The organism is Neptunomonas sp. CHC150, from assembly GCF_030397555.1.
Taxonomy (GTDB): Bacteria; Pseudomonadota; Gammaproteobacteria; order Pseudomonadales; family Balneatricaceae; genus Neptunomonas; species Neptunomonas phycophila.
The window spans coordinates 1-57,671 of sequence record NZ_JAPNXU010000002.1; the positions used below are offsets into that span (position 1 = coordinate 1).

At 45.3% G+C, this 57,671-nt stretch carries 55 protein-coding genes (1 of these 55 running past the window's edge); 32 read left to right on the plus strand and 23 right to left on the minus strand.

What is annotated here, in order from left to right:
• Positions 1 to 127 precede the first annotated feature (127 nt).
• Both OW491_RS01655 and OW491_RS01660 read left to right on the plus strand, forming a co-directional pair.
• Positions 128 to 382 carry a succinate dehydrogenase assembly factor 2 gene (locus OW491_RS01655; RefSeq protein WP_178969231.1) on the plus strand — a complete coding sequence of 85 codons (255 nt, stop codon included), beginning with the start codon at positions 128 to 130 and terminating at the stop codon, positions 380 to 382.
• A complete protein-coding gene (locus OW491_RS01660; protein ID WP_290034462.1) occupies positions 366 to 815 on the plus strand; it encodes a protein YgfX in 450 nt (149 codons plus the stop codon). Before OW491_RS01655 ends, OW491_RS01660 begins: the two co-directional genes overlap by 17 nt.
• On the opposite strand, the gene nadB is transcribed toward OW491_RS01660, so the two are convergent.
• Positions 769 to 2,373: an L-aspartate oxidase gene (gene nadB, locus OW491_RS01665; RefSeq protein WP_075173040.1), complete on the minus strand. Its 1,605-nt coding sequence runs from the start codon at positions 2,371 to 2,373 to the stop codon at positions 769 to 771. The genes OW491_RS01660 and nadB overlap by 47 nt on opposite strands.
• A 242-nt stretch (positions 2,374 to 2,615) precedes the next feature.
• Here nadB and rpoE point away from each other — a divergent pair, with 242 nt between their 5' ends.
• The 12 genes from rpoE (at position 2,616) to acpS (ending at position 12,598) form a co-directional block, all read left to right on the plus strand.
• A complete protein-coding gene (gene rpoE, locus OW491_RS01670) occupies positions 2,616 to 3,200 on the plus strand; it encodes an RNA polymerase sigma factor RpoE (protein WP_170870347.1) in 585 nt (194 codons plus the stop codon).
• 29 nt (positions 3,201 to 3,229) lie between these two features.
• Positions 3,230 to 4,075, plus strand: a complete 846-nt coding sequence (locus OW491_RS01675; protein ID WP_290034463.1) for a MucB/RseB C-terminal domain-containing protein — start codon at positions 3,230 to 3,232, stop codon at positions 4,073 to 4,075.
• A gap of 2 nt (positions 4,076 to 4,077) precedes the next feature.
• On the plus strand, positions 4,078 to 4,512 hold the full coding sequence (locus OW491_RS01680) for a SoxR reducing system RseC family protein (RefSeq protein WP_075173039.1): 435 nt from the start codon (positions 4,078 to 4,080) through the stop codon (positions 4,510 to 4,512).
• Positions 4,513 to 4,534: 22 nt separating this feature from the next.
• The gene (locus tag OW491_RS01685; RefSeq protein WP_075178590.1) at positions 4,535 to 5,947 is read left to right on the plus strand and encodes a DegQ family serine endoprotease; all 1,413 of its coding nucleotides are present in this window, start codon (positions 4,535 to 4,537) and stop codon (positions 5,945 to 5,947) included.
• Positions 5,948 to 6,101: 154 nt separating this feature from the next.
• Positions 6,102 to 7,901 (plus strand): translation elongation factor 4, encoded by a 1,800-nt coding sequence (gene lepA, locus OW491_RS01690; RefSeq protein ID WP_075173037.1) that lies wholly within the window; start codon positions 6,102 to 6,104, stop codon positions 7,899 to 7,901.
• A gap of 9 nt (positions 7,902 to 7,910) precedes the next feature.
• Positions 7,911 to 8,732: a signal peptidase I gene (lepB, locus tag OW491_RS01695; protein ID WP_075173036.1), complete on the plus strand. Its 822-nt coding sequence runs from the start codon at positions 7,911 to 7,913 to the stop codon at positions 8,730 to 8,732.
• A gap of 14 nt (positions 8,733 to 8,746) precedes the next feature.
• Positions 8,747 to 9,130, plus strand: coding sequence for a DUF4845 domain-containing protein (locus OW491_RS01700; protein WP_075173035.1), 384 nt, complete (start codon positions 8,747 to 8,749; stop codon positions 9,128 to 9,130).
• Positions 9,127 to 9,813 (plus strand): ribonuclease III, encoded by a 687-nt coding sequence (gene rnc / locus OW491_RS01705; RefSeq protein ID WP_075173034.1) that lies wholly within the window; start codon positions 9,127 to 9,129, stop codon positions 9,811 to 9,813. Before OW491_RS01700 ends, rnc begins: the two co-directional genes overlap by 4 nt.
• Positions 9,810 to 10,745 carry a GTPase Era gene (era, locus tag OW491_RS01710; RefSeq protein WP_075178587.1) on the plus strand — a complete coding sequence of 312 codons (936 nt, stop codon included), beginning with the start codon at positions 9,810 to 9,812 and terminating at the stop codon, positions 10,743 to 10,745. Before rnc ends, era begins: the two co-directional genes overlap by 4 nt.
• Positions 10,745 to 11,440: a DNA repair protein RecO gene (gene recO, locus OW491_RS01715; protein WP_178969228.1), complete on the plus strand. Its 696-nt coding sequence runs from the start codon at positions 10,745 to 10,747 to the stop codon at positions 11,438 to 11,440. The genes era and recO overlap by 1 nt, the downstream gene beginning before the upstream one ends.
• Before the next feature lie 10 nt (positions 11,441 to 11,450).
• A complete protein-coding gene (gene pdxJ / locus OW491_RS01720; RefSeq protein ID WP_277251736.1) occupies positions 11,451 to 12,224 on the plus strand; it encodes a pyridoxine 5'-phosphate synthase in 774 nt (257 codons plus the stop codon).
• Positions 12,221 to 12,598 carry a holo-ACP synthase gene (acpS, locus tag OW491_RS01725; RefSeq protein ID WP_178969226.1) on the plus strand — a complete coding sequence of 126 codons (378 nt, stop codon included), beginning with the start codon at positions 12,221 to 12,223 and terminating at the stop codon, positions 12,596 to 12,598. The genes pdxJ and acpS overlap by 4 nt, the downstream gene beginning before the upstream one ends.
• A 14-nt stretch (positions 12,599 to 12,612) precedes the next feature.
• Here the strand turns inward: acpS and OW491_RS01730 are convergent, their stop codons facing one another.
• Positions 12,613 to 13,137 carry a MarR family transcriptional regulator gene (locus tag OW491_RS01730; protein WP_075173029.1) on the minus strand — a complete coding sequence of 175 codons (525 nt, stop codon included), beginning with the start codon at positions 13,135 to 13,137 and terminating at the stop codon, positions 12,613 to 12,615.
• 136 nt (positions 13,138 to 13,273) lie between these two features.
• On the opposite strand from OW491_RS01730, the gene OW491_RS01735 reads away from it, so the two are divergent.
• The 13 genes from OW491_RS01735 (at position 13,274) to rlmB (ending at position 28,272) form a co-directional block, all read left to right on the plus strand.
• Positions 13,274 to 14,272, plus strand: a complete 999-nt coding sequence (locus OW491_RS01735) for an ABC transporter substrate-binding protein (protein WP_075178584.1) — start codon at positions 13,274 to 13,276, stop codon at positions 14,270 to 14,272.
• A gap of 70 nt (positions 14,273 to 14,342) precedes the next feature.
• The gene (locus OW491_RS01740; protein WP_075173027.1) at positions 14,343 to 15,236 is read left to right on the plus strand and encodes a proline/glycine betaine ABC transporter permease; all 894 of its coding nucleotides are present in this window, start codon (positions 14,343 to 14,345) and stop codon (positions 15,234 to 15,236) included.
• Positions 15,236 to 16,438: a glycine betaine/L-proline ABC transporter ATP-binding protein gene (locus tag OW491_RS01745; RefSeq protein ID WP_075173026.1), complete on the plus strand. Its 1,203-nt coding sequence runs from the start codon at positions 15,236 to 15,238 to the stop codon at positions 16,436 to 16,438. The genes OW491_RS01740 and OW491_RS01745 overlap by 1 nt, the downstream gene beginning before the upstream one ends.
• A 58-nt stretch (positions 16,439 to 16,496) precedes the next feature.
• Entirely contained in the window at positions 16,497 to 16,853 is a 357-nt protein-coding gene (locus OW491_RS01750; RefSeq protein WP_075178581.1) for a 4a-hydroxytetrahydrobiopterin dehydratase, read from the plus strand.
• Between the two features lie 103 nt (positions 16,854 to 16,956).
• Entirely contained in the window at positions 16,957 to 17,706 is a 750-nt protein-coding gene (locus OW491_RS01755) for a methyltransferase (RefSeq protein WP_075178580.1), read from the plus strand.
• A gap of 113 nt (positions 17,707 to 17,819) precedes the next feature.
• Entirely contained in the window at positions 17,820 to 18,725 is a 906-nt protein-coding gene (gene cysM / locus OW491_RS01760; protein ID WP_290034464.1) for a cysteine synthase CysM, read from the plus strand.
• A gap of 243 nt (positions 18,726 to 18,968) precedes the next feature.
• Entirely contained in the window at positions 18,969 to 21,239 is a 2,271-nt protein-coding gene (relA, locus tag OW491_RS01765; RefSeq protein WP_290034465.1) for a GTP diphosphokinase, read from the plus strand.
• Positions 21,239 to 22,060, plus strand: a complete 822-nt coding sequence (mazG, locus tag OW491_RS01770) for a nucleoside triphosphate pyrophosphohydrolase (RefSeq protein WP_215152479.1) — start codon at positions 21,239 to 21,241, stop codon at positions 22,058 to 22,060. The genes relA and mazG overlap by 1 nt, the downstream gene beginning before the upstream one ends.
• Positions 22,061 to 22,086: 26 nt before the next feature.
• On the plus strand, positions 22,087 to 22,485 hold the full coding sequence (locus OW491_RS01775; protein WP_178969222.1) for a hypothetical protein: 399 nt from the start codon (positions 22,087 to 22,089) through the stop codon (positions 22,483 to 22,485).
• 214 nt (positions 22,486 to 22,699) lie between these two features.
• Positions 22,700 to 25,312, plus strand: a complete 2,613-nt coding sequence (gene ppc / locus OW491_RS01780) for a phosphoenolpyruvate carboxylase (protein ID WP_290034466.1) — start codon at positions 22,700 to 22,702, stop codon at positions 25,310 to 25,312.
• Between the two features lie 358 nt (positions 25,313 to 25,670).
• Complete coding sequence (gene adk, locus OW491_RS01785; protein ID WP_290034467.1) at positions 25,671 to 26,327, plus strand: adenylate kinase; 657 nt, start codon at positions 25,671 to 25,673, stop codon at positions 26,325 to 26,327.
• A gap of 174 nt (positions 26,328 to 26,501) precedes the next feature.
• Entirely contained in the window at positions 26,502 to 27,539 is a 1,038-nt protein-coding gene (gene hemH, locus OW491_RS01790; protein ID WP_290034468.1) for a ferrochelatase, read from the plus strand.
• Positions 27,529 to 28,272 (plus strand): 23S rRNA (guanosine(2251)-2'-O)-methyltransferase RlmB, encoded by a 744-nt coding sequence (gene rlmB / locus OW491_RS01795; protein ID WP_075178577.1) that lies wholly within the window; start codon positions 27,529 to 27,531, stop codon positions 28,270 to 28,272. The genes hemH and rlmB overlap by 11 nt, the downstream gene beginning before the upstream one ends.
• On the opposite strand, the gene OW491_RS01800 is transcribed toward rlmB, so the two are convergent.
• Positions 28,269 to 29,312: a LacI family DNA-binding transcriptional regulator gene (locus OW491_RS01800; RefSeq protein WP_290034469.1), complete on the minus strand. Its 1,044-nt coding sequence runs from the start codon at positions 29,310 to 29,312 to the stop codon at positions 28,269 to 28,271. The genes rlmB and OW491_RS01800 overlap by 4 nt on opposite strands.
• Before the next feature lie 265 nt (positions 29,313 to 29,577).
• On the opposite strand from OW491_RS01800, the gene OW491_RS01805 reads away from it, so the two are divergent.
• A complete protein-coding gene (locus OW491_RS01805) occupies positions 29,578 to 30,855 on the plus strand; it encodes a sugar MFS transporter (protein ID WP_277251745.1) in 1,278 nt (425 codons plus the stop codon).
• An 84-nt stretch (positions 30,856 to 30,939) separates the two neighbouring features.
• Here OW491_RS01805 and OW491_RS01810 read toward each other — a convergent pair whose 3' ends face one another.
• The 6 genes from OW491_RS01810 to OW491_RS01835 form a co-directional block, all read right to left on the minus strand.
• Entirely contained in the window at positions 30,940 to 32,265 is a 1,326-nt protein-coding gene (locus tag OW491_RS01810; protein ID WP_075173015.1) for an allantoin permease, read from the minus strand.
• 109 nt (positions 32,266 to 32,374) lie between these two features.
• On the minus strand, positions 32,375 to 33,352 hold the full coding sequence (locus OW491_RS01815) for a biotin-dependent carboxyltransferase family protein (RefSeq protein WP_290034470.1): 978 nt from the start codon (positions 33,350 to 33,352) through the stop codon (positions 32,375 to 32,377).
• Positions 33,342 to 34,223, minus strand: a complete 882-nt coding sequence (locus tag OW491_RS01820; protein ID WP_178969214.1) for a carboxyltransferase domain-containing protein — start codon at positions 34,221 to 34,223, stop codon at positions 33,342 to 33,344. The genes OW491_RS01815 and OW491_RS01820 overlap by 11 nt, the downstream gene beginning before the upstream one ends.
• Positions 34,204 to 35,607, minus strand: a complete 1,404-nt coding sequence (locus OW491_RS01825; protein WP_290034471.1) for an acetyl-CoA carboxylase biotin carboxylase subunit — start codon at positions 35,605 to 35,607, stop codon at positions 34,204 to 34,206. The genes OW491_RS01820 and OW491_RS01825 overlap by 20 nt, the downstream gene beginning before the upstream one ends.
• A 4-nt stretch (positions 35,608 to 35,611) precedes the next feature.
• On the minus strand, positions 35,612 to 35,860 hold the full coding sequence (locus OW491_RS01830; protein ID WP_290034472.1) for an acetyl-CoA carboxylase: 249 nt from the start codon (positions 35,858 to 35,860) through the stop codon (positions 35,612 to 35,614).
• 46 nt (positions 35,861 to 35,906) lie between these two features.
• Complete coding sequence (locus tag OW491_RS01835) at positions 35,907 to 36,665, minus strand: 5-oxoprolinase subunit PxpA (protein ID WP_290034473.1); 759 nt, start codon at positions 36,663 to 36,665, stop codon at positions 35,907 to 35,909.
• A gap of 118 nt (positions 36,666 to 36,783) precedes the next feature.
• Between OW491_RS01835 and OW491_RS01840 the strand changes: the two genes are divergently transcribed.
• Positions 36,784 to 37,704 (plus strand): LysR family transcriptional regulator, encoded by a 921-nt coding sequence (locus OW491_RS01840; protein ID WP_075173009.1) that lies wholly within the window; start codon positions 36,784 to 36,786, stop codon positions 37,702 to 37,704.
• 6 nt (positions 37,705 to 37,710) lie between these two features.
• On the opposite strand, the gene OW491_RS01845 is transcribed toward OW491_RS01840, so the two are convergent.
• The 3 genes from OW491_RS01845 to OW491_RS01855 form a co-directional block, all read right to left on the minus strand.
• Entirely contained in the window at positions 37,711 to 38,898 is a 1,188-nt protein-coding gene (locus tag OW491_RS01845; protein ID WP_290034474.1) for an acetate/propionate family kinase, read from the minus strand.
• Positions 38,899 to 38,933: 35 nt separating this feature from the next.
• Positions 38,934 to 39,872: a bifunctional enoyl-CoA hydratase/phosphate acetyltransferase gene (locus tag OW491_RS01850; RefSeq protein ID WP_075178569.1), complete on the minus strand. Its 939-nt coding sequence runs from the start codon at positions 39,870 to 39,872 to the stop codon at positions 38,934 to 38,936.
• A gap of 122 nt (positions 39,873 to 39,994) precedes the next feature.
• A complete protein-coding gene (locus OW491_RS01855; protein ID WP_075178568.1) occupies positions 39,995 to 40,927 on the minus strand; it encodes a LysR family transcriptional regulator ArgP in 933 nt (310 codons plus the stop codon).
• 100 nt (positions 40,928 to 41,027) lie between these two features.
• Here OW491_RS01855 and OW491_RS01860 point away from each other — a divergent pair, with 100 nt between their 5' ends.
• The gene (locus OW491_RS01860; RefSeq protein WP_075173005.1) at positions 41,028 to 41,633 is read left to right on the plus strand and encodes a LysE/ArgO family amino acid transporter; all 606 of its coding nucleotides are present in this window, start codon (positions 41,028 to 41,030) and stop codon (positions 41,631 to 41,633) included.
• A gap of 95 nt (positions 41,634 to 41,728) precedes the next feature.
• Here OW491_RS01860 and OW491_RS01865 read toward each other — a convergent pair whose 3' ends face one another.
• From OW491_RS01865 to OW491_RS01885, 5 genes are all read right to left on the minus strand, one after another.
• Positions 41,729 to 42,823 carry a peptidoglycan-binding domain-containing protein gene (locus tag OW491_RS01865; RefSeq protein WP_215152469.1) on the minus strand — a complete coding sequence of 365 codons (1,095 nt, stop codon included), beginning with the start codon at positions 42,821 to 42,823 and terminating at the stop codon, positions 41,729 to 41,731.
• Between the two features lie 104 nt (positions 42,824 to 42,927).
• On the minus strand, positions 42,928 to 43,293 hold the full coding sequence (locus tag OW491_RS01870; protein ID WP_290034475.1) for a histidine triad nucleotide-binding protein: 366 nt from the start codon (positions 43,291 to 43,293) through the stop codon (positions 42,928 to 42,930).
• Between the two features lie 51 nt (positions 43,294 to 43,344).
• Entirely contained in the window at positions 43,345 to 44,859 is a 1,515-nt protein-coding gene (locus tag OW491_RS01875; RefSeq protein ID WP_075173002.1) for a SpoVR family protein, read from the minus strand.
• On the minus strand, positions 44,856 to 46,142 hold the full coding sequence (locus OW491_RS01880; protein ID WP_075178567.1) for a YeaH/YhbH family protein: 1,287 nt from the start codon (positions 46,140 to 46,142) through the stop codon (positions 44,856 to 44,858). Before OW491_RS01880 ends, OW491_RS01875 begins: the two co-directional genes overlap by 4 nt.
• 31 nt (positions 46,143 to 46,173) lie before the next feature.
• Positions 46,174 to 48,096 (minus strand): PrkA family serine protein kinase, encoded by a 1,923-nt coding sequence (locus OW491_RS01885; RefSeq protein WP_075173000.1) that lies wholly within the window; start codon positions 48,094 to 48,096, stop codon positions 46,174 to 46,176.
• An 858-nt stretch (positions 48,097 to 48,954) separates the two neighbouring features.
• Between OW491_RS01885 and OW491_RS01890 the strand changes: the two genes are divergently transcribed.
• Both OW491_RS01890 and OW491_RS01895 read left to right on the plus strand, forming a co-directional pair.
• The gene (locus OW491_RS01890; RefSeq protein ID WP_290034476.1) at positions 48,955 to 50,151 is read left to right on the plus strand and encodes a L,D-transpeptidase family protein; all 1,197 of its coding nucleotides are present in this window, start codon (positions 48,955 to 48,957) and stop codon (positions 50,149 to 50,151) included.
• 48 nt (positions 50,152 to 50,199) lie between these two features.
• On the plus strand, positions 50,200 to 51,390 hold the full coding sequence (locus OW491_RS01895) for a hypothetical protein (protein ID WP_290034477.1): 1,191 nt from the start codon (positions 50,200 to 50,202) through the stop codon (positions 51,388 to 51,390).
• A gap of 31 nt (positions 51,391 to 51,421) precedes the next feature.
• Here OW491_RS01895 and OW491_RS01900 read toward each other — a convergent pair whose 3' ends face one another.
• From OW491_RS01900 to OW491_RS01925, 6 genes are all read right to left on the minus strand, one after another.
• Entirely contained in the window at positions 51,422 to 52,837 is a 1,416-nt protein-coding gene (locus tag OW491_RS01900; RefSeq protein ID WP_290034478.1) for a tetratricopeptide repeat protein, read from the minus strand.
• Between the two features lie 215 nt (positions 52,838 to 53,052).
• Positions 53,053 to 54,333, minus strand: coding sequence for a phosphoribosylamine--glycine ligase (gene purD / locus OW491_RS01905; RefSeq protein ID WP_290034479.1), 1,281 nt, complete (start codon positions 54,331 to 54,333; stop codon positions 53,053 to 53,055).
• Between the two features lie 57 nt (positions 54,334 to 54,390).
• A complete protein-coding gene (purH, locus tag OW491_RS01910; protein WP_290034480.1) occupies positions 54,391 to 55,989 on the minus strand; it encodes a bifunctional phosphoribosylaminoimidazolecarboxamide formyltransferase/IMP cyclohydrolase in 1,599 nt (532 codons plus the stop codon).
• Positions 55,990 to 56,022: 33 nt separating this feature from the next.
• On the minus strand, positions 56,023 to 56,310 hold the full coding sequence (gene fis, locus OW491_RS01915; protein ID WP_290034547.1) for a DNA-binding transcriptional regulator Fis: 288 nt from the start codon (positions 56,308 to 56,310) through the stop codon (positions 56,023 to 56,025).
• A 32-nt stretch (positions 56,311 to 56,342) separates the two neighbouring features.
• Positions 56,343 to 57,329, minus strand: a complete 987-nt coding sequence (dusB, locus tag OW491_RS01920; RefSeq protein ID WP_075172994.1) for a tRNA dihydrouridine synthase DusB — start codon at positions 57,327 to 57,329, stop codon at positions 56,343 to 56,345.
• 128 nt (positions 57,330 to 57,457) lie between these two features.
• Positions 57,458 to 57,671, minus strand: partial view of a DUF3426 domain-containing protein gene (locus tag OW491_RS01925; RefSeq protein ID WP_290034481.1) — the final stretch only. It continues 629 nt past the right edge of the window; 214 of the gene's 843 nt are visible here — the last part of the coding sequence; its start codon lies beyond the right edge, outside the window; the stop codon is at positions 57,458 to 57,460.

A 57,671-nucleotide genomic window follows, 5' to 3' on the forward strand; every position in this document is an offset into this window, starting at 1 on the left:
CAGTCAGGGGTTTTTTTATGCGCAGTTAAAATTATTTACAAGTTTATAACAGGCCGTTATCTGGACTAGCTGTTTTGAGTATTGTCTAATGTGACGGTTGATTTGAACCTATTGGAAAATATAGTAGATGTATACAGAAGATGATATTCGCCGTTTAACTTGGCAAAGCCGTAGGGGTATGTTGGAGCTAGATCTGTTGTTTGTTCCTTTTATGGAGGAGGCTTTTCGAGGTCTGCCTCAAGAGGATCAAGATCGGTTTGTGAAGTTGTTAGAATGTGAAGATCAGGATCTATTTGTATGGTTGATGGAGCGGGAGGCTCCTAGCGATCCCGATATGAATAGAATAGTAAGGATTATTTTAGACCGTGTTCAGCCCAGTTAAAATAACTGTTGGTTCTTCTGCTTGGTTGAGAGTCTTGCAATGGGCGGTTGGCGCAATTGCTGTGCTATCTGTATTACTCGCTGAGATACACGTCGTAATATGTATAGGGTGCCTGCTGCTAATTGCTTATCTGTCGGTGGGTGAAATTCGTTTACCTGTCACAGGTATGGTGTGGGACCTAAATAAAAAGCACCTTAAAATTAAATGCTCAGAAGAGCTTCAATGGTCTGGTGTTTCAAAGATCAGTTCGATTGTCTATACGCCGTTGTTTGTATATTTAAAAGTTATCACTACAGCTGCACAGCCGCGTCATATGTTAGTGATCAGAGACTCTGTGGAAAAGAGTCAGTACCGCAAACTAATGGTTGCGGCACGACTCGGTAAGCTTACGATTGCATGCGAGCCCATTCAAAATTTATTGGTGTCAAAATAGTGTCCCGCGCTTCCGGTAATTGATTTGGATAATCGCGTGTATAGTGCAATCCTCTACTCTCTTTACGTAAAGCGGCAGATCGGATAATTAATTCAGATACCAGTGCTAGATTACGTAATTCTAATAGATCCTTGCTGACCTTATAGTTGGAATAATATTCAGTGATCTCTTGTTGTAAAAGATCAACCCTGTGCTGCGCGCGTTGTAATCGCTTGTTAGTCCTTACAATCCCAACATAATCCCACATAAAGCGTCTAAGCTCGTCCCAGTTGTGGGAGATGATGACATCCTCGTCTGAGTCGGTAACCTGCGATTCATCCCACATTGGTATTTCTAGCTGTTCAATTGCTGTATTAAAATTCTCAAGTATGTGTTTGCCCGCTGAGTTGGCAAACACGATGCATTCTAGCAATGAATTTGATGCAAGCCTGTTGGCTCCGTGTAGGCCTGTGAATGAGGTCTCACCTATCGCATATAAACCATCAAGGTCCGTGCAGCCTTGTTCGTTAGTCATGACTCCGCCGCATGTGTAGTGAGCTGCAGGTACTACAGGGATTGGGTCTTTAGTCATATCGATCCCCAGCTTTAAACAGCGCTCGTAAATAGTGGGGAAGTGCTCTTTTATGAAATCGGCAGGTTTGTGAGAAATATCTAAAAAGAGGCTATCGCACCCGAGTCGTTTCATTTCATGGTCGATTGCTCTGGCGACGATATCTCGCGGCGCTAGTTCAGCACGCTGATCGAATCGTTCCATAAAGCGTGTTCCATCAGGAAGGAGTAATTTACCACCTTCTCCTCTGACAGCTTCTGATATCAGAAATGATTTTGCTTGTGGGTGGTACAAGCAAGTGGGGTGGAATTGGTTGAATTCTAAATTAGCAATGCGGCAACCTGCGCGCCATGCCATGGCAATGCCGTCGCCGCTTGCGCCATCTGAATTGCTGCTATAAAGGTAAGCCTTTGAGGCGCCCCCGGTTGCTAGTACTACAAAGCGGGCTCTAAATACTTCTACATGCCCTGTCTTTTCATTTAGAACGTAAGCACCTAAGCAGCGGTTATTGGCTAATTTGAGTTTTCTGCGTGTGATTAAATCAACCGCTGTGCAGTGTTCAAACAAATGGATTGAAGGGTGCTCTTTTGCTCGATCTATTAGTGTTTCTTGTACGGCACGCCCAGTAGCATCTGCAGCATGAATGATGCGGCGATGAGAGTGACCACCTTCTTTAGTAAGATGGTAATGATCACCTTCTCGGGTAAAAGGAACACCTTGTTGAATGAGCCATTCGATAGATGACTTTCCGTGGTTAACAGTAAACTCCACCGCATCAGCATGACTTAAATTGGCGCCGGCTGTGAGCGTGTCGTCAATATGGTTTTGAACCATGTCCTCTTTATCGAGTACGGCTGCAATACCGCCTTGGGCAAGCCAAGTCGAACCGCTGGTTAAGTCGCCTTTACTGAGTACCGCTACTTGTGCGTGCTCTGATAACTGAAGTGCTAGTGACAATCCTGCCGCACCACTCCCGATAATTAGCACATCAAATTCTTGTTGAATCATCTATCATGCTTCACGTTTAATTAGCCCTCCGCTATTATGCCGCTAAGATGGCAACTACGTCATATTTTTTACATAGTTGGCATGAACTTATTACAAACTTGCGAATCATAACGACAGTACAAGAAAAGTTACTGATTGCTCCCCGATAAACTAAAAGGCTGTTGCACTTATGATTGTTGGGTCGAGCATTGGCATTGAACGTCAGTAGATGTCGGGTTGATTTATTATTTTAAGGATCATAGGTGTCGATCGAAAACCAGACTGATATTGACCAAAAACTAGTAGAACGTGTCCAAGCCGGTGATAAGCGCGCTTTTGATCTATTAGTGGGTAAATACCAGCATAAAATTGTTGGCTTAGTGAGTCGCTATGTTTACGACCACCATGAAGCTATGGATATTGCACAAGAGGCATTTATTAAAGCTTATAAAGCTTTGCCGCGTTTTCGTGGGGACAGTGCTTTTTATACTTGGTTGTACAGAATAGCAATAAATACGGCTAAGAATCACTTGGTATCCAGAGGGCGTAGGCCGCCTGATGTCGATGTTGATGTGGTTGATGCAGAATATTTTGATGGAGGAGACGAGCTTAGGGAACTTGAAAACCCTGAAAACAGTCTATTCCGCGATGAGTTGCAAGCCACGGTTAAACGTGCGCTTGATCAGTTACCTGAAGATTTGCGTGCGGCGCTTACGCTGCGTGAGTTTGAAGGCATGAGTTATGAAGATATAGCCGCCGTTATGGATTGTCCTGTAGGCACTGTTAGGTCCCGTATATTCCGGGCCCGGGAAGCTATAGACAAAGAGATTGCTCCGCTTTTGTCGTGAGCAATGCTAAATAATGTTACGAGGGTAAGATGATGGGCTATGAGTCTCATGAGTCGCTTTCTGCGGCGATGGATGGTGAAGTATCATCCTTTGAATTACGCCGTGTAGTAGAGCGTCTTTCTTCAGAGAAAGCGCTTGAAGACAAGTGGCAACGATATCACCTATCACAGCACGCGATGCATAACGGGGCAATGAATCACTCAGTGAAAGAAGTAGATTTAGTTTCTCGAGTGCAAGCTGCTTTAGAAAATGAGGCGGCACTCGTCGCTGAAAATGAATCTTCGAGTGAGTCAGTTGCTACTGAAAAACAATGGTGGAAGCCGTTTGCCAGTATGGCGGTCGCCGCTTCTGCAACGGCCGTTGTCATTTTAGGCGGACAAAGCTTTACGCAAGATGATACCGTTGCTCCTGCTGCTACCTCTCAGATAGCATTAGCCGGCCCTACTTCATCTCCTGATATACAAAGAACACAATATAGCAATTTGGCGCCTCAAAGCTCTGTGATGACAGCATCTTATGAGCAGCCAGAAGTTATTCGTTTATCTCAGGGGCTCAAGCGCTACATTGATCAGCATAATCAGTTGCTAAGTGAATCGCAGCCAGCTTGGGAAGCAGACTGGTTACCAGAAGGTTACAGTCGCGTTCGCCATGAAGTGATGCCGCATGCTGAAATCATGGTTTACAGTAATGGTCGTCATGACGTCTCAGTAAGCATTGAGCCAAAAGGTCGTCAAACAGTACCTGCGGGCGTAACACAGTCCGATAATGTCGTTGCTGTGGGTGTGGAGAAAGGGCAGAGCTTTGTCACGGTTGTTGGGGATGTTCCCTTAATGATCGCCGATAGAATAGCCGCTTCGGTTAATAAAACTCACTAGTCATGATAGAAGAGCACGCTAAAGTTGTCGGCCTCAATGGTGAAAATGTCATCATTGAGGCAGCTAGGACCTCTGCTTGTGGTCAATGTCAGGCAGCAGACAGCTGCGGACAGAAGTCACTTTCAGAATGGGCGGCTTCTAAAATGGCTAATATTGAGATAGTTAATCCAAACCGGCTCAGTGTGAATGTTGGCGATTCTGTTATCGTTGGCATAAATGAAGGTGGATTTATAAAAGCCTCGGCACTTATCTATCTATTACCTTTGATACTTATGGTTATAACGGGTGGTGTTGCTCAGGCGCTTTCTCAACCTGAGTCTCTTATTATCACTAGTTCCTTTGTAGGGCTGGCTGTCGGCTTCTGCGTTGTTCGTTTTTTCGGAAAAAAACTAGAAACGCGTCATGCCTACCGTCCTATTTTATTGAGAGTCTCCTAATAAAAACGAGGATAGCTGACTAATGAAGCGTTTGATCATTGCGTTTGCATGTTTGTTGACTGTTTTTTCTTTGACGGCTAAGGCCGATTTTCCTGATTTTACTTCTCTGGTTAAGCAAGCTGCTCCTGCTGTTGTTAATATCAGTACTGTGCAAAAAGCTCCTTCGGCCGATGCTCAAAACGGCTTTAGTTTTCAGGGACCTAACGGAGAAGAAATCCCGGAAATTTTTAGGCACTTTTTCCGCTTCCCTGATCAAGGAGAATTGCCTGGGCCACAGCAAAACACCCCGCAGTCACTTGGATCAGGCTTTATCATCAGCAAAGATGGTTATATTTTAACGAATCACCATGTCGTTAAAGGGGCTGATCAGGTTCTTGTTCGTCTAAACGATCGTCGAGAGCTTGAGGCTGTTGTTGTGGGGTCTGATGAGCGTTCTGATGTTGCATTGCTTAAAATCGATGCCAATGATTTGCCGGTGGTCAAAATAGGTGATTCATCGGAGCTTGAACAAGGAGAGTGGGTGATTGCGATTGGTTCTCCATTTGGCTTTGACCATACTGTGACTTCTGGGATCGTGAGTGCTACGGGCAGGGCGCTTGAGAATGAGACCTATGTGCCTTTCATTCAAACCGATGTGGCTATCAACCCGGGTAACTCGGGCGGTCCTTTATTTAACCTCGATGGCGAGGTAGTGGGTATTAACTCACAAATCTACACGCGTTCAGGCGGGTTTATGGGGTTATCTTTTGCTATCCCGATTGATGTCGCTATGAATGTGTCTGAACAACTTGAGTCATCAGGCTTTGTTACACGAGGTTGGTTGGGCGTTGTGATTCAAGAGGTCAATAAAGACCTAGCGGAATCGTTTGGTTTAGATAAACCATCAGGGGCTTTGGTCGCTAAAGTATTGCCGGGTAGCCCAGCAGAAGCTGCTGGTTTCCGAGATGGCGACATCATTACGGAGTTCAACGGTCAGTCCATTAATTTATCTTCCGATTTGCCTCATCAAGTTGGTAGGGTTAAACCCGGTACTAAAGCCCGTGTTGATATTGTGCGTAACGGTGATGATAAAGTGCTGACTGTTAATATAGGTACTTTGCCTGATGAAGCACGTGCGATTAAAGCTTCGTCACAGCCCGCGCAAGCTCCTCAAAATAATCGTCTCAATATTATGATCTCCGATCTTAGCCAAGATCAGAAGAACAATTTGGCTGTGTCATATGGAATTCTGGTACAGAAAGTTATGGCTGGTTCGGCGGCTAACGCAGGCTTAGTGGCGGGGGATGTTATAACCATGCTTAATGGTAAACGCGTTGATAATGTCCAAGTATTTGAACAAATCGTGTCTCAATTACCTGCGAAACGTTCTGTTCCTATGAGAATTGTTCGTCGAGGCAGCCCTGTATTTATTCCTCTCAAACTTAATGAAGAATAGAAATCTTTTCTTCCTCAGCGTCGAAATCGGCGCTGAGGCTTCAACAGTTATTTACTGGCGATAGCCGTACCTCACGAAATACTATAAAATTGCGCCTTTTGAACGCCCGCACGCCTTTTTAAAACCTTGAATAGCATCTGAGATCTAAATTATCGTGAGTAAGCTCGATCATATACGCAACTTCTCCATCATCGCCCATATCGACCATGGTAAATCCACTTTAGCAGACCGCTTCATCCAAATGTGTGGCGGTCTATCAGAGCGCGAAATGGCCGCTCAGGTGCTTGACTCTATGGATATAGAGCGCGAGCGCGGTATCACGATCAAAGCGCAAAGCGTGACGCTAGATTTTACGTCTAAAGACGGAAAAACCTACCAGCTAAACTTTATCGATACACCTGGGCATGTTGATTTTTCGTATGAAGTATCTCGCTCGCTTGCTGCTTGTGAAGGTGCGTTATTGGTTGTCGATGCAGCGCAGGGCGTAGAAGCTCAGTCTGTGGCAAATTGCTATACGGCTATCGAACAAGGCTTAGAAGTTTTACCCGTTCTTAATAAAATGGATTTACCTCAAGCAGAGCCTGACCGTGTTCGTGTCGAAATTGAAGAAGTTATTGGTATCGATGCAACGGATGCCATTGCTTGTTCAGCTAAAAGTGGGATGGGCGTTACTGAAGTCTTAGAAGCTTTGGTTGCTACTATTCCGCCTCCGGAGGGTGATGTTGATGCACCATTGCAGGCGTTAATCATCGACTCTTGGTTTGATAACTACTTGGGAGTCGTCTCTTTAGTTCGTGTTAAACAGGGCACATTACGTAAAAAAGAGAAGATTATCGTTAAGTCTACGGGGCAATCTCATCTGATTGATGCGGTAGGCATATTTACTCCTAAGCGTAAAGAAACCGATATTCTAAGAGCGGGTGAAGTAGGCTTTGTTGTCGCCGGAATTAAAGACATTCACGGCGCACCTGTAGGCGACACGTTAACACATGCTAAAACGCCTGATGTAAAAAGCTTACCTGGTTTTAAACGTGTACAACCACAAGTATACGCAGGTTTATTCCCTACAAGCTCTGACGACTATGAAGACTTCCGCGATGCGCTGGATAAGCTAACATTAAATGATGCCTCCCTGTTCTTTGAACCTGAAACTTCTGATGCGCTAGGTTTTGGATTTCGTTGCGGCTTCCTAGGGATGTTGCATATGGAAATTATTCAGGAACGTCTTGAGCGCGAATATGACTTAGATTTAATCACCACCGCACCCACCGTAATTTATGAATTAGAGCTCAATACCGGTGAAGTGGTCCACATTGATAGTCCGTCGAAATTACCTGATCCCGCTCGCGTGAAAGAAATGCGTGAGCCAATTGTGCAGGCTAATATCCTGGTCCCTAATGATTACCTGGGGCAGGTTATCTCTTTGTGTATTGAAAAACGTGGTGTTCAAAAGAATATGCAATTTGTTGGTCAGCAAGTGCAATTGACATACGAGCTGCCTATGGCTGAAGTCGTATTGGACTTCTTTGACCGTCTAAAATCAGCTAGCCGCGGATATGCATCGCTAGAGTATAACTTTGTTAGATTTGAAGTCGCTTCATTGGTTCGCATGGATATTTTGATCAATAGTGAAAAGGTAGATGCGCTAGCGGTCATCTTACACAGGGATAATGCTCAATACCGTGGCCGTATTCTTTGTGAAAAAATGAAAGAGCTTATTCCCCGCCAAATGTTTGATGTGGCTATACAAGCGGCAATCGGCGGTAAAGTTATTGCGAGAACCACAGTTAAAGCGCTACGTAAAAACGTTATTGCTAAGTGTTATGGCGGCGATGTTAGTCGTAAGAAAAAGCTGCTACAAAAGCAAAAAGAAGGTAAGAAACGTATGAAGCAAGTGGGTAATGTTGAAATCCCTCAAGCGGCGTTCCTTGCTGTATTAAAAGTCGACGGTTAAGGAATAACGATGAATTTTGATTTCGCACTGATTCTTGTGCTGGCAACGTTAGTAACAGGTCTGGGCTGGCTAGTAGATAAGCTGTTTTTTGAGCCGTCGCGCCGTAAAAAAATTGCTACGGCAGAGGCAGCGTCTAGCGATGGTTCTATCCCAGAAGATGCGAAAGAAAAATGTGCTCCTTTGCCGTGGTGGTCAGACTTTTCACGGTCCATGTTTCCTGTTTTGGCGGTGGTGTTGATTGTTCGCTCATTTATTATCGAGCCATTTCAGATCCCTTCAGGTTCAATGTTGCCGACGCTTAAAATTGGTGACTTTATAGTCGTTAATAAATTTAGTTATGGTTTGCGTTTGCCTGTTTTAGGGACAAAAATTGTCCCTGTAGGAGAGCCGCAACGCGGTGATGTTGTTGTTTTTAAGTATCCTAAAAACCCATCTGTTAACTACATTAAACGCCTTGTAGGTTTACCGGGTGATGTGATTACGTACAAAGATAAAACCATTTTTGTTAATGGTGTCGCGCAAGAACAAACGCTGGTAGCCAAGCTTCCGCCAATAAACACCGAGACGCTCCTGGTCAACGAAACCCTTGGTGATGTGAAGCATGAAATGTATACCGATGTGAGGGCGTCGGCTCGATCCGGTAGTGGCGAATGGGTTGTTCCTGAAGGGCATTACTTTATGATGGGAGATAATCGTGATAATAGTAATGACAGCCGCTATTGGGGATATGTGCCTGATGAGCTGTTAGTTGGTAAAGCATTTGCGGTATGGATGCATTGGCCAACATTCTTTAGTCTGCCTGATTTTTCCGTTGTTCGCGGTATTGAATAAGTAAAGGAACGAATATGATTTTGGGTACAAGTCTTCGTCAACAGCGCGGTGCTTCATTCTTTGGCACCTTGATTGTAGTGCTGATGATAGGAACATTTATAGCCATTGGCTTTAAACTCTACTCACCTTATTTACAGCACGGTACACTGACTTCGGTTGTTGAAAACGTTGCCAATGACCGGGAAGAATTAAGTAAGCCTATAAATGTGATTCGCAATAATATTAATAAACGTCTGACGATAAATCAGGTGAAGCTTCCATCCCCAGAAGCACTAACCATTGTAAACGAGCAAGGCGTTATTAAATTTACTATCAATTACGAACAGCGTGTCCCTATGTTTTATAACATTGATGCGGTGGTTAAATTTAACGACTATTACGAAGCTAACCAGCCTTGATAAAGCCCATTACTGAACTTACCCGCCGTTTAGGTTACACCTTCACTGACGTTGCGCATTGTGAACTCGCGTTAACGCATCGTAGTTGTGGGAAAAAAAATAATGAGCGCCTAGAGTTTTTAGGTGACTCAATCGTTAACTTTGTGATCGCTGACGATTTATTCCAGCGTTTTCCTCAGGCAAGAGAAGGGCAGCTGAGCCGCTTGCGGGCCCGAATGGTAAAAGGCGAAACGCTGGCCGAGATTGGTCGAGAGTTAAACCTAGGTGATTATCTGCGCCTTGGCCCTGGCGAACTCAAAAGCGGCGGTTACCGGCGTGATTCTATCTTAGCAGATGCTGTTGAAGCACTGATTGGAGCCATCTACTTAGATAGCGATTTGGAAGTGGTCCGAGGCTACATACTGGGTTGGTTTGAGCAACGTTTAGCTGAGTTAGACATAGATGAAGCGCTAAAGGACTCTAAAACACGCTTGCAGGAATTTTTGCAGTCCCGTCGTTTACCATTACCTACTTATGAATTAGTTAAAGTCGAAGGCGAGGCGCACGCGCAAACATTTACCATTGTGTGTCACATAGAGCCTTTGAAGAAACCGACGCAAGGTATCGGCAGTAGCCGTCGTCAAGCTGAGCAGGAATCCGCGAAACAAGCCTTAGCTGTATTGGCTGAGCAGGTGAAGGTATGAACGAAGAGTTTGCAAGTTGGTTAACACCTGAAGGCTCTGATGACCAGCGCTGTGGCTTTGTCGCTATCGTAGGGCGCCCTAACATGGGTAAGTCTACGTTGATGAACTACATGTTAGGTCAAAAAATCAGCATAACATCCAAAAAGCCTCAAACCACACGTCATCAAATCCTAGGTATTAAAACGGAAGGTGATCTTCAAATAGTATTTGTTGACACACCCGGCTTACATAAAGAACAAGATAAAGCGCTTAATCGCTATATGAATAAAGCGGCTTCTGAAGCATTGCGTGGTGTTGATCTCGTACTTTTTATGGTGGACCGTACAGCATGGACCGAGGAAGATGACATTGTTCTTGGGAAGGTGCAGCATGCGCCGTGCCCTGTCATCTTAGTAGTCAACAAAGTAGACCAGTTGGAAGATAAAAATAGCTTACTTCCTCAAATTGCACATGTTTCAGAAAAGATGAAGTTTGCAGACATTATTCCTATCTCGGCTAAAAATGGGACTAATGTTGATCAACTAGAAAACTTGATTAACCAGTACATGCCGCAGTCAGCCCATCATTACCCAGAAGACCAAATTACCGACAAAAGCTCTCGTTTTATGGTGGCTGAGATCGTTCGTGAAAAATTAATGCGTAACGTCGGTGATGAAGTGCCTTATGGTGCAACGGTTGAGATTGAAGAGTTTATTAACGATGGGCGCCTACTGACTATCAGCGCGTTAGTGTTGGTTGAACGAGAAGGCCAAAAGAAGATCATTATCGGTGAGAAAGGCGAGCGTATGAAAACAATCGGCCGTGATGCTCGCAAAGATATTGAAGCCCTATTTGAAACAAAAGTTATGCTAAACCTATGGGTAAAAGTTCGCCGTGGTTGGTCAGACGATGAGCGCGCCCTTAAAAGTTTAGGCTACCAGCACGGTGAGTAATGTCCCCAAGGGATAGCATGCAGGCGGCTTATGTATTGCATTCGCGACCTTACCTAGAAACCAGCGGGATTGTTGACTTATTTACCTTAGAGCAAGGTAAAGTCAGTGTAGTAGCAAAAGGATTACGCCGACCAACCTCCAAGCTGCGCGGTGTTATGCAGCCTTTTGTGCCTTTGCATGTTCATTGGCGAGGGAAGCAACCGCTAAAGTCCTTGCTGGTAGCAGAAGCTACCGGCCTCAATGGGATTATTCAAGGTAGTGCCTTGATGTGTGGTTTGTATATTAATGAACTGTTGCAACGGTTATTAGTGCCCCACGAGCCGGTTCCTCGCTTATATGTGTATTATCAATATGTACTGAACGCACTAGTAGCAGGCGATGATGTGGAAGGTGCATTACGTACGTTTGAGCATAAATTACTTTCTGAGATTGGGTACGCATTGCCTATCGATACCGTGTTAGCAAACCAGTTATATTACTTCGATCCGCCTTCATGGTCTTTTGAGGCGGTTACCAGCATCGATGAAGATCTGCGTCACTCTGCGTTTAGTGGGCAACAGTTATTAGACATCGCTGATGATTGTTATGAAACACCAGCGCAGCGCAGCGCAGCAAAACGCCTTATGCGCTTAGCAATCGATCATTTAACCGCTGATAGGCCATTACAGAGCCGACGCTTATTTAAAAAACAATGAGGAATCTATAATGATCGAGCCTAATCGTTTGTTGTTAGGGGTCAATATTGATCATGTAGCAACGCTACGACAAGCCCGAGGGACTCGCTACCCAGATACAGTACTAGCGGCTGCTTTAGCGGAAGAGGCGGGTGCGGACGGTATTACGGTGCACTTACGTGAAGACAGAAGACACATTCAAGACCGTGATATCTATCTACTCAAAGAGACGTTGCAAACTCGTATGAACTTTGAGATGGCGGTGACTGATGAAATGATCGCTATTGCCTGTGATGTTAAGCCATCTCATGCGTGTTTAGTGCCAGAAAAGCGAGAAGAGCTGACCACAGAAGGTGGCTTAGATGTGCTTGGGCAACTTGATAAGATTAAAGCGGCTTGTGATAAATTAGCGGCACAAGATATTGATGTGTCACTGTTTATTGATCCTGAACCGGCTCAAATAGACGCATCAATTGTATGTGGGGCACCTACCATTGAGCTTCATACCGGAGCTTATGCGCAAGCGACAACACATGAGGCACAGGCGCAGGAACTAGCGCGTATTAAAGAAGCGGCAGCTTACGCTTATGAGCGAGGCTTAGTTGTAAATGCCGGACATGGGCTTCATTACCACAATGTAGAGCAAATCGCTGAAATCCCGCATTTAAATGAGTTGAATATTGGTCATGGCCTGATTGCACGAGCAGTATTTGTCGGGCTTAAGGAAGCCGTGCGTGAAATGCGTCAGTTAATGATGGAGTCACAAGCACGAGTTCAAATGCAGCGGGACGCGATTAAGCGATGATTCGCGGAATCGGTACTGATATTTTATCCATTGAACGAGCGACGGCGGCTTTGGCTCGCACGCCTAAAATAGCCCGCCGCGTGTTGACTCCTGATGAGATACCCGGCTTTGATACAGCAACGGATAAGGCGAGATATTTTGCTAAGCGTTTTGCGGCTAAAGAAGCGGTCGTAAAAGCGCTAGGTACTGGTATAGGAAGAGGTGTCAGCTGGCAGCATGTGAATATCTGCAAAGATGCGCTGGGCAAGCCATTGGTACGATTATCAGAAGGGGCTTTGGCGCGTGCAGAGATGATAGGAGCTGAAACCGTTCATTTATCCTACAGTGATGAGGCGGGCTATGTGGTCGCATTCGCTGTAGCGGAAGATTGTTGATCCTACCCTTTGGGTTACTCTGCTGTGCCGGGTCTTAAATCTGTTTCTTTATTGATATTTTGTTCTTTGATCGGCGCTTGAATATCGAGCAAAGGCGACGCGTCTATTTTTTCTGCGTTCATCATACCGGCCACTTGTTTCAAAGCGTCCAAGATAGATTCTTTTTCACTGCGCTCTAGGCTTTCAAATCGATTAATAAACTCGTCGTGCAGCAAAGGTGGTACTTCATTCAGCATGTGAGTACCAGACGTTGTTAAGCGTGCGTTGACGATACGACGGTCTTTGGCACTTCTAACGCGTTCAATAAATTGTTTGTCTTCTAGGCGGTTCAAGATTGTCGTAACGGTCGCTTGGCTTAACGATACTTGGTCCGATATGCGCTTAACGGTGACATCACCAAGGCTCTCTATAGCTCGTAATACCATGACTTGTGGAATCGTTAAGCCGCACGCTTTCATGATGCGCTTAGATTGTAAATCTGTCGCACGTATGATTTGTCGTAACGAAATAAGCACATCTTGCCAGTAAGGAGTATTCATTAATTCGGTTCTTTATCTAAGTAGCAGGCGATTATACGACCTTAAAAATCGACTACAATATATTTATAAGATTTGAGATCTAATGATTAGATATGTAATGTATAAGTAACAGTATGTCAAAGAACCGGAGTAAATAATGAAGAAAATCCTTGCAGCGCTTCCGTTAATTGCATTGGGAACAAGCGCCTACGCAGCCGATGAGTGTGGTTCGGTGAGTATTGCTGATATGAATTGGAACTCAGCGACGTTAATAGCACATGTGGATAAGTTCATATTAGAAAATGGCTATGGCTGTGATGCAGAACTTGTACCTGGGGATACCATGCCTACAGGCGCCTCTATGATTGAGAAAGGCGAGCCGGATATTGCTCCTGAAATGTGGAGTAATTCGATGCGTGAAGCACTCGATAAAGGGGTAGAAGAAGGGCGTCTTCGTTTTGCTGGTCAATCATTATCAGATGGTGGCGAAGAAGGTTTTTGGGTGCCTAAATACATGGTCGATAAAGACCCAACATTAGCTACTATTGCCGGTGTCATTGCTCATGCTAAAGAGTTTGAACACCCAGAAGATCCAGAATTATCTGCCTTTTACACCTGTCCAGCCGGATGGAATTGCCAAATTTCGTCAGGTAATTTATTTGAAGCGCTCAAGTTAGCTGATGCTGGCTTTGATTTAGTGGATCCAGGTTCAGGCGCTGGTTTATCAGGTGCTATCGCTAAGGCTTACGAACGCCAAGAACCTTGGTTTGGTTACTACTGGGCTCCAACAGCTGTCTTAGGTAAATACGAGATGGTTAAAGTCGATTTTGGTTCTGGTATTGACGAAGCTGAATTTAAAAACTGCACAACCGCAGAAGACTGTGAAAATCCAAAAGTAACCATGTACCCACCTTCAATGGTGCAAACGGTTACCACGGAAGGATTTGCTAAACGTGCTCCTGAGGCATACGAATACCTAGCTAATCGTGCATTCACTAACGCACAGATGAATGGTTTATTGGCGTGGATGGAAGACAACCAAGCTGATGGTGATGTTGCAATGGAGCATTTCCTAACAGAAAACGCTGATACTTGGACTGCGTGGGTTTCAGAAGAGGCAGCGGCTAAAATAAAAACAGCGCTAGACAATCTTTAATCAGTACGCTTATACAGTGTAAGCCCAGCACGACGTGCTGGGCATATTGTTACTTACCTGAGGATAAAAGATGGCCGAATCTTCCTGGATAAATGAATTTCCGGCGATGGATCGAGGGACGCTGCGCGATATAAGAAAGGCTTTGGATGAGTCTTATCGTTCTTTCTCCAGAGAATATGGAGATACAATCGAATCTTTTTTTGACCCTTTATTATCGTTTTTAGTGTGGTTTGAAAAATTACTGTTAGCCACACCCTGGTGGCTTGTCGTTATTATTGTCACGGTGCTTGCTTTTTTAGCAGGGCGCTCTTGGAAGTTGTGTTTGGGTGTAGTGGTTTCCTTTCTGGCCATTGGCTATTTTGGAATGTGGGAAGACACCATGAGAACACTGAGCATTATTACCGTTTGTACTTTGCTTGCTATTGGTATTGGTATCCCTATTGGTATTTTAATGGCGCGCTCCAATCGGGCACAAAATATCATTACGCCACTGTTAGATGTGATGCAAACCATGCCCGCTTTTGTTTATTTGATCCCCGTAGTTATGCTCTTAGGTATTGGTAAAATACCGGGTTTAATCGCCGTTATTATCTATGCTATTCCCCCAGTTATTCGTTTGACCAACTTGGGTATTCGATTGGTAGATAAAGAAGTACTGGAAGCTGCAACCGCCTATGGTGCTAATAAAACTCAGCGTTTGATTGGTGTTCAATTGCCACTGGCCATGCCCACTATTATGGCTGGTGTTAACCAAACGATTATGATGGCACTATCTATGGTCGTTATCGCCTCCATGATTGGTGTGAAAGGCTTAGGGCAACCTGTGCTCAAGTCTATAACGAACCAGTATTTTGCACTGGGTTTGCTCAATGGATTGGCGATTGTCGCATTAGCTATTATTTTTGACCGCATCTCGCAGGCTTATGCTAAGCGTACGCAAGAGCATTTAGGAGGGCATTCCTAATGGCTGAACCACTGATTCATATTGAAGGTTTATACAAGCTATTTGGACCCAAACCCGAGCGGGTCATGCCGTTGGTTCATCAGGGTATGAGTAAAGATCAAATTCTGGCTGAAACAGGGCACACGTTGGGCCTTAAAGATATTAATCTCACCATTAACAAAGGGGAGATTTTTGTCATCATGGGGCTTTCTGGCTCAGGTAAGTCAACTTTGATCCGCCATTTCAACCGATTGATAGACCCTACAGAAGGGGTGATTCGAGTCGAAGATACGGATGTAATGAAGCTAGCCCCTAAGGATTTGGAAAATTTTCGTCGCCATAAAATGTCGATGGTCTTCCAGCGCTTTGGTTTAATGCCGCACCGTAATGTATTAGATAATGTTAGTTATGGCTTGGCGGTACAGGGTGTCGATAAGGCAACTCGCCATGCGAAAGCGACAGAATGGTTGTCTACAGTAGGGCTTGGCGGTTACGAAAAGCAGTACCCTAATCAGCTTTCTGGCGGACAGCAGCAGCGTGTGGGGTTGGCTCGGGCTTTGTGCACAGACGCCGAAATATTGTTGATGGATGAAGCCTTTTCGGCACTGGACCCCCTGATTCGTAGCGAAATGCAGGATCAACTGATTGAGTTACAAGAAAAGTTACATAAGACGATTATCTTCATTACGCATGACTTAGATGAAGCGTTACGTATTGGTGATCGCATAGCCATTCTTAAAGACGGAGAACTGGTGCAACAAGGGCGGCCTGATGAGATTTTGTTGAACCCGGCAAATGATTATGTTGAAGCGTTTGTTAAGGATGTGAATCGCGCCAGAGCGTTAACGGTAGAGACGGTTATGCAGCCTGCTCCTCACCGAGTATCGGCTGACACCATTGAGATGGCATTAAAGCAAATGCGCACTTTCTCTGGTGATTATGCGTTTTATGTTAATGATAAAGGCTATCAAGGCGTAGTTACCGAATCGGGTTTGCAGGCCGCATCGGACCAAGGGCAGACCACCATGGAAAGTTGTACGTTGGTGATGAGCGTTGAACCGGTTACCCAAGATGCTATTTTGGAAAGTGTTATCCCCGAAACCTTAGAATCACAGTATTCGGTTCCAGTCGTTGATGAGTCTGGTCAGTTAACGGGTGAGCTAACACGTCAAAACTTGGCAGATGTATTGGGTCAGAGTGAGAAAACGGATCAAGCTAAGTGATCCCTTGGTTTGGCCATTAACCTTCGCAAGGACGCGTCGTTTTTTAGGAGCATAACCCATGGATGATTCTACATTCACCTCTCATTTAGTGCGCTCTTCATGCAAAGCTTGCCGTTCTGATGCTAAACCGTTGACTGTTGAGGCACTTAAGGAAGCTCTAACGCACTTGCCGAACTGGCAGCGAATGACGGTTAATGGTACGGAACAAATAAAGCGGGTTTTTACGTTTAAAAATTTTGCTCAAGCGATGACGTTTACTCAACAGGTCGCTGAATTAGCGGAGCAAGAAAACCATCACCCCGCAATTTTAACCGAGTGGGGTAAAGTAACCGTCTCTTGGTGGACGCATGAGATTGGCGGTTTGCATCAAAATGATCTCATTTGTGCTGCTAAAACCGATCAAATAGCGGACTGATAAGTTCGCTTTCATTATTTCTGATCAGATATACTGCCTACCTTTTATTCTGTTGGGGCTTTACCCAGCAAGCAAACACGTTAATACAATATCATGAGGCGGTATGTCCTTGTCCGGTAAAGAAATTCATCGTAGCCATGATGAGTATGGCGTAGTGAGGGTATTAGATGATGGGAACAAACGTTACTTATCATTTGGTGAAACCGATGAACAAAGCTGCTGGCTCAAAAGTGAACCTTTAATTCCACAGCATGAATATACCCGCGCTATGATGTTAGTGCTGTTATTTTGTGAGCCTAAACGCAGCCTAAGTTTGGGTTTAGGGTCGGGGGCATTAAATCATTGCTTACATCATCATTTTCCCGAGTTGAAACAAGACATCGTTGAGCTTCGTAACGAAGTTGTTAAAGTTGCTTATCGCTACTTTCAATTTCCGCGTAGCAAGCGATTATCGCTGCATGTGATGGACGCTAAAGAGTACTTACTGTCCGTTGATAGTAAAAAAGTAGATATCATCATTAGTGATATCTACACAGAAGAAGGGTTAGATGAGCAACAATTACATCCTGACTATTTAGACGCATGTCACGACCGCTTAAAGACTAATGGTTGGCTTGTGCTCAATTGTTGGCGAGACCACCAAGGTGAAAATGTATTGCGGCAATTGAAAGATCAATTTGCTGATGTGCGAAGTTGCACAACACAAAGCGGTAATTGGGTGATTTATGCCAGTAAGCAGCGAGAAGAGTTATCAGCCAATGGTTTGAAACAGCGCGCTAAAGCTCTAAACCAGCGTCTGGGTTTTTCTTTTAGCCCGTTTCTTGGAAAGCTAGTGGATCATAAAGCGAATTGATTCTCTTGAATTGACTCCCCGATGGCCTCCGCTTATGATTGCAAAATATTTATATTGGAATAAGATTAAGTTTTTTTATTTCCATTTGTTATAACCTAATGACAGGTCTTGCTATGAGTATAGAGTTTCCCACAATCGCCGATTATGTCGGTAAAACTCCGCTAGTGCGTTTGCAGCGATTAGGGGAAAACAACCGCGGCAATGTCATTCTTTGCAAGTTAGAAGGTAATAACCCAGCAGGCTCCGTTAAAGACAGGCCTGCTTTGAGCATGATAGAGCGCTCAGAAGCACGTGGTGATATTGCGCCTGGCGATACATTAATAGAAGCGACATCAGGCAATACGGGTATAGCACTGGCCATGGCGGCGGCGATTAAAGGTTATAAGATGGTCTTAATCATGCCAGATAATATGAGCATGGAGCGTAAGGCGTCTATGACAGCCTATGGTGCTACCTTAATTACCGTAACCAAAGAGCAAGGGATGGAATATGCCCGGGATTTAGCTGTTGAAATGCAAGCGCGAGGTGAAGGTGTTGTACTTGATCAGTTTGCAAATCAAGATAATCCGGTTGCGCATTATCAGGGCACGGGGCCAGAAATCTGGGAGCAAACGCACGGAAAAGTGACCCATTTTGTCAGTTCAATGGGAACAACGGGCACCATAATGGGGACGTCGCGTTTCTTAAAAGAAAAAAATCCTGCTATTCAAATTGTTGGATTACAACCGCAAGATGGCTCTCAGATTCCGGGTATACGCCGCTGGCCAAAAGCCTATCTACCAAAAATATTTGATGAAACGCGCGTTGACCAAGTATTCGATGTAGCCCAAATTGATGCCGAAGTCACCATGCGTGAGTTGGCTAAGCAAGAGGGGATTTTTTGTGGAGTTTCTTCTGGTGGCGCCGTATCAGGGGCTTTGCGTTTAAGCGAAACGGTTGAAAACGCTGTGATCGTCTGCATTATTTGTGATCGTGGGGATCGTTACTTGTCCACGGGCGTTTTTAATACAGATCAATAATGTTAGCAGCAATAGCTGCTACACTGCTGTTCGTTAATTGTATTTGTAAAAGCCGCTATGCGGCTTTTTTTATACTACATACGACCTTAGTTCGTTTTTGAGCATGGAACTTGCTCACGCACTCGGGTCTTAGTGTAAAATGAAAGACTCTGCTGGCATATGTGTTGCTTTCACGTATCCCCATAAAAACAATAAATCGTTCCGGCAGTTGCAGGGTCGAAGGTTAAGGAGTGGCGATTAGCCATGGTTAAGGTTCGAGAAGATCACCCGATTCAGGAAGATGGCTCGGTCGATCTAGATTTATGGATAGATCGACTTTCTGAGTTGGTTAAAATTGATGACCGCCCACAGGTTCGAAAGGCCTGTGAAATTGCTAAACAAGTATATGATCTTAGTATTCAAGAAGAAGATGACTGGTCAGGCTCGGGTGTAGGAAGTTTTGTTACCGGCTTGGAAATGGCTCAGATTCTAGCTGAGCTACAACAGGATCAAGAATCGATAGTTGCCGCTATTCTGTACCGTAGTGTGCGTGAAGATAAACTCAAATTGGACACAGTCATTAATCAGTTTGGCCCCGTTATAGGCCAGTTGATTATGGGTGTTATTCAAATGGCTGCAATTGGCAGCCGTGCTAATCCTCGAACAGAACAAGAAGTGCTCGGCACTGGCGCCCGACAGTTAGAAACAGTGCGTAAAATGCTGGTGGCAATGATTGATGATGTGCGTGTTGCACTGATTAAAATTGCTGAGCGCACGTGTGCAATCAGGGGCGTTAAAAATGCGTCGCGGCGTAAACGCTACCTAGTGGCGCGTGAAGTATTTGATATCTACGCTCCATTGGCTCATCGACTCGGTATTGGTCACATTAAATGGGAATTGGAGGATTTATCCTTCCGGTATCTCAAGCCCACGGACTATAAATCTATTGCAAAACTACTGGACGAGAAACGCCTCGACCGCCAGGAGTTCATTGAGTCGGTCGTGAGTACGCTTAAGACCGAGCTGACTGCGCAAAATATTGATGCAGACGTAGAAGGGCGTGCTAAACACATTTATAGCATTTGGCGTAAAATGCAGCGCAAAAACATCGATTTTAACCAAGTTTACGATGTGCGTGCGGTACGTATTCTCGTGCCTGAAATACGCGATTGCTACACCGCACTAGGCATTATTCACGGGTTATGGCGCAATATTCCCCATGAATTTGATGATTATATTGCCTCTCCCAAGCCTAACGGTTATCGCTCATTACATACGGCCGTGTTTGGGCCTGAAGGCAAAGTCCTCGAAGTGCAGGTTCGTACCTTTGATATGCACGAAGAAGCCGAGCTGGGTGTGTGCGCACATCACCTCTATAAAGGCACGGATACTAACTCTCGCAGTGATGCCTATGAAGATAAAATCGCGTGGCTAAGACAAGTCCTCGAGTGGCATGAAGATTTGGGTGAGTCTGCTGCGATCGGTGACATGTTGCGTGGCGATGTTGTGCAAGATCGTTTATATGTATTTACTCCTGATGGGCATGTTATCGATATGCCATTGGGCTCAACGGCGGTCGATTTTGCTTATCGAGTGCACACCGAAATAGGCCATCGCTGTCGTGGCGCTAAAGTGAATGGTCGGATTATTCCTTTGAATAAACCGCTAAAGACCGGCGACCAAGTCGAAATCTTAACTTCAAAAGAAGAGCATCCGCGCCGTGATTGGCTTAATGCTAACTTAGGCTATGTAACCACCTCACGCGGACGGGCCAAGGTTGCGCATTGGTTTAAGATGCAAGACCGCGACAAAAATGTAGAGGCTGGTCGACAGATGACTGAACGCGAATTTAAGCGTTTAGCTATCGATATGTCCGAGTTAGATTTCAAGAAACTGGCTCATGAGGTTAATTACTCTAGCGCAGACGATGTTTTTGCTGCATTAGGCGCGGGTGATATTCGTTTGTCGCAAATATTAAATGCGGCTCAACGACAAGTGGATGCACCAGCAAAATCCGACGAACAGCTAGACCTTGCTCTACCGGTTTCGGCTGAGCGCGGTCAGGCAGTGGGTGATAAAGGTATTCGTATTTTAGGGGTGGGTAATTTGCTCACCACTATCGCATCGTGCTGTAAACCCGTACCCGGAGACCCTATAGTAGGTTTTATTACACAAGGTCGTGGTGTTTCTATTCACCGTGAAGATTGCTCCAACTTATTGTCGTTGAAAGAGCATGAAGCCGAAAGAATTGTTACCGTTGACTGGGGGGAGGAAGGCGAAACAACCTACCCAGTTGATTTGTATATTGAAGCGTATGATCGCTCTGGCTTATTGCGGGATGTGATGATGGTCATGGCACACGAAAACCTGAACGTGTTGGCTGCAAATACGTTAACGGATAAAACCAGTAACATTGCACGTTTATCGATGACATTAGAAATATCCAGATTGGAGCTTCTTGGTAAGATTATGGATAAAATCAACCAAGTACCTAATGTGATAGATGTGCACCGACAGCGCAGTGGGTTTCGCTAATGTCTGATTCCGACATTAATTATACGCTGGATGATCTTTGCTATTTAATGGCTAGGCTTCGTGATCCTGAATATGGATGTCCGTGGGACTTGAAACAGGACTTTGCCTCAATCATACCTCATACGTTGGAGGAAGCTTATGAAGTGGCGGATACCATTGAGCGCGAAGATTGGGATCATTTAGCTGACGAGCTGGGTGATCTTTTATTCCAAGTCATTTTTTATAGCCAGTTGGGGCAAGAAGAGTCTCGCTTCACTATGAATACCGTTATTAACGGTATTGTGACTAAGCTATTACGCCGTCACCCGCACGTGTTCCCAGATGGGGAGTTGCGCACTCCACCGCGCAAAATAACACTCTCAGAAGCACAGATTAGTGCGAATTGGGAAGCGATTAAGCAGCAGGAACGAGCAGGGGCGGCCAAAGACAAGGTTCTCGATGATGTGCCAAGAGGGTTGCCCGCATTAAGCCGCGCAGAGAAACTTCAAAAACGGGCGTCAGAAGTTGGGTTTGATTGGAATGATCCGCTGTTAGTACTCGATAAAATTGAAGAGGAAATAGCCGAATTACGTGAAGCTATTGCTTCAGGTGACCAAGCGTCAGTTAAAGATGAAATGGGTGATGTTTTATTTGCTCAAGTAAATTTGGCTCGTCACTTGGGGGTAAAGCCAGAGGCTGCCTTACGGGGGACTAATCAGAAGTTTGAGCGCCGTTTTGCTTTTGTCGAAGCATGCGTCACTCAGTCGGGTCGTAGCTGGGCAGAGCACTCGTTGGATCAATTAGATGGTTTCTGGGACGAAGCTAAGAAAAATGGACTCTAAGGGTTAGATCGTAAAGGAATATGAAAATGTATGCATTGGTCGGCACAGTGCTGGTGGTTATGGTGTCTTTGGCTTACTGGAATAGTCAAAAGTTGAACCGACAGTTGCAACGTTTAGAAAGCAGTGGCTTTGTCATAACTGAAGATCTTCAAGGCGAACCAAAGCTGCTGTATGACGAATCACATCAACGGTTAGCGCTGCTTAGCCCGCAAGGGTATGAAGTTTTGCAGTTATCTGAGCTGATCTCCTCCGAAATTCTTTATGATTTAGATAAACGCGGTGATAAAAACTACCGGCTAGAGCTGATCTTCAATGCCACACGTTTACCGAAGCAGGAAGTCCGATACCGGGACGAGTTTCTGGCTGAACGCATCCATAAACGGCTTCGTCAGGCCCGGTTAGGCCTCGAACCTTCTGATCACTGATGTGTCGGCTTTGGACGTTTTAGTACTCACGCGTCCCGAATTATTTGAATTGCCCTACAATCTGATCGTTAAGGAATTGTGCATAGCACAAAAAATACCTATTCTTGGTTGATAAGCATCTATTTATCGTGACGATGAATAGGCAGCAGTGTTGGCTAAATACACATAAGTACACTATGTCATGTGTTGAGCAACTTTATTCAAAGGAGAAGGTATGAGCGATCTGCACGAAGCATTACGCGATGATGTCCGTATGCTGGGGGATAGTTTAGGGCAAACTATTGCTAAGCACCTTGGTTCGGAATTTTTAGATAAAGTTGAGAATGTTCGAAAATTGGCTAAAGCGGGTCGAGAAGGAACCGCAGCCGATAGACAAGCATTAGTGCAAGAGCTTAAAGGGCTGAGTGAAGATGAGATGTTGCCCGTCGCGCGAGCATTTACCCAGTTTTTGAACCTGGCCAATATTGCAGAAGAACATCACCGTGTTCGCCGTCACCAAGAGATTATTGATCTAGAAGCAGCTGACACTTTTACTTTACTGCTGCAAAAATTGCGTTCTGAGGGTTTATCAGCTGATAAAATTCTAGAAACGTTAAATGGTATGCAAGTTGATTTAGTGTTGACGGCGCACCCAACTGAGGTTAACCGCCGCACACTGATACAAAAATATGATGATATTACTGATTGCCTGCGTGCGTTAGATCGTGGCGAGTCCTCACATCATCGCTTGAATGAATTAATTAGCCAGATCTGGCATACCAATGAAATTCGGCACGTCCGCCCCACACCTGTTGATGAGGCCAAATGGGGCTTCGCGGTTATTGAAAATTCATTGTGGGAAGCGGTTCCGCGGTTCCTCAAAAAGCTTGATATGCAAACCCGTGCGGTTTTAGGGAAAGGGTTGCCCTTAACGGTAGCCCCTATTCGTTTTGCTTCTTGGATGGGCGGAGACCGAGATGGAAACCCAAATGTCATAGCGCCTGTTACACAGCGGGTAATGATGTTGTCTCGTTGGGTCGCTTTAGATTTGTATCTGCGTGACATTGATACGCTGCGCGCTGAATTATCCATGTACGCGTGTAATAGCGAATTGCGAGCGTATGTGGGTGAAGAGACGGCTGAGCCGTATCGTCATATTCTCGGCGAAGTTCGGGAGCAGCTTAAAGTCACCAAAAATTGGGTTCAGTCTCATTTGCAAGGTGATCCTGGGGATGCTCCGGCGGATTTGATGCTTAATAGCAATCAGTTATTGGATCCGTTAATGATGTGCCATCGATCGTTAGTTGAATGTGGTATGGGGATTATTGCTGAGGGGCCGTTAGAGGATATTATTCGTCGTATCGCCTGTTTTGGGATGACTTTGGTTAAATTAGATATTCGCCAGAGCTCAGACCGTCACGCTCAAGTCTTCGAAGAACTATCACAGTTTTACGGCTTAGGTTCTTACATCAGTTGGACTGAAGAAGGTCGACAAGCTTTTTTATTGCGTGAATTACAGAGCCGTCGACCTTTGATTCCTCATAACTGGAAGCCTTCAGCCGAGGTGCAAGAGGTATTAGATACGTGTGCTGTGGTGGCGGCCGCTGATCCGTCTTCTTTGGGCTCATATGTTATATCAATGGCAGGTCAGCCATCCGATGTGTTGTCGGTGATCCTGTTACTGCGAGAGATGGGAATCTCGCATAATATGCGCGTGGTTCCCTTATTCGAAACGCTGGACGATCTGAATAATGCGCGTGATTGCATTGATGCGCTTTTGAGTGTTCCTTGGTATAAGCAGTATACGGGGGGGCATCAAGAAGTCATGATTGGCTACTCAGACTCCTCTAAAGATGCGGGTCAACTCGCGGCTGCGTGGGGGCAATATCAAGCTCAAGAGGCGTTAACTGCGCTGTGTAAAGAACATGATATTCACTTAACGCTATTTCATGGCCGTGGTGGTACGGTTGGACGTGGCGGTGGCCCCAGCCACACAGCCATCTTAGCACAACCCCCAGGTTCGGTAGATCGTACGCTTCGCGTAACCGAGCAAGGTGAAATGATCCGTTTTAAGTTTGGCATACCTGAGCTGGCGATTCGTAACCTAGAACTCTATGCTGGGGCCGTCTTAGCAGCGACTTTATCCCCATCTCCCTCGCCAGAACCTGCGTGGCGTGAGCAGATGGAAGGCTTAGCAGAAACAGGGCTCAACTCTTATCGTTCAGTAGTGCGAGAAGATCCACAGTTTGTCCCTTATTTCAGGGCGGGTACGCCCGAGCAAGAGCTCAGCAAACTGCCCTTGGGTTCTCGCCCCGCTAAACGTAAAGTGGATGGCGGTGTTGAAAGCCTACGAGCTATTCCATGGATTTTTGCATGGACGCAAATTCGTTTAATGCTACCGGCTTGGTTAGGGTCTGAAGCGGCATTGGAAAAAGCGATCTCTAATGGCGAGTTATCGCGCTTGCATGAAATGTATGCGAAATGGCCGTTTTTCCGCACGTGGGTTGAAATGCTAGAGATGGTTTTGGCTAAAAGTGATGTGGATTTAGCCGAATATTACGAATCGCGTCTTGTATCTGATGAGCTGAAAGTACTCGGTTCTAATCTGCGAAGCCGTTTAGCGGTTGCAAAAGAAATGGTTTTAAAAATCCGGCAACAGACAGAATTGTTGGCTGAAAACCCAGTGATTCGTCAGTCAATTGATGTACGTAACCCATACATCGATCCGCTGCATTACTTGCAGGCCGAGTTGCTTTATCGAGACCGAAATCAACCAGATCAGCGATTAGAACAGGCGCTCATGGTAACCATGACGGGTATTTCAGCGGGTATGCGTAATACGGGCTAATTACCTGAAATCAGGTGTTTTTTTGTACAATCGTTACTTTAATGTTCCCGTGGGGTTGAGCCAGCGTCGTGTTTGGCTTAACCTCACCGGTATTAAATGGTCAGGCTACTTAATTATCAGCATCTTTCTGAAAAGTGGAAATGAGCCCTCGGATAGAGACTTTCGTTGATCTTTTCAACAAGGTGCTAGTGCTAACGTCGAATTGTTCGATGTGCATCGCACCAGTAAGGTTTCAGCATTAGTGTAATCCATCGAGTCAAACGCTCATTTGGGCTAGGTTTGTATGATGCTCGCTTGATGACCACACAATAGTTTTGTTTTAAAAAATTTATAAAAGTTAACTCTGGAGCAACCCTTCATGCGTATTATCCTTCTAGGCGCGCCTGGCGCTGGTAAAGGCACACAGGCTCAGTACCTAACCGAAAAGTTCGGTATTCCACAGATCTCTACAGGTGATATGTTGCGTGCAGCTGTAAAAGCAGGAACGCCTTTGGGTGTTAAAGCGAAAGCCGTGATGGATGCTGGTGAGCTAGTTTCTGATGACATTATTATTGGTTTAGTAAAAGAGCGTATAGAAGAGCCAGATTGTGCAAAAGGCTTCTTGTTTGATGGTTTCCCTCGTACGATTCCTCAAGCCGATGCACTCAAAGACGCTGGTGTACCGATTGATGCAGTTGTGGAAATTGACGTTGCTGATGAAGAAATCATTAAGCGTATGAGTGGCCGTCGTGTACACGCTGGTTCGGGCCGTACTTATCATGTCGTTTTTAACCCACCGAAAGAGGAAGGTAAAGATGATGTGACTGGCGAAGATCTTATTCAACGTGAAGACGACAAAGAAGAAATCGTGCAAGGTCGCTTAAAAGTTTACCATGATCAAACAGAGCCGTTGATTGCTTACTACCGTAACTGGGCTGACAAAGCGGGTGAAGCAAGTGCGCCTAAGTACGTTTACGTTCCGGGTGTTGGCAGCGTAGATGATATTCGCGAGAAAGTATTTGAAGGTTTAGCGTAATCGCTTAGCTTTTTTAATCCGTAAAAAGCCGCATGTGCGGCTTTTTTTGTGCCTGGCATTTTACGTTAGTTATTCTGTTGCATGAGTTGAGCGGTGATGTAATCCAGAATAACAGTGGGTTTTTTAGTAAGAGTTGGGGATAATACCCGGCTTAAGAATGGGGCCAATATTCAGATGTCAGAAATGAGCAAAACAGCGATTATTCTTGCTAACTTAGGGACGCCAGACGAGCCAACGCCATCAGCGGTAAGGCGTTACTTGCGTGAGTTTTTGTCCGATCAGCGAGTCGTCGAAGGTAAAGGTCCACGTCGGCTACTGTGGTTAGCTGTATTAAACAGTATTGTTTTAACCTTTCGCCCTAAAAAAGTGGCCAAGCTATATGCATCGATTTGGGAGCAAGATTCTCCCATGCGGCGCATTTTAGATGAGCAGGTTGCGGCACTTCAGCGCTCGTTATCACTTAAGCATGTTAATCCACCGGATGTGTTTTCGGGGATGACTTATGGGCAGCCGGGCTTAACGCCTCGTTTGCAAGAGCTTGCTGGAAAAGGGTATCAGCATATCCTCATCATACCCATGTATCCTCAATATTCAGCAACGACCACCGCCCCTATTTATGATCAAGTTGCGAAATTTCAGTTAGGACGTCGTGAAGTAGTCGATATTCGGATTGTTAAATCGTATTTCAATCATCCTTTGTATATCCAAGCGCTCGCTGGGAGTGTTCGTCAGCATCGTCAAGTTTCGCCAGGCGCCGAAAAGTTAATTTTATCGTACCATGGCATTCCTAAAGAGTACGCCGATAAAGGGGACCCTTATCCACAGCAATGTCATGAAACGTCTCGTATGCTAGCCCGTGTGCTTGATCTAAAAGACGGGGAGTGGATGACTACTTTTCAGTCTCGGTTTGGGCCTGCTGAATGGCTGCAGCCTTATACGGATAAGACGCTAGAGAAAATTGCTGGTGAAGGGGTTAAAAACATTGATGTTGTGTGCCCTGCATTTACAGCGGATTGTTTGGAAACCCTAGAAGAGATAGCCGAGGAAAATAAAGAAGTGTTCGAGTCGGCCGGAGGAGAGCACTATCATTATATACCTGCACTAAACAGTGCGGGCTGCTTTATTAACGTGCTTAGTGCGCTAGTTAATGAACAAGCGGGTGATTGGTTATCTAAGTCAGATCTACATAATGAGGCATCACATGGCGCTTGAGCGTGTATTCGGCATCCATGCCGTAAAAACAATATTGAAGCATGACCCCACACGTATTCGCCGTGTAATGGTTTTAAAAGATCGAGATGATCAGCGAATCTCTGAAATACTCGCCGAATTGAATGGTATTAGTGTGGAGCGTTATAGCCGTCAAAAACTTGATGACTTAGCTCAAGGAGGCGTTCATCAGGGGATCATGGCGGAGTGTAATCCGGCTAAGCCAAAAGATGAGCGCTTTTTAGATGGCCTGTTGAACGACCTCGACTCGCCAGCGTTTTTATTAGTGCTTGATGGCGTAACAGACCCGCATAACCTTGGGGCGTGTTTGCGTACAGCTGATGCAGCCGGTGTACATGCTGTTATCGCCCCCAAGGATAAGTCTGCCCCTTTATCGGCTGTCGCGTCTAAGGTCGCCTGTGGAGCAGCCGAAGTTGTGCCTTATATACAAGTTACTAACTTGTCTCGTACCTTGCAGGAACTCCAAGGCCGAGGGATTTGGATTACGGGCACGGCTGGGGAGGCTGAACAAATAGTCTATGAGGCTAATTTGGCCGGCCCAATGGCGTTGGTAATGGGAGCTGAAGGTAAAGGCATGCGCCGCTTAACGCGTGAAAGTTGTGATTTTCTGGTGAAAATCCCTATGGCAGGAGAAGTCAGTAGTTTGAATGTTTCCGTAGCTACGGGGGTCTGTTTGTTTGAAGCGGTACGCCAACGTGGTGCAGTCAAAGGCTAGTCGTTGGCGGTCTCATTAATTTTAATGGCAGGCCCTGTCGAGTCCCTTAATATAATTTCGCAAGCGAAGCAGCGCGATAGGTCGGTGTTGGAGGGGGTCTTGAGGGACAAGAATAATAAATCAGCAGCGGCCTTTGCCATCGCTTGAACTGGTTGTCGTACACTGGTTAGGGCTGGCCAGCTTTGACGCGCTAAATCTGAATCGTCAAACCCTGCAACTGATAAATCCTCAGGGATACGAATACCCAGAGAGTGCGCTATGCTCATCACACCAGCAGCCATTTCGTCGTTACCGGCAAAAATAGCCGTAGGTCTTGGTGTGTTGTAAAGCAGCGCAACCCCGCAGTCTTTTCCTGAATCAAAGGTGCTTGCTCCTATTTTTATCCATTCTTCTCTTATTGGCAGTGCAGCTGATTGCATGGCATCAACAAAGCCTAGGTGGCGTTCTGAAACGGCATAGTGATCAGGCCTACCCGCAACAAAAGCGATGTCGTTATGGCCTAATTCTATGAGTTTCCTTGTCATATCAAAGGCTGCACTTCGGTCATTGGTTTGTACATAAAGTGAGTCATTTAAGTTGAAAACCGGTGATAAACGAACAAAGGGGATGTTCTGGGCGGCGAGTTGATTACAAAGGTGCGTGTGATCTGATAAGGGTGGGGGTAACACGAGGCAATCAACTTGTGAGCGATGGGTAAAATCCATGACTTCATTAATCAGCGTTGCGTTATCTACGTTAAGTGGATGGATGAGCAGTTCGTAACCGGATTGGCTGCAACTGGCCATAACGCCGCATTGAACGTTGACTACATAGGCTGATGTGGCGTGAAAGTTATCATATACCAGGCCGACTAAAAATGAGCGCTTAGCCGCTAAACGACGCGCTGAAAGGTTCGGTGTATAACCGAGTAAATCGATTACGTGTTGTACTTTTTCCCGCGTTTCTTTTCGAACGTTAGGCTCCCGGTTAACCACTCTGGATACCGTTTTGATAGAGACTTTAGCTTGCTTTGCGACATCATCAATAGTGGGGGATGACACGTTTAATACTCCATAAACTTTTTGCTTATTATCGTTATTTTTTAAGCCACTACAGACTGTATTCTCTCATATTAATGTATGGATGGCGGTACTTTTTCATAAAGACTGATAGCCATGGTTGAGATCGTTTGAGTTTTTATTGACAGCGTTGTCATAATTGGACAGACTGCCCCGCAATTTACTGGGTTCTCTCGTAAAACTGTACTTTTAAATAGGTAGTCTACGGTGAGTTTCATGGAAAATCGCACATTTAGGAGTGCTTTGTATGGCAACGCCAGCGAGCTCTGTAGCTCAAGCTAATTTGGGGGGCAGCCAAGGTAATTTTCGGTTTGCGCTAATTTCTCTCACGTCTTTGTTTTTCATGTGGGGCTTCATTACAAGCCTTAATGATATTCTGATACCTCATCTTAAAAATATTTTTGATTTGAGCTACACCCAAGCAATGCTGATTCAGTTTTGCTTTTTTGGAGCGTACTTTGTCATGTCGCTTCCTTCTGGGGCGTTGGTGCACCGCTTAGGTTACAAAATGGGTGTGGTTATCGGTTTGCTAACCGCGGCTGCAGGTGCGTTGTTGTTTATTCCCGCTGCTAGTTTTGAGTTGTACCCTTTATTCTTAGGCGCTTTGTTTGTAATGGCTTCGGGAATCACTTTATTACAAGTTTCGGCGAATCCTTATGTCACTATTTTAGGGTCCGCAAAAACGGCTTCGAGCCGCTTAAACCTTACTCAGGCTTTCAACTCGTTAGGCACTACGGTTGCACCGGCGTTTGGTGCATTATTGATTTTAGCGGCCAGCGAGCCTGTTTTAGAGGCAGCATCGAGCACGGCAAGTGAAATAGAAACGGTTAAGGTGCCTTATCTTATTATTGCTGGTGCGTTAATTCTTTTAGCAATCATTTTCGCCGTGCTGAAACTGCCGCGTCTTTCGGACAATACGCAGACAGATACATCGGAAGATGTAAGCCAAGGGCAATTTACCTCTGCTTGGCAGTACTCGCACTTAGTGCTTGGCGCTGTGGCTATATTTATGTATGTAGGTGGGGAAGTTGCAATCGGTAGTTTTTTGATTAACTTTTTAGGTGAACCTGATATTGCCGGCCTAGCCGAAACCGATGCAGCGCACTATGTTGCCTATTATTGGGGAGGCGCTATGGTGGGGCGCTTTATTGGATCTGCACTAATGACAAAGTTAAACCCTGCAAAGTTACTCGCGTTTAATGCCGTAGGGTCTGTTCTACTGATTCTTATCGCTACGTTTGGCACAGGTCAGGTGGCAATGGTCTCTATTTTGTTAGTGGGCCTATGTAACTCTATTATGTTCCCAACAATCTTCAGCCTAGCAGTGCGGGGCTTGGGCGCGCATACGAGCCAAGGATCAGGCATTTTATGTTTGGCGATAGTCGGTGGTGCTATTGTACCGTTGATTCAAGGGGTGGCTGCTGATGCCGTTGGATTGCAATTAGCGTTTATTGTCCCTGCTGTTTGTTATCTTTATATCGTGTTTTATGGATTGAAGGGATCAGAGATTAAAGCGCTTAATTAGAAACATAATAGAAAGGGCCGATACGGCCCTTTGTGCTGCTGAATGGGTCGAAGGTTAGTTGAACCGTTTGATAAGACTTGTCGGTTATACGCGGGATAACTCCTTCCCTTCAGAGTTCTTAATGCCCGCATAAACAAAGAACGATACAACAAAAGTGATGGGAGCAGAAAATGAAGCGATTGACGCACCAGAGTTCATCATCACGATTCCAACGATGGTGCTGATCAGCCAGGCTGATAAGCCAACTTTGTTAAAGCGGTTATCACTTTCAATCAAGCTATTAGCTTCTTCGCTGTTATTTACTAGTATATGTGCCAGCGCGATGCCAACCCACGCGACCACAAAAACACCCTGATATGCCAGTGCTTGTAGTAAGTATGAAAATACATCGACTAGCATTAATAGATAGACGATACCGCCGACTATGCAAGACCAAAAAAACTTGACGGCTTTAATATTGAGCAGCTCACTAAAAAAAGATTGCATGTTTACGCTGGCTAAATAAAAGTTGGCTGTGTTAATGCGGGTTTGGGTGATCCATACAAATAAGAGCCCCCAGATACCTAAAAGCTTGAGGATAGACAGTACAACGGATACTTCACTCAAGGCTGCATCTTGTGGGATGCTGGCAACGAGGTAAATGCCGACAATACCGTTGATTAAAAAGGTGAGTAAGTAAAAAGGCATACCGAAGTTAACACGCGCATGATAGTTACTGTCCTCTTGTTTACCAAAGCGAGCATAATCAAAGGTAAACAGCATGAGTATCCACACGCCCATGTAGTAGGTAAAACAATTCCACCAGCCTTGCGGTGTTGCATTTTCTGCCCCTAAATTAATCCAGTCGGCTTGATAGCCATAGACATTGATTGAGGCAACCACTGTGGCTATTAAGCCTAGGATATAAAAGGGTAAGAGAACGCCGTTAAATTTATCAAGCCAAGTCTGAACGCTACCAAATACGAGAAGTACACTGTAGATAACCACAAAGAGAGCGGCCCAGTGATAGTCTAACCATGGGAAGGTCGCATTGATTGCAACGGCAATCACTGATCCTTCAAAAACGGCATAGTAAATCGCTGTCGAAAAGAATATGAGCGTCGCTAAGGATGCGCCTATTCTGCCAAACAGCCTCCTAGAGAATAATGCGACAGAGAGCCCTTCTTTAATGGCGTAGCGGCTAATAATATTGTTAATAATTCCGTAAGTAACGACCGATAAGGCCATCCCAATGATTGCGTTTTTAGCCCCATAGCTCATGGCCAGTGAGGCGCCTACCACAATATAAAAGATAGCACTGCAGACAGCCCACCATGCCATCGTTAAAGAAAAAGGCCCCATTCTTGCGCCGACGGGTACAGGTAGGTTTGTTTCATCTTGGGTTGATTCCGCTTGAACTAAGTTAGCCATGATATTGCCCCTAAAAGTAGTCTTAAGTACTCAGGATAAAGCGGCATCAATGGATAGGTGGCCTATCTTTGCCCTGAGCTAATGATGAGTCGCAATGGAAGGTCTCTTATTATGTTTGTAGGTAGCTCTTTAATTTGATGAGTCGTTCTTGTACAACCTTACGGGCGTCCAAAGCCTCTTCCATGGTTATCGGGATAAAGCGAGCTTTGTAGTTAGGCTGCATTTGTCCAATCAAATCAAGATCAGCGCTGATGACTGTTCCAATTGTGGCGTATCCTCCACCTGATACTGCATCACGATGCAATACGATAGGTTCTTTGCCCGCTGGAATTTGAATGGATCCTATGGGATAGCAGGCATCCACAATATTGGATGGGTCAGAGCCTGCTCCAAAAGGCTGTTCGCGCTCAACAAACTGCATTGGGTGGCCGTCTTTAAATCGATAGCCAATGCGGTCAGCTTCGCTACCCACCGTCCATGTGTCTTCATAAAACTGCTCAACGGCTGCATCCACTAAGCGATGGATGTACATACCAGGAATCATGCGTAAGGACACTTCTTTTGCTAGAGAAGGAAGTAATGTTTGAGGGACGGATTTGCCTTCAATGGCAGGTTTAACCGGGGTCCCGATTGCAATGGTATCTCCTGCTTCCAGCCGTCGCCCTTTGAAGCCCCCCAAGCTACCAAGTGTGTAAGTTGACCGGCTACCCAGCGTCACGGGAACATCAACACCACCGGAGATGGCTAAATATGCACGAGCCCCTGCTGTTGGGTAGTTAAAGCTAAGCGTTTGTCCTTGTTTTACACTGAACGCAGTATCTAAAGGCATAGGCTCGCCATCCAGCTTTGGTTGCATTCGGGCTCCGCAGACAGCAACGATACTATTGTATTCAAATATGAGTTCGGGACCTAACAGGGCACATTCAAACACGGCATCGCCTTCGTTATTATTGACTAACAGGTTGGCCATTTTCATTGAATATTGGTCGAGTGCGCCTGATGGAGGGATACCTAGGTGATAGAAACCCTCTCGGCCAGTATCTTGAATAGATGTAGCAAGTCCGGGTTTGACTACTTTAATCGACATAGAGTACCTCCATCATGTCTTTTTTGTATTGGTCTGGATTTGCTAAATAGGTCGCTAAGTCAAATACAAAAGGTTGGGTTTTTAGCGTGAACAGTCCTTTTTCTACCTCGATAAGCATTTGGTCATATTCATCTCGGTTGATGGGCTTGAACTTAACAATGTCACCAGCCCTAAAAAACACCATGGATTCTTTTAGGTAGGACAGTGCTTGTTCTGGATCATAAATGGGTGCAGGCGTCACACCGAACATCTGATAACCACCGGCACCACGGACGGAGTAGATACACCCAAAACAACCGCCGTGACCCAATGTCTGTTTCGGTGTGTCTGTTCGAGGGCTTAAGTATTTAGGTACTTCGATTTGATGTTCTTGGTCGACCATTTGAAACATGAAAGGTAAACCCGAGACAAACCCCACCATTGACACAAACCAAGGAGAGCCGCTGTGGGCTTTTATAAATGCCTCGGTGTCAGCATGACCATTGATTCGTGCGGCGTATTCCATATCGGTTGAGTCAGGGTCTTGGTGCCTATCTCTAAAGCGCATCAAGGTTTCATAAGTCCACGGATCGTTATATAAAACGGGTATTTCGACGATACGGGTATCTAACTGTCCCTCTTGTAAGCTTGAGCTTTCAAGTGATTTCACTATTGCCAGTAAATCATTTGGTAAAATTTCATCAGGGTTAAAGCGGACTTGGAACGAGGCATTGGCCAAGCAAATATCTAAAATACCTGAGATGTTTTCTTTTTCTATGGCTTTAACCATGCCTAAGCTTCTAAAAAAAGCGGGCAGTGACATAGACTCAGATACTTCAGCAAATAGGTGCTCGTCACCACCAAAGGTGTATCTAATCGGCTGTTGATGCATGAGCTTTCTCCTTATCTGCAAGTCGATGTGAATGTTCCTTTAACCAGACCTCGAGGGTCTCAGTATCAAAATCACCGGATTGAACAGCGGGGTCTTGAAGTAGTAAGCGATGTAATGGAAGTGTCGTTTTTATACCCTCAATACGTGTTTGTTTAAGGGACTTTAAAGCCCGTTCAAAGGCTAATTCTCGAGAGACGTCATGTACGATAAGTTTTGCTATGAGGGAGTCATAGTAAGGAGGAATAGTGTAGCCATCGAAAACATGGGTATCGATTCGTACGCCTTCGTTTACTGGCCAATGTAGAGCACTAATGCGGCCTGGTGAAGGGAAGAAACCTTTAGATGGATCTTCAGCATTAATACGCATTTCGATTGCGCAACCATGGATGTTAATTTCGTCTTGGCACAGTGTTAGTGGCTCACCTAATGCTATTTTGATCATCCACTCTACTATGTTAACGCCTGTAATCATCTCAGACACAGGGTGTTCAACTTGGATCCGTGTGTTCATTTCTATAAAGAAAAACTCTTCGGTTTCCGCGTCGAACAAAAACTCAAGGGTTCCAGCTCCCTTATAATTAAGAGTGTTAGCTAATTTAGCAGCTGTTGCGCACAGCTGTTCCCTAATTGCATTGGATAAAGCGGGAGAGGGGGCTTCTTCAAATACCTTTTGTCGGCGGCGCTGCAGAGAACACTCTCTTTCATATAAGTGAATGGCCTGTTTACCGTCGCCAAGGATTTGAACTTCGATATGGCGTGCACTTTTGATAAATCGCTCTAGATAGACGGCACCGGAGCCAAAAGCAGCCTTAGCTTCACTTTGGGCAATGGTAATTTCTTTAACGAGCTCCTCTTTATTGTGTGCTATACGAATGCCTCTGCCGCCGCCACCTGCCGATGCCTTTATTAACAGAGGGTAGCCAATAGTTTGCGCTGCGGTTAAGGCCTCTTCGATAGAATCAATTTCGCCATCGGACCCCGGAACGACAGGCACACCGGCGGCTTGGGCGGTAGTCCGGGCACAGGCTTTATCACCCATTTGGCGGATGGTTGCTGCATCCGGGCCGACAAATATCATTCCTGCCTGCTCAACTGCTTCTGCAAAGTCGGCGTTTTCAGAAAGGAACCCATAACCTGGATGTATTGCAGTAGCCCCTAAACGCTTTGCCGTTTCAATTACTAAGTCTGCGTTCAGATAGCTTTGGTCTGCACGCGATGCTCCTATAACCTCCACCTCATCAGCTAATAAGCTGGGCAGGGATAAACGGTCTGCTTCACTGCAAATAGCGATGGTGGGTATGCCAAGCTGTTGTGCCGCATTGATAATGCGCACAGCAATTTCACCCCGGTTAGCAATTAATAGTTTGTGTTGGGAAAATTGCATCGGTTCACTCCTTTGTTTCAACAAGGGCAATGACTTGCCCAGGTTCAACAGCTGATGAGTCACTTACACAAAACTCAATAAGTGTGCCTTGGTGGTCAGCTGTTAGTTCGGAGAACTGTTTCATTACTTCAATGAGGCCCACAACAGTCTGGGAGCTCACTTGGTCGCCCTCTTGAACAAAGGCGTCCGACTCAGGAGATGGGCTTCTATAGAAAATTCCGGGTAATGGAGAAATAATTTCGATTTTAGCCATGTTATTTTCCTTCTGATAAGAGCGTAATTTGTAGGGAGTTATAGAATTATTGGGGCGCCAGTATGGAAATCCCGTTAGACTCAAGAAGCGATTTGGTGGATTGAATTAAGCCAAGTGCACCGGGTGTATCGCTGTGGATGCAGATAGAGTCAAACTGGATATCAATCTCTTTTCCTTCTACTGTTTTTACCTTTCCTTCTTGACAGGCTTTCAACACTTTCTGGGCTACATGGTCGGGATCTAAAGGCCCTACCTTCCTCGTTAAAATAATGGAACCAGTGAGATCGTAATCTCTGTCTGCATAAAATTCGCATACAACCGGTTGTCCCACTTCGAGAGCTTGTTGATGAACTTTTGAGCCATGCATGGTGTAAATAAGCAATTCAGGTGCCATTGCATGAAGTTGAGTTACAAGAAGTTTTGCAATTTCTTCATCACGAGCTGCATGCATATACAAAGCACCATGAGGCTTTACATGCTGTAAGGTAAGGCCATGCATTTTTGCGATTTCTCGCAACGCACCAATTTGGTAAATGATGTCGTTGATTAGTTCGTCGGCTGTTGCGTTGATATGACGACGACCAAATCCTTTAAGGTCATGAAACCCAGGGTGTGCACCAATTGACACACCTTGCTCACGAGCCATTTTTACAGTGCTGGACATGATTGAAGGGTCGCCGGCATGAAAGCCTGTAGCAATATTTGCTGAACTAATCAGTGGCATAATTTCGGCATCTACGCCGTCGCCAATCGTCCATGGACCGAAGCCTTCACCCATATCCGAATTGAGGTCAACTGATCTCATTAAGCTATTCCTATGTTTTTTAGTGTTACTTGAATATATAAATGAAAGTGGGTGCTTAAAAAGATCTATTTTTTGATATGGTAGTATCTGAAAAACAGATAATGCTTGAGGAGGTTCGATGTCTTTAACGATTCGACAACTTCGTTATTTTGTTGCGGCAGCTGAAATGGGGCAGGTATCCCAAGCGGCAATCCATCTAAATATCTCGCAATCGGCTGTCACAACAGCAATTCGGGATCTAGAAACCCTCTTAGGTGTAGAGCTATTTGTGCGCAGTAGCCAAGGGGTCAACTTAACCGATCGGGGCAGGCACTTTTTAAATCATGCCTACCAAGTGTTACGAAGTGTTGACGAAGCGTTAAACCTTCCTCACACCGATGGTGTCGCAAATGGGCGTATTCGCATAGCAGCAAGCTATACTGTCCAAGGATACTTTTTACCTTATCACCTTCAACGCTTGTCACATTGGTATCCTGATATATCGATTGAGTTGTTTGAATACGAACGTTCAATTATTGAGAACCAGCTAGCCGATGGTTCTATCGATATGGCCATTGTATTAACTGATAATTTGACTCATGCTGATATCGTTTCTGAAAAGTTGGTCGCCTCTGAACGTCGGCTGTGGTTGCCGAGCAATCATCCGTTGGGTTTTAAGAAAAGGTTGTCATTAGGAGATATTGAAAAAGAGCCGTTTATTATGCTCACTGTCGATGAAGCGGATAAAAGTGCGATGCGCTACTGGGGGCACAAGGGGTTAGAACCAAATGTCATACTGCGAACATCTTCAGTGGAATCTGTGCGAAGCATGGTTGCAAATGGTTTAGGAATATCGATACTCTCCGATTTGGTTTACCGGCCTTGGTCACTGGAAGGAAAGCGCATAGATACACGCTCCTTGGATGATGAAGTGCACCCGATGAGCTTAGGGTTGGCGTGGCGTAAAGAAACCACTTTTACACCGGCTATGTTCGCCATTCGTGATTATTTTAAGCAGGCCTTTTTAATACCTCAGCAAAACATTTCTAAACGGTTGTAATGTCCACTAATCGCCAATGATTTCCGTAACATGATGTGCAATCATTGCTTCTTCATTGGTGGCAATTACTCGGACGGGTATAGCGCTATGTTTATTGCTTATTACGCTGGCGTTAAGTACGTTTGCATCTTCATCAAGGTGGATGCCTAACCAGCGGCTTCTTTCAATGATGTTCTGGCGTAGGTCCGCATCGTTTTCGCCAACTCCTCCAGTGAAAACGAGCTGCTCAAGCCCTCCAAGAGCCGCTGCCAGACGACCTAATTCTAATGCAATACGATAAGCGTACATATCGATTGCTTCCTGTGCACTCGTCGATTGAGAGCGTTTAAGCGATAACATATCACTTGATTCACCAGATACACCTAGCCAGCCGCTTTCGCTATAAATGAGGTGCTCTAGCGCATCACAATCGAGATTGTAGTGACGTTGCAAATAGAGGATAACCCCAGGGTCAATATTGCCACAGCGGGTGCCCATGGGGAGCCCATCTACAGCGGTAAAACCCATGGACGACGCGATGCTTTTTCCTTGGCTGATCGCACACATGCTAGAGCCTGCCCCTAGGTGGCAAATGACGGTTTTTATGTGGCACGCTTTAGGGGTTATTTGACCGAGTTGATGTGTGATGTACTCGTACGACAGGCCATGAAATCCGTATCGTTGAATGCCAGCTTCGGTGTATTGACGAGGTAATGCATAGTGGCGTTCAAGGTCCATTTGAGTATGGTGGAACATGGTATCAAAACAGGCGATTTGAGGAAGATTAGGGGCTAGTTTCTTGCAACAGTCGATCAGTAATAAGTTATACGGCTGGTGGAGTGGAGCAAGGGGGATTAATTCTTTTAAGTGGGCTATATCGCCTTTTGATAGGATTTGCGGGGCATTAAATTGTCGTCCGCCATGAACAATTCTATGCCCAAAAGCGGTTAGTTTGTATTGTGAGGCATGCGTGTTTAGCCAGCTTAACACTAAATCTAACGCGGCATGGTGGCGTTCGGTTTTAGGCACACTTGCAAAGTCCGGCTGTTTTGTAACGCGATCCAGACCATTCTCATCGACGATTGATAAGTGGGGTTTCAGTAATAAATTACTAAACTTGAAACGATAAATAGACTTTTCTTGCAGCTGCCCTGTCCGGAAAAGCGTGCACTTTAAGCTCGATGATCCTGCATTAATAACCAAAATAGTTTGCATTAAACTCAGCCTTTCTTCGCGCCTTGGAGGCCTGCTTAGGACGATAATGTGTGACGAGCCATGTAAGAAGCCAGAGCACAGGAGGCTAGTCTTCCAAGGGGAGTTTCAGCTCGACTTGTCAGTATGATAGGCACTCGCGCACCAAGTGCCAGACCCGCTGACTTTGCGTTTGCTAAATAAATTAATTGTTTGGCAATCATATTGGCGGCTTCTAAATCAGGCGCCAGTAAGATATCAGCATCACCAGAAACATCTGAACAAATGTGTTTATCCAAAGCGGCTTGTTGAGATATAGCATTATCGAAGGCAAGTGGGCCGTCTAAGATGCCTCCTGTAATTTGGCCTCTATCAGCCATTTTGCATAAGCACGCAGCATCAATTGTGCTAGGCATGTTGGGTTTTACTTTTTCAACGGCGGCTAAAATGGCGACTTTAGGAGACAAAACGCCCAGCGAATGGGAAAAATCGATAGCGTTTTGGATAATATCTCGTTTATCGTTCAGTGATGGCGTAACGTTAATTGCACCATCTGTAATGATGAGAGGCTTATGGTAGTTTGGTACATCGAAGACAAACACGTGACTCAAGCGACGTTCAGTGCGTAACCCTGTTTGCTTATTAATAATAGCGCTGATCAGTTCTGAACTGCCTAAATCCCCTTTCATGAGGGTTTGCACACAGGCCTGTCGGGCGAGTTCGCAAGCTTTCTCCGCGGCTGCGTGGCTATGCTCAACGTCAATGATCTCGTAAGTCGATATATCAAGCTCTTCTTCGTCGGCTGCCGCTTGTATTTTAGCGCTTGGGCCGATCAAAATAGGCGTTATCAACCCTTTATTTGCAGCTTCTATTGCGCCTACCAAACCGTTATGTGAAACCGGGTGTACCACCGCCGTAACAATGGCTGGCGCGCATGCTGCTTGCTCGATAAAGTACTCAAGTTGATTGTGTATCGGTGGTTGAATGTTAACGGTCATGAAGCACCCTCGCTATTGGCGGTTAGGCTCTGCCACTTCTGTTAAAATAGCAGCAGCCAGCACCCTCAGAATAGGATGCCGGAGGCTTATGAGGCTATGACGTAGATCATCTTCGTGCGTTCTTACCGAGTAAGTTTTGGGGTTGCAAGGATAGGGTAGTCGCTAAAAGGCGCCAGATCTTTTTTGCCTTGTTCTGCAAGTGCGTGGGTAAGCTCTTCGGCTAAGGGGGCTTTTAAATTCCACACGTGCCAATATAAAGGTACAGCTAGATAATTACCCGGTGATACATCCACTAGCTGGCCACTCGATAAGAGTTCAGTTGTCATTTGGTCAGGGATCATCCCCATGCCAAAACCTCTGACAATCAGATCTATAAAGGTTTCTGCTGAGGGAATTCGGTGGCACGCATAATCCCCGGGCCTTAAATCGAAAAATTGTTCTAAGTAACGAATCTGAAGCGCATCTTTGTGATTAAATTCAACGACAGGGGCACGGCGCAGAGCAGCCTGGTTGGCGCCTTCTGGTAAATACTTTTTCATAAATTGCGGTGAAGCTAATAATCGGTATACCGATACACCGAGCGGTATACAATGGCAGCCTTGCAGTGGTTTATCACTCGAACTGATACACCCCATAACTTCTCCACTGCGAAGAAGCTGCTGGGTTTGATCTTGATCATCTACTTTAATATCGAGCAGAACCGAGTGTGCGTTGAGTAGAGGTTCAATAGCCGGTAAAAACCATGTGGCTAGCGTATCGGCGTTTAAACCAATAGACAATCGGATCTGTCCCGTTTCTAAAACGGGATTGAGTTCCGACATCACCGCGCTTTGCAGCATGGCGATTTGACGATAGTGTTTGAGTAAGACTTGTCCAGCGTCGGTTGCTTGTAAGGGGTGTGTTCGAATCAACAATGTTTGACCAACCAGTTCTTCTAACTGCTTTATACGCTGTGAAATAGCCGATTGGGTGACATGCAAGCGTTGTGCGGCACGTTCAAAATTTTGCTCCTCGACAACGGTAGCTAAGGCCTGTAGTTGGCGATAATCGAACATTAGCAATCCTTATTAAAGATTAATTTTATTAGTTATTCTTTATATCAAAAGATTGGCATGATGCACATCTAATTCATTGCGGCGGCATAAGGTCAATAATATGGGCTTTTTAGTGTTACAGGGTTATGGCTCGGCTATGGCATTAATTATGGCGATTGGAGCGCAGAATGCGTTTGTTTTAGGTAAAGGGGTTCAGCGTCATTACCATTGGCCTGTGGCCGCTATATGTATTCTTTGTGATCTCGCTTTAATCAGTGCAGGCATGCTGGGAGCAGGGTTTGTATTTGAACAATGGCCATGGCTACTGGATGCGTTCCGTGTGGGAGGTGTCATTTTTCTTTCCGTTTACGGCTTTAAAGCGTTTCAGAGCTTTTTAAGCCCGATAGGGCTTGAAGCGAATACCAAGCGTGCTGGTTTGCGAGTGACCTTATTAACCGCGTTAGCGGTCAGTTTACTGAACCCTCATGTTTATCTAGATACAGTTATCCTGTTGGGAAGTTTAGGAAGTCAGCATTTTGGGCAAGCGAAGGTTTTGTTTTGGATAGGAGCTATGTTGGCTTCGCTTAGTTGGTTTATTTTTCTCACGCTAGCGGCTCGAAAACTTTCACCTTGGCTCGAAAAACCACATGTTTGGCGTTGGGTCGATTTTTTGGTGGCGTTGATGATGTGGAGTATTGCGCTGTGGCTTGTGCTAGAAAAAATATAAGGGATGGTATGCCGAGAATAAACGTCTCATAAACAAAAAAGAGCCTTCAAAATGAAGGCTCTTTTTTTACGCTAAAGCTAATAAAACTATTAGCTTTAGATAGCTACACCCAATGATTTTAAGGTGTTGATAGTCAACTGACCCGAAGGCATTTTTTGCGATTTTTGATACGCAATAACAGCGTTCATGGTGTTTTTACCTAGTACACCATCGATGCTACCTGGGTTGTAACCTTTGGCTTTCAGTGCTTTTTGCAATTCACGTACAAGACCCGGCTGCGTGTTTGTTTCACACAAAATTGGACGCCACTCTAAGTATGCATCGCTGATTTTTACGCGCTTTTGAACGGTGTTGTACTCTGCAGGAATGCTAACCACGTTTTGTTCTGCAGGCTTAACAAGCTTGCGGACTTTAACCGTTTTGTACTCAGCAGGAATAACCACTTTACGTGTAGTTTCTGGTGTTTTTACAACACGACGCTGAACAGTTTGTGTTTTACCCGGTATAGCCACTTTTTTTACTGATTCAGGCTCTACAACGATTGTTTTAGTAACTGTTTTGTATTCAGCGGGTACTTCAACTAAACACATGATCTCGCCTGTGGCTGCATCAACGCGCTGAATTGGGCCTGTCCCTTTTTTCCACTCAGTGTGAGCTGGACGTACTAAAACGCGCTCGGTAACGGTTTTGTATTTAGCGGGTACACGAATTAGCTGCTCTGTAGCATCGGATACTTGAATGGTTTCAGTAACAGTAGTGTAAGTAGCAGGCACGATTTCTAAACGTTCACTTGCCTCTTTTACCATAACGCGTTCTTCAACCCAACGGAATTCCGGTTGTGAAGTTTCAATACGTTGGCTTTCAGCACGAGTTTGAACTGTCTCTGTCTCTGCTTTGTATTTAGCTGGGATAACAACGCGCGCATAGCACTCACCCGGTTTAGGGTTTGGAGGCAGCAGGCTAGAAGTAGAATTGCTGCTATTTAGACGAGCTAATTCTGCTTCTAGTTCAGATGCACGAGCAGAGTCAGAACCAGAAGAGTTTTTAAGGCTTGCTAGTTCTTGCTCTAACGCACGGTATTGTGCTGAGTTAGTTACATCGTCATTTTGATAAGAGCCCGTTGAAGAGCAACCGGATAAAACGGCGATCGCTAACGTTGATAGAGCGAAAGTAGTTAGTTGTTTTTTCATGATAGAACTTCCATGCTTTTTTTATAGGGGTTGCTGCAGTCTAAAAGCTACGGATGAAGCTTAGATGAACAGCTGTTTGATTCCATTCATTATGTATCTATCTTTTAGACAGGTGTTTTTAGGGTGTCTTGGTAGGGTGGCCATCCTAACGGTTTTCCACCTAACACATGTAAATGAATATGGTAAACAGTTTGGCCGCCATGATTGTTGCAGTTGAAAACGGTCCGATACCCTTCTTGTGCAAAGCCTTTGTCGGCGGCTATTTTGCCCGCTGTGGCGACCATATGACCAACAAGCTCACGGTCTTGCTCCGTTATATCATTTAATGTACTGATATGTTTCTTGGGGATAACTAGGCAGTGAAAAGGCGCTTGGGGATTGATGTCGCTGAAGGCAATAACTAGGTCATCTTCGTATAAGATATCAGCTGGAATTTCTTGATTAACTATTTTACAAAATAAACAATCCATCGATGACAGCCTCGGAATTTAAGAATAGGTCGTTGAGTATAAGAGATCGGCTTAGCCGATCTCAAGTAACTCGAGCTCCGGGCAGTTGTACGTGCGGGCTACTTTATTGTCAGGCGTGACTGATTCTAAGTGCACATCGAACCCCCATAGGCGATGAATATGCTTAAGGACTTCGCTGGTATCGTCTCCTAACGGGCGGTTATTATGCATGAAATGGCGTAATGTTAGGGATCGATTACCGCGTACATCCACGTTGTAAACTTGGATGTTAGGCTCGCGATTACCTAAATTATATTGAGCTGATATGTCTTCACGAATACGGCGGTAACCAGATTCGTTGTGGATGGAAGCAACTTTGAGTGTGGGCGAATCGGTATCATCTAGTATTGAGAAAAGCTTAAGTTCGCGAATAAGTTTTGGGGATAAAAACTGCAGTATAAAGCTTTCATCTTTAAAGTTGCGCATGGCGTAGTCGAGCGTTTCGGTCCATGATGAACCTGCGATATCAGGAAACCACTCTCGATCTTCATCGGTTGGATTTTCACAAATCCTACGAATGTCCTGCATCATATTAAAGCCAAGTGTATATGGGTTGATCCCTGAGAAATAGGGGCTATCAAACGGGGGTTGATACACTACACTTGAATGGGAGTGCAAGAACTCCATCATAAATCCGTCTGTGACTAGGCCTTCCTCATACATGGTATTGAGAAGGGTGTAATGCCAGAAAGTGGCCCAGCCTTCGTTCATTACTTGGGTTTGTTTTTGTGGGTAGAAGTATTGGGAAATCTTTCTGACAATTCGGACAATTTCTCGTTGCCATGGCTCCAATAAAGGGGCGTTTTTCTCAATAAAATAAAGAATATTTTCTTCAGGTTCTGGCGGGAAATGTAGGGACTCAGCCACATCTTCACTATCAGATTTTTTGGGAATCGTATTCCAAATCTGATTAAGGTGGCGTTGGTTGTACTCTTCTCTGGCCTCGACGCGTGCTTGCTCTTCTTCCGCGGTTAGCGGTTTAGGGCGTTTGTATCGGTTAACACCGTAGTTCATGAGTGCATGACATGAATCCAATGTGGCTTCCACTTCGGCTAGCCCATGTCGCTCTTCGCACTTCGCGATATATTGTTTGGCGAATACCAAATAATCAATAATCGCTGATGCATCTGTCCATGTTCGGAAAAGGTAATTGCCTTTAAAAAACGAGTTGTGGCCATAACACGCATGGGCGATAACCAATGCTTGCATTGTCATGGTGTTCTCTTCCATAAGATAAGCGATACATGGATCAGAGTTTATGACGATCTCATAGGCTAAGCCCATTTGGCCTCGTTTGTATTGTTGCTCCGTTTGAACAAATTGTTTGCCGTATGACCAATGATTGTAGTTCAGCGGCATGCCGATCGAGGCGTAGGCATCCATCATCTGTTCAGAGGTGATAATTTCAATTTGGTTAGGATAGGTATCAAGACCATAACCTGCTGCGATACGGCCAATTTCTTTGTCATAAGCTTCGATGAGCTCAAAGGTCCATTCCGCGCCTGTTGATAAGGGTTCTTTTTTCATGCTGCCCCCTCGGTTTTTCGTTCGAAAAGGCGTCTAAATACGGGATAGATATCCGACATCTCTTCAATATGTTGAATGGCAAATTGATCGGGGTGGCGACTGTGTACTTCTTGATATTCTTCCCATAGGTTTTGATGCGGACCATTGGTTATTTCGACGTAGGCAAAATATTGAACATCCTTCAGTATCTTTTGATAAAGGAGATCGGAACAACGTTGGGAGTCGCCTTCCCAGTTGTCGCCATCCGACGCCTGAGCTACATAGACATTCCAGTCGTTTCGTGGATAACGTTTCTCAAGTATGTCTGCGGTCAGCTCTAATGCGCTTGAAACGATAGTGCCGCCAGTTTCGCGCGAGTAAAAAAACTCATCTTCAGTGACTTCTTTAGCGTGAGTGTGATGTCTTATAAAAACCACTTCGATGTGTTTGTAATTTCGACGAAGGAAGAGGTACAACAAAATAAAGAACCGTTTAGCCATTTCTTTTATCGACTGTGTCATCGATCCTGACACATCCATCAGGCAAAACATAACGGCTTTGCTGGAGGGTACTGGGTTTTTGACCATATTGTTGTAGCGCAGATCGAACTCATCGATAAAAGGCAGCTTTTTGGTGGTCTTTTCTAATGCTGCAATTTGGGCACGAATCTCATCCATTTCTTGATTGCGCTGATCATCATTGGGAGCTTCCTCTAAAGCCCATAAGCGTTTTTTGAGTGTGCGTATCTCTTGACGGTTAGGCCCTGATAGCGCGATACGCCTAGCGTGTGCGGCACGCAGGGAGCGAACGATATTTAATTTATCGGGCGACCCTGCGGTAGTAAAACCAGCGCGTTTAATTTCGAATGCAGAGCTGTCTTTTAGCTGTTTTTTTACCAAGTAGGGGAGCTCTAGGTCCTCAAACATAAAGTCGAGGAATTCCTCTTGGTTGATGTTGAAGCTAAAGTCATCCTCACCTTCGCCTTGATTGCTGGCCTGTCCCGAGCCTGAACCTCCCCCTTGGCCTCCTTGAGGGCGTTGAAATTCATCTCCCGCGGTAAATTCTTTATTACCCGGGTACACTCGTGTCTGTTTGCCGCCCTGCCCATGATGAAACATAGGCTCGTTGGTATCTTTGCGCGGTATGGTTATTTTCCCGCCTCGGTCTAGATCTTGAATCGAGCGTTGTTTAATCGCTTCTTCAACGGCCCCTTTGATTTGTTTTTTGTAGCGTTTTAAAAAGCGCTGGCGGTTCACCATGCTTTTCTTTTTTCCGTTGAGACGGCGATCAATGATGTAACTCATATTCCGCTCTCCTTCTCGATCCGCGCGACTTTTACTGCGACTTCCGAACGCGTATATACCATTCGGATAGCAGACGAACTTGCTTCTCGGTGTAGCCTCGCTCAATCATGCGTTTAACAAACTCACCGTGTTTGTTTTGTTCGTCAGACGATGCTTTGGCATTAAAAGAGATAACGGGAAGTAGATCTTCAGTGTTAGAGAACATTTTTTTCTCGATCACGGTGCGCATTTTCTCGTAGCTCATCCATGAAGGGTTTTTGCCTTCATTACTTGCGCGAGCCCGCAATACAAAATTAACGATCTCATGTCTGAAGTCTTTCGGGTTGCTAATGCCTGCCGGCTTCTCGATTTTTTCTAACTCTTCATTGATGGATTGACGATCTAAAATATCGCCTGTTTCTGGATCACGATATTCTTGGTCTTGGATCCAAAAGTCGGCGTAGGTTACGTACCTATCAAAGATGTTTTGTCCGTATTCAGAGTAGGATTCTAGGTATGCCGTTTGGATTTCTTTGCCCAGTAGTTCAATGTATTTAGGCGCTATATATTCTTTGATAAAGCTGACATAAGCTTCTTGCAGCTCAGGCGCAAATTGCTGCTGTTCAATCTCTCGTTCTAAAACATACATCAAGTGAACAGGGTTAGCCGCTACTTCAGATGGATCAAAGTTAAATACTTTGGAAAGAATTTTGAAAGCGAAGCGCGTGGATAAACCGTTCATGCCTTCATCGACCCCGGCCATGTCTTTGTATTCCTGCATAGACTTAGCTTTGGGGTCCGTATCTTTTAAATTTTCTCCGTTGTAAACACGCATTTTTGAATAGATATTCGAGTTTTCGGGATCTTTCAGCCGCGATAAAATGATGAACTGCGATAGCATGTTCAGCGTGTCGGGCGCGCAAGGTGCTGTGTTTAAAGAGCTGCTTTCGAGAAGCTTCTGATAAATTTTGATTTCTTCGGTAATGCGAGTGCAGTAAGGCACTTTGACGGTGTATACCCTGTCTATAAAGGCTTCATTTGTCTTATTGTTTTTGAATGTTTGCCATTCTGATTCATTCGAGTGGGCTAAAACAATACCATCATAGGGGATAGCTCCCATCCCTTCTGTGCTGTTGTAGTTACCTTCTTGAGTTGCTGTTAGAAGAGGGTGGAGCACCTTAATAGGGGCTTTAAACATCTCCACAAATTCCATTACGCCTTGGTTGGCATTACACAAAGCACCGGAAAAGCTGTATGCATCCGGGTCATGTTGTGGAAATTCTTCGAGTTTACGTATGTCGACTTTACCAACCAAGCTAGAAATATCTTGGTTGTTTTCATCACCGGGTTCAGTTTTAGCAATGGCGATCTGGTTTAAGATGGAGGGGTAAAGTTTAACGACTTTAAACTTGGAAATATCCCCACCGTACTCATGTAATCGTTTAACTGCCCATGGAGACATGATGCCTTTAAGGTAACGGCGAGGGATATTGAATTCCTCTTCTAAAATATCCGCGTCTTCGGCTGGATTAAATAAGCCTAAAGGCGATTCGTAAACAGGGGATCCCTTAATGGCATAGAATGGAATTTTTTCCATGAGGTGTTTTAAACGCTCAGCCAATGAGGACTTACCACCGCCAACAGGGCCTAACAAATAGAGAATTTGTTTGCGTTCTTCTAACCCTTGAGCGGCATGTCGAAAGTACGAGACGATATTCTCAATGGCCTCTTCATTGCCATAAAACTCGGAAAATGCAGGATAGCGTTTAATAACTTTGTTAGAAAAAATGCGGCTAAGTCGGGGGTCGCGAGCAGTATCGATGAGTTCTGGCTCACCTATGGCGCTTAACATCCGTTCAGATGCACTGGCATAGGCCAATGGATCTTGCTTACAGAGTTGGAGATAGTCGGTCAGACTCATCTCTTCCTGGGTGGTTGACTCATAACGCGTCTTGTAATGTTCGAAAATACCCATAACGTACACCCCTTCTGTTGGCGAGCCTAAGATGACTTTTAAGTCGTCTTAACTGCAATGTAGCCCACGCTAATCAGTTTTCATTGAATAATTAACACTCATTTTTAACTTGGTTTAATCCGGTTTTATGTTGCCATTCGAGCAGCGGTTTCGTTTTAACTCGTCCTGACACAACTTTAAAATAGTGATTGTATATAGACGTGTTACACCTGCAATCGTTCATGGTCAACTGCACTTTATGATAAACAGAGCACTGCAATCTCTAAGCCAGCTTGACCAAATGATCAAGTTTTTTTAGGTGAAGGGCTCCTTGTTTTCTAGGGGCTGCTCAATATTAAGCGTGTTGATATTTTCTAATTTTACCGTTGATGAATTTAGCTAGATGACCTGCCCTTATTAAGAGTATAGACAGTAATAGAGGAATTACAGATGCTTGCTCTACATTCGTTTTATCAGGTAAGGACGCAGTGCTAAAGCGGCTAATCTGGCAATGTTGGCGAATTCCAATAGTGAATTTATTCATTGTTTTACTCGCCTAGCCGATGTTAAGAGAAGCCTTATAAAAGAGTTTTTTATTTAAATAAGGCCACATGAGAGGCGTAATGATCAGTTGTGGTGCGCTGGTTTGTTTATTTATGGTGCAGTGCAGCATTGTTAAAGGTGTGAGTAAGGTGCAGGCTGTTTATTTATATCCCAAAATGTAGGTGTTACGGGGATCATTTTAGGCTTTTTGAGGTCTGAGAATTGCTTTTTAGGTGATGCATCTATGCTATTATCTAAAAAAGCAAAATAGCTATTACTTGGCTAGGCTCGTTGTAAAACCCATTATTAGACAATTAATTACTTTTCAGGTTACCGATGTTTACAGTGAAATCTCTTTTAGTAGGTTCTTTGCTTACACTCACTTTACCCTTACATGCCGCAACTGATTACGGTGTTTCGGAAGGTAATGAAGAGTTATTGATCCAGGGTTTGGAGTCGTTGGCTTCGCAGCAATTTGATAATGCCTTGGGGCAGTTTAGAGAATTAACGCAAAAGCGTCCTGACTTTAGACTAGCGCAACTGGTGTATGCTGATTTGTTGGCTTCACAAGCTGACCCTTTAGGTCAGGTCGGCAATGCTCAAGTGCAACGCAAAAAAGAGGTGCAGGGGCTCATTGATGAAGCGCGTGCACGCCTGATGATGACGCGTGAAAAGCCCGGTGCAGGCTTAATCCCTAAAAGCTTAGTGAAGATGAGTGACAATCAAAAGTATTTGATTGTCGTCGATACTAATATTTCACGCCTTTTCCTGTTTGAAAACCTCCAAGGTACGCCAACACTGGTTAAAGATTATTATGCCTCGTATGGGCGTGGCGGAACTGAAAAAGTAAAACAAGGCGATTTGAAAACCCCTTTGGGTGTGTACTTTGTAACTGGTCGCTTTAAAGACCAAAATTTACCTGAGCGCTATGGTTCAGGGGCTCTGCCTATTAATTACCCCAATATGTGGGATTATAGACAAGGCCATACAGGTAATGGCATTTGGGTTCACGGGTCTCCAGTAGATACGTATAGTCGTCCTCCTAAAGCCAGTGAAGGTTGCATTTCACTGACGAATCCTGATTTCATCGAACTGGATGGCTTAGTTGATATCAACAACACCCCCGTGCTGATTGGCAATGGGATGGAGTGGGTTGAACGTAGTACATGGGTTGCCCAGCAACAAGAAATTGAGAAGGCTGTGGACCAATGGCGAGCAGACTGGGAGAGTCAAAATCACGAACGTTACATTTCTCATTACTCTAAGACTTACAAAGATAGCAGCCGAGACTACGCATCATTCTCTGATTACAAAAAACGCGTAAACAGCGGAAAAGAATATATCAAAGTAGGTCTGTCTGACCTTAGCTTGTTTACCTACCCGAATAATCCAGACTTACTGGTGGTAACATTTAACCAAGACTACCAATCAAATAACTACAAGGGTGAGTCTATAAAACGTCAATATTGGGTTAAGGAAGAGGGAAGGTGGAAGATAGCTTACGAAGGCGATCCATCAAAGGGTATACCTTAATAATGGTCTGTAAACCTGTGCGCTCATCTTGTGCTTTAGTCAGATAACGTGGTTAGTGTAAACCCTCGTTTATTGGGAACTGAAAAAAATAAACGCCGTTCTACTTTAGAAGTATGGTCATGCTGGTTACAACAGGCATTACCTGAGTTTGGCATTGTTCGGATTAATGTGCCGAATCCTGAAGCGCTCATAGCCAGGTTTGAACGAGACTTAACCATTCCTTTACCCCGCTGGTCTGAGACGAATCAGTATGTATCGTTCAACGACTGCTTAGACCAGTTGCTTTCCCAGCCTAAATCTAATTCCAATTATCGGCAGCACTTTTTAAGGCGTTGGGCGGAAGAGGGTAATGTTTTATGGCTATATATTAACGGCGATAAACTGAACGACGCCGTTCTTGAAGACATTGCTGACTCGTTGCCAATGAATACTCAAGGTCAGTATGCCGTACGTATTCTATTGACACTGGATTCAAAACGGTTGCGTAGCCCTGGCTTGGTGAAGTTACGTGGACGCCTCTTTGAGTCTGTTGAGAGCCCGTTGCTGCACTCGTTACCTGATTCCAACTCTGTTCGGCGCATTGTTGTAGGCGTCATTGCGGTGGTTTCACTTACAATAGGTGTAATGCTTGTTCGAGAACCCTTATTAGCTACTTCTTTAAGTCAGACAGTCAGTCAGTTTCTGATCAGTGAGGAGGAACCCACCTCAGAAGTGCCAGCCAATCAGCAGTTGGCTAAGCAGGCCCACGATACATCGCTAGCATTGCTTGATAACACGACAAGTACTGATGCTTCTCTCGACCCTTCCCAAAACATAGATCAGCTATCGGTATATCCCAATGCATTGGATATTGATGCGAGTTTAGGTTCTGTGGTGAGTGATGAAATACGTATGACGCTTACAGCCGCGGTTCATGATTGGGCTAGCGCGTGGGAGTCGCAAACACCGGTGGCTTATTTTAGTTTCTATGATGATGACTATTCTACCCAAGACCAGCCAGACGCTGAGCAATGGCGTTCTTGGCGAGAGCAGCGTATTACCGCGCCAGAATGGATAAGAGTAGAGATAGGTCCTGTGAATATAACGCGTGAGGGTGTTACGTATGAAACACGCTTTTGGCAACTATATCGTGCCTCGGGTTATCAGGATAACGTACAAAAAGTGCTAACTTGGATTAAACGAGATAATCGTTGGTTAATTGTAGATGAGCGGCTAGTTGATAAGGCACCAGCTAACTAAGCGATTAGCCGCGTAGTTAGCTGGTTGATTACTACAGAGACTGTTCTTTAACAATTAACCACTGACCGTTGATTCGTGTCAGCGTCAGTTGTTTATTCGTTTGATCCTTGTAGGTATTAGATTGATAAGACTGATTAAAAGTCACCTTCGCTGTTTTGCTATCTAGGATGGTAGTTTTCACGTTAGCCAGTTCAACTTTAATGAAAGTTGGTTTTGCTAAGCGGTCTTTACGCTGCGCAACCCAGCCGTTATGAGATAGTTTCGTCGAAGGGCGGTAGTTATTGGTGTAGCTGTTTAAGTAGCCGTCAATGTCTTGAGCTGCCCAAGCCTTAGCCCAAGCATTTACATGGGCTACCGCTTCACGAACTAACTGAGGTGTTGAAGGCTCATCAGCTTTAGTTGATGCTTCGACAATAACAGGCTCTGGGGCTTTTACAGCTGCCGCTTTAGGTGGCTCTACTTTTGGTGGTTCAGGCTTTACCGTCTCGGGCTTCACTTCCGGTTTTACTGCAGCGATAACGACAGGCTTTTCTATCGGCTTCGCTTCAACTGTTGCAGCCGGTTTGACGACAGGCTTTTCAAGCGCAGACGGTTTTGGTTGGTTAGATGCTACCGCTTTATCATTTTCAGATAACGAAGCTTGCGTGCTGATAGACGCCGCTTGATAGCCAAGATCGGGCGAATTGACATCCGATGTACGACGCAACATTACGAGCTGAGGAGAGTTCGTTTGTTGGTTAAGGTCCAATGCTCGGCTGTATGCCTGAGAAGCGACAGTGGCGTAAAGCTCACGCAAGTTCTGATGAACTTGTGCGTATGTCGGGTGAGTACTAAAGGCTTGTAGTAAAGTTTCAATAGCTTGCCCGTAGTCCCCCTGCTCGGCATAGAGAACCGCTAGGTTATTGTAGACTTCTGGAGAAGTTGGGTAGCGGTTAATCGCCGATTTTAAAAGCGACTCGGCTTCGTCTAAGCGCCCCATGTTATTGAGCACTAAGCTTTTGGTTAGTTGGCCTTCTAAGTTTTCTGGGTTGTTGGCTAGAAAACTATTAACGGCAGACATAGCTGCACGATGGTCGCCTTTGCGTGACATGGCCTCAATGCGCATTAGCTCGGGGTCTGTGGCAGAAGGGTCTCGCACTGAAATCCGTGCATTGGCTGGCTTTTGTGTAGAGCTAACGGCACCGTTAGAGTCCGTTTTTTCTTGCTGCAACCATGTTTTGATTTCAGCGAGTTTGCTTTGCATCCACGCTTCGTCAGTAGAAGGTAAGCTCTTAGAACCAATGAGCTCACGATCTGGAATTTGTTTTTCTTGGTCGCAAGTATAGTCAGTCGTTGACCCGCCATTACGGCAGTAAGATTGGCGTGAATCATCTCGATTACTTGCGCTACAGCCTGTGGCCATTGTTGCAGCCAAAATGATGGCAAGGGGTGTGCGTTTAATATCCATAAATCGCGTAAATCCACTAGTGCGAAATCGTTAAATAAAAATGAAACAGAAGAGTACCGACTAACCTTACAAGCCGCAACGGGCTGACATAAGTTTATAGTTTACAATTTCGCGTTTCGAGTCCAGAGATTGTACTTTATCACGCTTAACCCTCTGTTAATCTTTGTTTTTGACAAAAAAAAGCCACTATTTTTAGTGGCTTTTAGTAATCTTGATTATGCTTCTCGGGCAATGGCTCGATAAGCGATGTCAGTTCGGTAGAAAGCGCCATCCCAACTAACAGTTTTTAACACATCATAGGCACGCGATTGTGCTTCGGTAACTGTATCACCTAATGCGGTAACGCACAGCACACGCCCGCCGGCCGTCACTACTTGGTCGTCCTTAAGCGCAGTACCGGCTTGGAAAATTTTAGTCCCTTCGGGAGTGCTATCAGGCAGGGATATTACATCACCTTTGGCATAATCACCTGGGTAACCACCGGCGGCCATTACAACACCTACGGAGCAGCGGCTATCCCATTGTGCCGTTGCAGTATCGAGCTTACGCGCGATAGCTGCTTCGCAAAGTTCTACAATGCTTGATTGTAATCGTAACATGATAGGTTGCGTTTCAGGGTCACCAAAGCGGCAGTTATACTCAATGACCTTAGGAGTACCATCTGCCATGATCATCAAGCCCGCGTACAAAAAGCCTGTGTATTCGTTGCCTTCAGCCTTCATACCTTTAACGGTTGGCATAATGACTTCTGACATGATGCGGTCATGGATCTCAGGAGTAACAACAGGTGCTGGTGAATAAGCCCCCATTCCGCCTGTATTAGGCCCCGTATCGCCATTTCCTACGCGTTTGTGGTCTTGGCTGGTAGCCATGGGTAGTACATTATCGCCATCAACCATTACGATAAATGAGGCTTCTTCGCCGTCTAAAAACTCTTCAATAACGACACGGCTACCGGCATCACCAAAGGCGTTGTCCGCTAACATGTCTTTAATAGCATCTTCAGCTTCTTGTAAAGTCATGGCCACAATGACGCCTTTACCTGCGGCTAAGCCATCTGCTTTAACAACGATAGGAGCGCCCTTTTCGCGAACGTAGGCGATAGCGGGCTCCACTTCGGTAAAGTTTTTGTAATCCCCTGTTGGGATTTTTTGGCGTTCTAAAAAGTCTTTTGTAAACGCTTTGGAGCCTTCTAATTGAGCGGCATCGGCTGTTGGGCCAAAGATTGCTAGATCAGCTGCACGGAAAGCATCCACAACACCGTCTACCAAGGGAGCTTCAGGGCCAACAATAGTTAAAGCGATATGGTTGTCTTTAGCAAAAGTAACAAGGGCGGGGATGTCTTGCACGCCAATGTTGACATTGGACATTTTCGGCTCGTTAGCGGTACCTGCGTTACCTGGGGCTACAAAAATATCAGTGACGCGTTCGTCTTTTGCAGCAGACCAAGCGAGGGCATGCTCACGGCCGCCTGATCCAATAATTAAAATTTTCATAGGAGGTTCTCCTTCATAAAAAAGCAACGCTAATGAGCGTTGCTTTTTGTAAAATGCTTAGTGGCGGAAGTGGCGCATACCGGTGAAGACCATCGCCATGCCGTGCTCATCAGCCGCATCAATAACTTCTTGGTCACGCATCGAACCGCCGGGTTGGATAACGGCAGCAATGCCATTAGCCGCCGCGGCATCAATACCATCTCGGAATGGGAAAAAGGCATCAGAAGACATAACCGAGCCTGCAACCTGTAGGCCTGCATGTTCCGCTTTAATGGCAGCAATACGCGCCGAGTTAATACGGCTCATTTGACCCGCTCCAACGCCCACTGTTTGACGGTTTTTAGCGTAAACAATCGCGTTGGACTTAACAAACTTGGCGACCTTCCAAGCAAAGATAAGATCGTTCAATTCATCTTTAGTTGGTTGACGTTTAGTGACAATCTTTAAATCATCAACTGAGATCATGCCGTTATCACGGTCTTGAACTAATAAGCCACCGTTGACACGTTTGTAGTCTAAGCCGCCGATGCGTTCGCTAGGCCATTCGCCACAGGCGAGTAAGCGAACATTCTTTTTCGCTTCAACCACAGCCGCCGCTTCTGGGCTGACTTTAGGAGCGATGATCACTTCTACAAACTGGCGATCAACAATGGCTTGTGCTGTTGCTGCATCCAGTTCGCGGTTAAACGCGATGATGCCGCCAAAAGCAGACTCTGTATCAGTAGCATAAGCCAGTTCGTAGGCCGCTAAAATACCTTCCGGTGCTACACCAACGCCACAAGGGTTGGCATGTTTTACAATGACGCAAGCAGGCTTAGTGAAAGATTTAACACACTCAAGCGCTGCATCGGTATCGGCAACATTGTTGAAAGACAGTTCTTTACCTTGGAGCTGAGTGGCAGTCGCAATAGAGGCTTCTTGCGGCGCCGCTTCAACATAAAAAGCGGCTTTTTGGTGAGGGTTTTCGCCGTAGCGCATGTCCTGAGCTTTAACGAACTGTGTGTTGAACGTCCGTGGGAAGGCGTCGCGGCCTTCAGTGCTTAGGTTTTCAGCGGTTTGATCGATAGTACCTAAGTAGTTTGCGATCATACCGTCGTAACGTGCCGTGTGTTCGAAAGCCTGCAGCGCTAGATCAAAACGTGTTTTGTAGCCTAGGCCATTGTTGGCTTTTAATTCAGCTAATACAGCTGCGTAGCTAGATGCATTGACAACGATGGCTACATCTTTATGGTTCTTCGCCGCCGAGCGCACCATCGTTGGTCCACCGATATCGATATTTTCGATCGCTAACGGCAAATCGCAATCTTCACGAGCGATGGTCTGCTCGAACGGATATAGATTGACAACAACCATGTCGATTGGGTTGATGCCATGCTCATTCATGATCGCATCATCCTGCCCGCGACGCCCTAAGATACCGCCATGCACCTTGGGGTGCAGTGTTTTTACGCGGCCATCCATCATTTCAGGGAAGCCGGTGTAGTCGGATACTTCAATTGCTGGGATTGCGTTATCGCATAAAAGCTTAAACGTTCCGCCGGTTGAAAGGATCTCAACGCCAGACGCTTGTAATTCGCGTGCGAATTCAACGAGACCAGTTTTGTCCGAAACACTAATGAGTGCGCGACGAATAGGGGTGTAGTTTTGTTCTGCCATGGTTATATTTGCCACTATGCTGAAAATTAAAAGTTACAGTAAACCGTATTGCTTAAGCTTTTTGCGAAGCGTGCCACGGTTAAGCCCTAGTAGTTCTGAAGCTTTAGTTTGGTTATCTTTGGTATAGGCCATGACTGTTTCGAACAGAGGCGCTTCAACTTCAGAAAGCACCATTTGATAAACATCGGTAACTGGCTGGCCGTCAAGCTGCTTAAAATAGTTACTCAATGAGGCCTGAACGTTATCGCGTAGTGTTGGTTGCTGAACGCTGTTCTGAAGGCCTTCCGCTTTTAAGAAAGCGGCTGTTGTGTTTTCTTTAATATCCACAGTACTTATATACCCGTTGAAGTGAATCAGGCCGCAGCAAAGTCGGTAGTTGCATCGTCAAAATAATGCCCGAGTGCTGTGACTTGTTCGGATGCAGTTTCTAGTTGATTAAAATGAGCGCGGAACGATACGCTATTTGGCTGATCTTTCAAGTACCAGCCAACATGTTTGCGAGCAATTCGCGGGCCCATCACATCGCCATAAAAAACATGAAGTGCGTCTAAGTGATCAAGCAGCACTGCTTTGATCTCGGCTTTAGTAGGCCGGTCCAGATGCTCATGATGACGTAAGTAATGATCTATCTCTCTGAAAATCCATGGGTTACCCTGCGCGCCTCGACCTACCATGACGGCATCAGCGCCTGTATGTTGCAGTACTTGATAGGCCTTTTCAGGGGTGGTGATATCGCCATTAGCGAATAATGGTATGGATATAACATCCCGTATAGCCGCTATGGTGTCGTACTCAGCATCCCCTTTGTAGCCGCATGCACGCGTACGCCCATGGACCGCTAACGCTTGGATGCCGGCATCCTCAGCCATTCGCGCAATCGTTAAGGCGTTGCGGTTGTCTGTGGACCAGCCCGTACGAATTTTTAGAGTGACCGGTATGTCAACCGCGGATACGACAGCCGTCAATATAGACTGAACGAGTGCCTCATCTTTCAATAAAGCAGAACCTGCGGCTTTGTTGCAAACCTTTTTAGCCGGGCAGCCCATATTGATATCGATAATTTGAGCACCGCGCTCTGCGTTTAAGCGAGCCGCGTGCGCCAACATATCGGCATCACCACCCGCTATTTGAACCGATCTCGGTTCAGGCTCACCGGTATGATTCATTCGCAGTGTTGATTTGCGACTGTTCCATAAACGGCTGTCTGCAGTCACCATCTCTGAAACGACCAAGCCAGCACCAAGGCGACGGCACAGGTTTCTGAAAGGCTGATCGGTTACTCCTGCCATGGGGGCTAGGATAACCTGACTATCTATGCTGTAGGGGCCGATCCGGAACATAGCAACCTTCAAACGTCAGAAATGAATTACCCACTCCTCGTTAATAAAAAGGAGGACGTGGCATGGAATCAGGGAGGGCGTAATCATACCCGCAAGCGCGAATGGCTCCAAGCCGTTTTGATGATTTTTTAACCATTTTTGCTATCTGGAATTAGCTTTACCTGATAACTGACAGCTCGTCGGCCTGGGTTGAGAATGTCAAGCTGAATCTGAATAGGTTGATGTGTTGGAATGAGTTGCTCTGGAAATAATTGTGCGTTGATATACTCCGTGGCCGTAAAAAGGCGTTGTGCAATAAGTCGGCCTTTTACATCCATAAATTCTAGTTGCATGCTAGGAAAC

Coding starts and splice junctions, on each gene's coding strand:
- ppc (WP_290034466.1), top strand. CDS start 22,700: ATGAGCGATCTGCACGAAGCATTACGCGATGATGTCCGTATGCTGGGG.
- adk (WP_290034467.1), top strand. CDS start 25,671: ATGCGTATTATCCTTCTAGGCGCGCCTGGCGCTGGTAAAGGCACACAG.
- nadB (WP_075173040.1), bottom strand. CDS start 2,373: ATGATTCAACAAGAATTTGATGTGCTAATTATCGGGAGTGGTGCGGCA.
- purD (WP_290034479.1), bottom strand. CDS start 54,333: ATGAAAATTTTAATTATTGGATCAGGCGGCCGTGAGCATGCCCTCGCT.
- OW491_RS01745 (WP_075173026.1), top strand. CDS start 15,236: ATGGCTGAACCACTGATTCATATTGAAGGTTTATACAAGCTATTTGGA.
- OW491_RS01850 (WP_075178569.1), bottom strand. CDS start 39,872: ATGACCGTTAACATTCAACCACCGATACACAATCAACTTGAGTACTTT.
- recO (WP_178969228.1), top strand. CDS start 10,745: ATGTCCCCAAGGGATAGCATGCAGGCGGCTTATGTATTGCATTCGCGA.
- OW491_RS01860 (WP_075173005.1), top strand. CDS start 41,028: ATGGGCTTTTTAGTGTTACAGGGTTATGGCTCGGCTATGGCATTAATT.
- OW491_RS01735 (WP_075178584.1), top strand. CDS start 13,274: ATGAAGAAAATCCTTGCAGCGCTTCCGTTAATTGCATTGGGAACAAGC.
- OW491_RS01750 (WP_075178581.1), top strand. CDS start 16,497: ATGGATGATTCTACATTCACCTCTCATTTAGTGCGCTCTTCATGCAAA.
- OW491_RS01870 (WP_290034475.1), bottom strand. CDS start 43,293: ATGGATTGTTTATTTTGTAAAATAGTTAATCAAGAAATTCCAGCTGAT.
- dusB (WP_075172994.1), bottom strand. CDS start 57,329: ATGTTCCGGATCGGCCCCTACAGCATAGATAGTCAGGTTATCCTAGCC.
- OW491_RS01775 (WP_178969222.1), top strand. CDS start 22,087: ATGTATGCATTGGTCGGCACAGTGCTGGTGGTTATGGTGTCTTTGGCT.
- OW491_RS01890 (WP_290034476.1), top strand. CDS start 48,955: ATGTTTACAGTGAAATCTCTTTTAGTAGGTTCTTTGCTTACACTCACT.
- OW491_RS01880 (WP_075178567.1), bottom strand. CDS start 46,142: ATGAGTTACATCATTGATCGCCGTCTCAACGGAAAAAAGAAAAGCATG.
- OW491_RS01700 (WP_075173035.1), top strand. CDS start 8,747: ATGATTTTGGGTACAAGTCTTCGTCAACAGCGCGGTGCTTCATTCTTT.
- OW491_RS01885 (WP_075173000.1), bottom strand. CDS start 48,096: ATGGGTATTTTCGAACATTACAAGACGCGTTATGAGTCAACCACCCAG.
- mazG (WP_215152479.1), top strand. CDS start 21,239: ATGTCTGATTCCGACATTAATTATACGCTGGATGATCTTTGCTATTTA.
- purH (WP_290034480.1), bottom strand. CDS start 55,989: ATGGCAGAACAAAACTACACCCCTATTCGTCGCGCACTCATTAGTGTT.
- OW491_RS01900 (WP_290034478.1), bottom strand. CDS start 52,837: ATGGATATTAAACGCACACCCCTTGCCATCATTTTGGCTGCAACAATG.
- OW491_RS01680 (WP_075173039.1), top strand. CDS start 4,078: ATGATAGAAGAGCACGCTAAAGTTGTCGGCCTCAATGGTGAAAATGTC.
- OW491_RS01875 (WP_075173002.1), bottom strand. CDS start 44,859: ATGAAAAAAGAACCCTTATCAACAGGCGCGGAATGGACCTTTGAGCTC.
- OW491_RS01805 (WP_277251745.1), top strand. CDS start 29,578: ATGGCAACGCCAGCGAGCTCTGTAGCTCAAGCTAATTTGGGGGGCAGC.
- era (WP_075178587.1), top strand. CDS start 9,810: ATGAACGAAGAGTTTGCAAGTTGGTTAACACCTGAAGGCTCTGATGAC.
- OW491_RS01825 (WP_290034471.1), bottom strand. CDS start 35,607: ATGCAATTTTCCCAACACAAACTATTAATTGCTAACCGGGGTGAAATT.
- pdxJ (WP_277251736.1), top strand. CDS start 11,451: ATGATCGAGCCTAATCGTTTGTTGTTAGGGGTCAATATTGATCATGTA.
- OW491_RS01810 (WP_075173015.1), bottom strand. CDS start 32,265: ATGGCTAACTTAGTTCAAGCGGAATCAACCCAAGATGAAACAAACCTA.
- lepB (WP_075173036.1), top strand. CDS start 7,911: ATGAATTTTGATTTCGCACTGATTCTTGTGCTGGCAACGTTAGTAACA.
- OW491_RS01740 (WP_075173027.1), top strand. CDS start 14,343: ATGGCCGAATCTTCCTGGATAAATGAATTTCCGGCGATGGATCGAGGG.
- OW491_RS01855 (WP_075178568.1), bottom strand. CDS start 40,927: ATGTTCGATTATCGCCAACTACAGGCCTTAGCTACCGTTGTCGAGGAG.
- OW491_RS01655 (WP_178969231.1), top strand. CDS start 128: ATGTATACAGAAGATGATATTCGCCGTTTAACTTGGCAAAGCCGTAGG.
- OW491_RS01730 (WP_075173029.1), bottom strand. CDS start 13,137: ATGAATACTCCTTACTGGCAAGATGTGCTTATTTCGTTACGACAAATC.
- hemH (WP_290034468.1), top strand. CDS start 26,502: ATGTCAGAAATGAGCAAAACAGCGATTATTCTTGCTAACTTAGGGACG.
- OW491_RS01755 (WP_075178580.1), top strand. CDS start 16,957: ATGTCCTTGTCCGGTAAAGAAATTCATCGTAGCCATGATGAGTATGGC.
- OW491_RS01820 (WP_178969214.1), bottom strand. CDS start 34,223: ATGCATCAACAGCCGATTAGATACACCTTTGGTGGTGACGAGCACCTA.
- OW491_RS01840 (WP_075173009.1), top strand. CDS start 36,784: ATGTCTTTAACGATTCGACAACTTCGTTATTTTGTTGCGGCAGCTGAA.
- relA (WP_290034465.1), top strand. CDS start 18,969: ATGGTTAAGGTTCGAGAAGATCACCCGATTCAGGAAGATGGCTCGGTC.
- rlmB (WP_075178577.1), top strand. CDS start 27,529: ATGGCGCTTGAGCGTGTATTCGGCATCCATGCCGTAAAAACAATATTG.
- acpS (WP_178969226.1), top strand. CDS start 12,221: ATGATTCGCGGAATCGGTACTGATATTTTATCCATTGAACGAGCGACG.
- cysM (WP_290034464.1), top strand. CDS start 17,820: ATGAGTATAGAGTTTCCCACAATCGCCGATTATGTCGGTAAAACTCCG.
- OW491_RS01815 (WP_290034470.1), bottom strand. CDS start 33,352: ATGTCGATTAAAGTAGTCAAACCCGGACTTGCTACATCTATTCAAGAT.
- OW491_RS01835 (WP_290034473.1), bottom strand. CDS start 36,665: ATGAGATCAGTTGACCTCAATTCGGATATGGGTGAAGGCTTCGGTCCA.
- OW491_RS01830 (WP_290034472.1), bottom strand. CDS start 35,860: ATGGCTAAAATCGAAATTATTTCTCCATTACCCGGAATTTTCTATAGA.
- OW491_RS01675 (WP_290034463.1), top strand. CDS start 3,230: ATGATGGGCTATGAGTCTCATGAGTCGCTTTCTGCGGCGATGGATGGT.
- OW491_RS01685 (WP_075178590.1), top strand. CDS start 4,535: ATGAAGCGTTTGATCATTGCGTTTGCATGTTTGTTGACTGTTTTTTCT.
- OW491_RS01865 (WP_215152469.1), bottom strand. CDS start 42,823: ATGAAAAAACAACTAACTACTTTCGCTCTATCAACGTTAGCGATCGCC.
- OW491_RS01845 (WP_290034474.1), bottom strand. CDS start 38,898: ATGCAAACTATTTTGGTTATTAATGCAGGATCATCGAGCTTAAAGTGC.